Source organism: Halobaculum sp. P14, from assembly GCF_051195155.1.
In the GTDB taxonomy this organism is placed as follows: domain Archaea; phylum Halobacteriota; class Halobacteria; order Halobacteriales; family Haloferacaceae; genus JBNTKA01.
The window spans coordinates 1-56,323 of record NZ_JBNTKB010000008.1 but is presented as its reverse complement, the minus strand read 5'-3'; the positions used below and the strand labels follow the sequence as shown (position 1 = coordinate 56,323).

52 protein-coding genes and 1 tRNA gene are annotated in these 56,323 nt (G+C 69.1%); 37 read left to right on the top strand and 16 right to left on the bottom strand.

Features of this window, described 5'->3' with window-relative positions; all coding sequences use genetic code 11:
* Nucleotides 1-43: 43 nt before the first annotated feature.
* Nucleotides 44-1,381, bottom strand: a complete 1,338-nt coding sequence (locus ACQUS7_RS14090; protein WP_435147849.1) for a sodium/calcium exchanger protein — start codon at nt 1,379-1,381, stop codon at nt 44-46.
* A 437-nt stretch (nt 1,382-1,818) separates the two neighbouring features.
* Here ACQUS7_RS14090 and ACQUS7_RS14085 point away from each other — a divergent pair, with 437 nt between their 5' ends.
* The 4 genes from ACQUS7_RS14085 to ACQUS7_RS14070 are packed head-to-tail and all read left to right on the top strand — an operon-like array spanning nt 1,819 to nt 5,304.
* Nucleotides 1,819-2,850, top strand: coding sequence for a DUF4129 domain-containing protein (locus ACQUS7_RS14085; RefSeq protein ID WP_435147847.1), 1,032 nt, complete (start codon nt 1,819-1,821; stop codon nt 2,848-2,850).
* A complete protein-coding gene (locus ACQUS7_RS14080; protein ID WP_435147845.1) occupies nt 2,847-3,515 on the top strand; it encodes a DUF7269 family protein in 669 nt (222 codons plus the stop codon). The genes ACQUS7_RS14085 and ACQUS7_RS14080 overlap by 4 nt, the downstream gene beginning before the upstream one ends.
* Nucleotides 3,515-4,813, top strand: coding sequence for a DUF58 domain-containing protein (locus tag ACQUS7_RS14075; RefSeq protein ID WP_435126989.1), 1,299 nt, complete (start codon nt 3,515-3,517; stop codon nt 4,811-4,813). Before ACQUS7_RS14080 ends, ACQUS7_RS14075 begins: the two co-directional genes overlap by 1 nt.
* Entirely contained in the window at nt 4,810-5,304 is a 495-nt protein-coding gene (locus ACQUS7_RS14070) for a DUF7519 family protein (protein ID WP_435126991.1), read from the top strand. Before ACQUS7_RS14075 ends, ACQUS7_RS14070 begins: the two co-directional genes overlap by 4 nt.
* Before the next feature lie 21 nt (nt 5,305-5,325).
* On the opposite strand, the gene ACQUS7_RS14065 is transcribed toward ACQUS7_RS14070, so the two are convergent.
* Entirely contained in the window at nt 5,326-6,309 is a 984-nt protein-coding gene (locus ACQUS7_RS14065; RefSeq protein WP_435147842.1) for an AAA family ATPase, read from the bottom strand.
* Between the two features lie 147 nt (nt 6,310-6,456).
* Here ACQUS7_RS14065 and ACQUS7_RS14060 point away from each other — a divergent pair.
* Nucleotides 6,457-6,541 (top strand) — tRNA-Ser (locus ACQUS7_RS14060).
* Nucleotides 6,542-6,597: 56 nt separating this feature from the next.
* On the opposite strand, the gene ACQUS7_RS14055 is transcribed toward ACQUS7_RS14060, so the two are convergent.
* Nucleotides 6,598-6,951 (bottom strand): hypothetical protein, encoded by a 354-nt coding sequence (locus ACQUS7_RS14055; RefSeq protein ID WP_435147840.1) that lies wholly within the window; start codon nt 6,949-6,951, stop codon nt 6,598-6,600.
* Nucleotides 6,952-7,079: 128 nt separating this feature from the next.
* Between ACQUS7_RS14055 and ACQUS7_RS14050 the strand changes: the two genes are divergently transcribed.
* The 8 genes from ACQUS7_RS14050 (at nt 7,080) to ACQUS7_RS14015 (ending at nt 14,549) form a co-directional block, all read left to right on the top strand.
* A complete protein-coding gene (locus tag ACQUS7_RS14050; RefSeq protein WP_435147838.1) occupies nt 7,080-7,526 on the top strand; it encodes a DUF192 domain-containing protein in 447 nt (148 codons plus the stop codon).
* Nucleotides 7,527-7,767: 241 nt separating this feature from the next.
* Entirely contained in the window at nt 7,768-9,333 is a 1,566-nt protein-coding gene (locus ACQUS7_RS14045) for a 2-isopropylmalate synthase (RefSeq protein WP_435147836.1), read from the top strand.
* A 129-nt stretch (nt 9,334-9,462) separates the two neighbouring features.
* Complete coding sequence (locus ACQUS7_RS14040) at nt 9,463-10,134, top strand: hypothetical protein (RefSeq protein ID WP_435147834.1); 672 nt, start codon at nt 9,463-9,465, stop codon at nt 10,132-10,134.
* A gap of 72 nt (nt 10,135-10,206) precedes the next feature.
* Nucleotides 10,207-10,542, top strand: coding sequence for a hypothetical protein (locus ACQUS7_RS14035; RefSeq protein ID WP_435147832.1), 336 nt, complete (start codon nt 10,207-10,209; stop codon nt 10,540-10,542).
* 60 nt (nt 10,543-10,602) lie between these two features.
* Nucleotides 10,603-11,175 (top strand): DUF7097 family protein, encoded by a 573-nt coding sequence (locus ACQUS7_RS14030; RefSeq protein WP_435147830.1) that lies wholly within the window; start codon nt 10,603-10,605, stop codon nt 11,173-11,175.
* A gap of 126 nt (nt 11,176-11,301) precedes the next feature.
* Nucleotides 11,302-11,820 carry a CopG family ribbon-helix-helix protein gene (locus ACQUS7_RS14025; protein ID WP_435147828.1) on the top strand — a complete coding sequence of 173 codons (519 nt, stop codon included), beginning with the start codon at nt 11,302-11,304 and terminating at the stop codon, nt 11,818-11,820.
* Nucleotides 11,821-11,963: 143 nt separating this feature from the next.
* Nucleotides 11,964-12,518, top strand: a complete 555-nt coding sequence (locus ACQUS7_RS14020; protein ID WP_435127007.1) for a GMP synthase subunit A — start codon at nt 11,964-11,966, stop codon at nt 12,516-12,518.
* A gap of 117 nt (nt 12,519-12,635) precedes the next feature.
* On the top strand, nt 12,636-14,549 hold the full coding sequence (locus ACQUS7_RS14015; protein ID WP_435127009.1) for a DUF2070 family protein: 1,914 nt from the start codon (nt 12,636-12,638) through the stop codon (nt 14,547-14,549).
* A gap of 49 nt (nt 14,550-14,598) precedes the next feature.
* On the opposite strand, the gene ACQUS7_RS14010 is transcribed toward ACQUS7_RS14015, so the two are convergent.
* The 3 genes from ACQUS7_RS14010 to ACQUS7_RS14000 form a co-directional block, all read right to left on the bottom strand.
* Nucleotides 14,599-15,231 (bottom strand): HAD family hydrolase, encoded by a 633-nt coding sequence (locus ACQUS7_RS14010; RefSeq protein WP_435147826.1) that lies wholly within the window; start codon nt 15,229-15,231, stop codon nt 14,599-14,601.
* A gap of 131 nt (nt 15,232-15,362) precedes the next feature.
* Complete coding sequence (locus ACQUS7_RS14005) at nt 15,363-15,659, bottom strand: hypothetical protein (protein WP_435127013.1); 297 nt, start codon at nt 15,657-15,659, stop codon at nt 15,363-15,365.
* 162 nt (nt 15,660-15,821) lie between these two features.
* Nucleotides 15,822-17,006: a M24 family metallopeptidase gene (locus ACQUS7_RS14000; RefSeq protein ID WP_435147823.1), complete on the bottom strand. Its 1,185-nt coding sequence runs from the start codon at nt 17,004-17,006 to the stop codon at nt 15,822-15,824.
* A 980-nt stretch (nt 17,007-17,986) separates the two neighbouring features.
* Here ACQUS7_RS14000 and ACQUS7_RS13995 point away from each other — a divergent pair.
* A complete protein-coding gene (locus ACQUS7_RS13995; protein WP_435147821.1) occupies nt 17,987-18,763 on the top strand; it encodes an IclR family transcriptional regulator in 777 nt (258 codons plus the stop codon).
* A 3-nt stretch (nt 18,764-18,766) separates the two neighbouring features.
* On the opposite strand, the gene ACQUS7_RS13990 is transcribed toward ACQUS7_RS13995, so the two are convergent.
* Nucleotides 18,767-19,675, bottom strand: a complete 909-nt coding sequence (locus ACQUS7_RS13990) for a UbiA family prenyltransferase (protein ID WP_435147819.1) — start codon at nt 19,673-19,675, stop codon at nt 18,767-18,769.
* A 189-nt stretch (nt 19,676-19,864) separates the two neighbouring features.
* Here ACQUS7_RS13990 and ACQUS7_RS13985 point away from each other — a divergent pair, with 189 nt between their 5' ends.
* Nucleotides 19,865-21,406 carry a class I adenylate-forming enzyme family protein gene (locus tag ACQUS7_RS13985; protein ID WP_435147817.1) on the top strand — a complete coding sequence of 514 codons (1,542 nt, stop codon included), beginning with the start codon at nt 19,865-19,867 and terminating at the stop codon, nt 21,404-21,406.
* Between the two features lie 146 nt (nt 21,407-21,552).
* Here ACQUS7_RS13985 and ACQUS7_RS13980 read toward each other — a convergent pair whose 3' ends face one another.
* Nucleotides 21,553-22,968, bottom strand: a complete 1,416-nt coding sequence (locus tag ACQUS7_RS13980) for an SLC13 family permease (RefSeq protein ID WP_435147815.1) — start codon at nt 22,966-22,968, stop codon at nt 21,553-21,555.
* Between the two features lie 118 nt (nt 22,969-23,086).
* Between ACQUS7_RS13980 and ACQUS7_RS13975 the strand changes: the two genes are divergently transcribed.
* Nucleotides 23,087-23,713, top strand: a complete 627-nt coding sequence (locus ACQUS7_RS13975) for an MBL fold metallo-hydrolase (protein WP_435147813.1) — start codon at nt 23,087-23,089, stop codon at nt 23,711-23,713.
* A gap of 272 nt (nt 23,714-23,985) precedes the next feature.
* On the opposite strand, the gene ACQUS7_RS13970 is transcribed toward ACQUS7_RS13975, so the two are convergent.
* Entirely contained in the window at nt 23,986-24,735 is a 750-nt protein-coding gene (locus tag ACQUS7_RS13970) for an ABC transporter ATP-binding protein (protein ID WP_435127026.1), read from the bottom strand.
* Nucleotides 24,736-24,831: 96 nt separating this feature from the next.
* Between ACQUS7_RS13970 and ACQUS7_RS13965 the strand changes: the two genes are divergently transcribed.
* The 8 genes from ACQUS7_RS13965 (at nt 24,832) to ACQUS7_RS13930 (ending at nt 32,303) form a co-directional block, all read left to right on the top strand.
* Nucleotides 24,832-26,208: a CoA-binding protein gene (locus tag ACQUS7_RS13965; protein ID WP_435127028.1), complete on the top strand. Its 1,377-nt coding sequence runs from the start codon at nt 24,832-24,834 to the stop codon at nt 26,206-26,208.
* A complete protein-coding gene (locus ACQUS7_RS13960; RefSeq protein WP_435147810.1) occupies nt 26,201-26,914 on the top strand; it encodes an acetate--CoA ligase family protein in 714 nt (237 codons plus the stop codon). Before ACQUS7_RS13965 ends, ACQUS7_RS13960 begins: the two co-directional genes overlap by 8 nt.
* Nucleotides 26,911-27,378: an acyl-CoA thioesterase gene (locus ACQUS7_RS13955; RefSeq protein WP_435147808.1), complete on the top strand. Its 468-nt coding sequence runs from the start codon at nt 26,911-26,913 to the stop codon at nt 27,376-27,378. The genes ACQUS7_RS13960 and ACQUS7_RS13955 overlap by 4 nt, the downstream gene beginning before the upstream one ends.
* Nucleotides 27,379-27,495: 117 nt before the next feature.
* Entirely contained in the window at nt 27,496-27,666 is a 171-nt protein-coding gene (locus tag ACQUS7_RS13950; RefSeq protein ID WP_435127034.1) for a hypothetical protein, read from the top strand.
* A gap of 120 nt (nt 27,667-27,786) precedes the next feature.
* Nucleotides 27,787-28,881, top strand: coding sequence for a cupin domain-containing protein (locus ACQUS7_RS13945; RefSeq protein WP_435127036.1), 1,095 nt, complete (start codon nt 27,787-27,789; stop codon nt 28,879-28,881).
* 197 nt (nt 28,882-29,078) lie between these two features.
* The gene (locus ACQUS7_RS13940) at nt 29,079-30,329 is read left to right on the top strand and encodes an ABC transporter substrate-binding protein (RefSeq protein ID WP_435127038.1); all 1,251 of its coding nucleotides are present in this window, start codon (nt 29,079-29,081) and stop codon (nt 30,327-30,329) included.
* Nucleotides 30,330-30,381: 52 nt separating this feature from the next.
* Nucleotides 30,382-31,266, top strand: coding sequence for a branched-chain amino acid ABC transporter permease (locus ACQUS7_RS13935; protein ID WP_435147805.1), 885 nt, complete (start codon nt 30,382-30,384; stop codon nt 31,264-31,266).
* Nucleotides 31,263-32,303 (top strand): branched-chain amino acid ABC transporter permease, encoded by a 1,041-nt coding sequence (locus ACQUS7_RS13930; protein ID WP_435147803.1) that lies wholly within the window; start codon nt 31,263-31,265, stop codon nt 32,301-32,303. Before ACQUS7_RS13935 ends, ACQUS7_RS13930 begins: the two co-directional genes overlap by 4 nt.
* 131 nt (nt 32,304-32,434) lie before the next feature.
* Here ACQUS7_RS13930 and ACQUS7_RS13925 read toward each other — a convergent pair whose 3' ends face one another.
* The 4 genes from ACQUS7_RS13925 to ACQUS7_RS13910 all read right to left on the bottom strand — a co-directional run bounded on the left by ACQUS7_RS13925 (nt 32,435) and on the right by ACQUS7_RS13910 (nt 36,732).
* Nucleotides 32,435-33,139, bottom strand: a complete 705-nt coding sequence (locus ACQUS7_RS13925; protein WP_435147801.1) for an ABC transporter ATP-binding protein — start codon at nt 33,137-33,139, stop codon at nt 32,435-32,437.
* Between the two features lie 41 nt (nt 33,140-33,180).
* A complete protein-coding gene (locus ACQUS7_RS13920; RefSeq protein ID WP_435147799.1) occupies nt 33,181-34,653 on the bottom strand; it encodes a DUF3179 domain-containing (seleno)protein in 1,473 nt (490 codons plus the stop codon).
* An 83-nt stretch (nt 34,654-34,736) separates the two neighbouring features.
* On the bottom strand, nt 34,737-35,615 hold the full coding sequence (locus ACQUS7_RS13915) for a fumarylacetoacetate hydrolase family protein (protein WP_435127048.1): 879 nt from the start codon (nt 35,613-35,615) through the stop codon (nt 34,737-34,739).
* Between the two features lie 223 nt (nt 35,616-35,838).
* Complete coding sequence (locus tag ACQUS7_RS13910; protein WP_435147797.1) at nt 35,839-36,732, bottom strand: SDR family oxidoreductase; 894 nt, start codon at nt 36,730-36,732, stop codon at nt 35,839-35,841.
* 251 nt (nt 36,733-36,983) lie between these two features.
* On the opposite strand from ACQUS7_RS13910, the gene ACQUS7_RS13905 reads away from it, so the two are divergent.
* From ACQUS7_RS13905 to ACQUS7_RS13860, 10 genes are all read left to right on the top strand, one after another.
* Complete coding sequence (locus ACQUS7_RS13905) at nt 36,984-37,496, top strand: winged helix-turn-helix domain-containing protein (RefSeq protein WP_435127051.1); 513 nt, start codon at nt 36,984-36,986, stop codon at nt 37,494-37,496.
* 305 nt (nt 37,497-37,801) lie between these two features.
* Entirely contained in the window at nt 37,802-39,742 is a 1,941-nt protein-coding gene (locus tag ACQUS7_RS13900; protein WP_435147795.1) for a 3-hydroxyacyl-CoA dehydrogenase/enoyl-CoA hydratase family protein, read from the top strand.
* Nucleotides 39,742-40,935, top strand: coding sequence for a thiolase C-terminal domain-containing protein (locus ACQUS7_RS13895; RefSeq protein ID WP_435147793.1), 1,194 nt, complete (start codon nt 39,742-39,744; stop codon nt 40,933-40,935). The genes ACQUS7_RS13900 and ACQUS7_RS13895 overlap by 1 nt, the downstream gene beginning before the upstream one ends.
* The gene (locus tag ACQUS7_RS13890) at nt 40,932-41,432 is read left to right on the top strand and encodes a Zn-ribbon domain-containing OB-fold protein (protein ID WP_435127056.1); all 501 of its coding nucleotides are present in this window, start codon (nt 40,932-40,934) and stop codon (nt 41,430-41,432) included. The genes ACQUS7_RS13895 and ACQUS7_RS13890 overlap by 4 nt, the downstream gene beginning before the upstream one ends.
* Before the next feature lie 2 nt (nt 41,433-41,434).
* Complete coding sequence (locus ACQUS7_RS13885) at nt 41,435-43,069, top strand: long-chain fatty acid--CoA ligase (RefSeq protein WP_435147960.1); 1,635 nt, start codon at nt 41,435-41,437, stop codon at nt 43,067-43,069.
* 261 nt (nt 43,070-43,330) lie between these two features.
* Entirely contained in the window at nt 43,331-44,623 is a 1,293-nt protein-coding gene (locus ACQUS7_RS13880; RefSeq protein ID WP_435147791.1) for an ABC transporter substrate-binding protein, read from the top strand.
* An 18-nt stretch (nt 44,624-44,641) separates the two neighbouring features.
* Nucleotides 44,642-45,658 (top strand): branched-chain amino acid ABC transporter permease, encoded by a 1,017-nt coding sequence (locus tag ACQUS7_RS13875; protein ID WP_435147789.1) that lies wholly within the window; start codon nt 44,642-44,644, stop codon nt 45,656-45,658.
* On the top strand, nt 45,655-46,767 hold the full coding sequence (locus tag ACQUS7_RS13870) for a branched-chain amino acid ABC transporter permease (protein WP_435127062.1): 1,113 nt from the start codon (nt 45,655-45,657) through the stop codon (nt 46,765-46,767). Before ACQUS7_RS13875 ends, ACQUS7_RS13870 begins: the two co-directional genes overlap by 4 nt.
* Nucleotides 46,764-47,651, top strand: coding sequence for an ABC transporter ATP-binding protein (locus ACQUS7_RS13865; protein WP_435127064.1), 888 nt, complete (start codon nt 46,764-46,766; stop codon nt 47,649-47,651). Before ACQUS7_RS13870 ends, ACQUS7_RS13865 begins: the two co-directional genes overlap by 4 nt.
* Complete coding sequence (locus ACQUS7_RS13860) at nt 47,648-48,355, top strand: ABC transporter ATP-binding protein (protein ID WP_435127066.1); 708 nt, start codon at nt 47,648-47,650, stop codon at nt 48,353-48,355. Before ACQUS7_RS13865 ends, ACQUS7_RS13860 begins: the two co-directional genes overlap by 4 nt.
* A gap of 245 nt (nt 48,356-48,600) precedes the next feature.
* Here ACQUS7_RS13860 and ACQUS7_RS13855 read toward each other — a convergent pair whose 3' ends face one another.
* Complete coding sequence (locus ACQUS7_RS13855) at nt 48,601-49,116, bottom strand: winged helix-turn-helix domain-containing protein (protein ID WP_435127068.1); 516 nt, start codon at nt 49,114-49,116, stop codon at nt 48,601-48,603.
* A 144-nt stretch (nt 49,117-49,260) separates the two neighbouring features.
* On the opposite strand from ACQUS7_RS13855, the gene ACQUS7_RS13850 reads away from it, so the two are divergent.
* Entirely contained in the window at nt 49,261-50,406 is a 1,146-nt protein-coding gene (locus ACQUS7_RS13850) for an acyl-CoA dehydrogenase family protein (protein WP_435127070.1), read from the top strand.
* Nucleotides 50,407-50,571: 165 nt separating this feature from the next.
* Nucleotides 50,572-51,801, top strand: a complete 1,230-nt coding sequence (locus tag ACQUS7_RS13845; protein WP_435127072.1) for an FAD-dependent monooxygenase — start codon at nt 50,572-50,574, stop codon at nt 51,799-51,801.
* Between the two features lie 254 nt (nt 51,802-52,055).
* Here ACQUS7_RS13845 and ACQUS7_RS13840 read toward each other — a convergent pair whose 3' ends face one another.
* Nucleotides 52,056-53,096, bottom strand: a complete 1,041-nt coding sequence (locus tag ACQUS7_RS13840; RefSeq protein WP_435127074.1) for a zinc-dependent alcohol dehydrogenase family protein — start codon at nt 53,094-53,096, stop codon at nt 52,056-52,058.
* Nucleotides 53,097-53,259: 163 nt separating this feature from the next.
* Between ACQUS7_RS13840 and ACQUS7_RS13835 the strand changes: the two genes are divergently transcribed.
* Entirely contained in the window at nt 53,260-54,750 is a 1,491-nt protein-coding gene (locus ACQUS7_RS13835; RefSeq protein ID WP_435127075.1) for an aldehyde dehydrogenase family protein, read from the top strand.
* Between the two features lie 673 nt (nt 54,751-55,423).
* Here the strand turns inward: ACQUS7_RS13835 and ACQUS7_RS13830 are convergent.
* Nucleotides 55,424-56,011, bottom strand: coding sequence for a hypothetical protein (locus ACQUS7_RS13830; RefSeq protein WP_435130111.1), 588 nt, complete (start codon nt 56,009-56,011; stop codon nt 55,424-55,426).
* Nucleotides 56,012-56,323 lie beyond the last annotated feature (312 nt).

Genomic DNA, 56,323 nt, shown 5'->3' with positions numbered 1-56,323 from the left:
TCGGTTTCCGGGGTCGGAGGAGGAAGCGGCGTCGCGGCCGCGGTCAGTCGTCGGCCGGCGGTGAGACGTCGGGGTCGCGGCCGCGGGCGTTCGCCACCGCGATTCGGAAGACGTCCCTGAGCGCGGCGCGCCGCTTCGCGAACAGGCCGGCGGCGAGCAGCAGGTACAGCGCCGTGAAGCCGTACAGTAGCAGCAGGCTCAGTTCGTCGGCGCGCGCCTCGGTGAACAGCCGAATCAGGACGAACTCGCCGACGACCTGCGAGAGGAACAGCACGAGCAGCGCGACCGCCTCCCGCACCGAAATCTCGAAGTTGACGAGGATGGCGAGCGCGAACAGGCTCTGCGCCGCGGTCAGCCAGATTTCGGCGGCCTGCTTCGGCCCGAACGGCAGGATGCCGTACCGGCCGAGCGAGATGCTGTAGACGACCGCGAGCGTCCCGATGAGCAGCGTCCACTGGTTCAGCTTCGAGGAGATGAGCGCGTTGAACGACGCCGTCGTCCGCGCCTTGTTGACGAGGTAGGCCGTGATGACGAGCTCCGGGCTCTCGCTGGCGAGCGGCGCGATCCACTGAATCATGAAGAACGGCGGGATGCCGGCTTCGGTCCCCATGTGTTCGAGGCCGTGCGCGAACGGCTCGACGGCGCTGAAGATGAGGAAGCCGGCGTACGCGAACAGCGCCAGGACCGCCGGGATGCGCAGCGACTTCCGGAGCTCCTGGAGGTACGCCGGGACGCCGACGTGCGCCTCGTCCTGGTCGACGTCGCCGCGGAGCACGACGAGGATGTACGCGAAGTACAGCCCGACGAGCACGATAGTGTCGAACGCGTCGATGCCGAGGCCGCTGCCGCCGATGGCGACCGGGACGATGAACGCGAACACGGTCGCCGCTGTCAGGAACATGATCTCCGTCGCGATGCTGCGGTCGAGCTGGACCGAGTCGGCGAGCGTGCCGCCGCGGTCGTTGATGGCGTGGTCGGTGGCGCCGCCGGCGGTTGCGCGGTAGATGGAGAACAGCGCGATGCCGGCCCAGCCGATGCCGATGAGGATGCGGTTCGCACCGGTCATGTTCGCGACCGCGAGGTGTGCGGCGTCCGAGGCCGGATTCTGCCCGGCCTGCCACGCGTACAGCGCGTCGACCGCGTACTCCGGCGCGACCGCGAGCACGGCGAGGATGGCGAGCGCGAACGCGCGCGGCACGTCTTTCTCCGCGGTCTCGGCGCCCCACGCCAGCAGGAACGACGCGCCGAGCACCGCGGCGCCGCTGAGCGCGACAGTCACCAGTGTCGATTCGTAGCCGCCCACGAGGCTCCGGAGGAGCCACGGGAGCGTCAGCGTCACCGCTCCGCCGAGCATGAGCAGAATGTAGCGTCGAGTTTTCATGGATGTCGATGGCGTCTGCCGCCCCGCGGCGTCGGCGCGGCGGAGTTGCCGTTACCGGCCATGCAGCGGTCGGCCACATAAAACACAAGTTATCGCTGATGCCGCCGGGAACGGGCAGCAAGGGCGTCGAAGCGACCGAATCGGCTGTCTAGTGTGTTGCCCCGTCATTCGGCTGCTCATGGCGTCGACGACGCGGATACCTGCCGAAAGCGCTTGAACGAGCGGCGGCCGCTCGACCCCGGGCGGCAATCAGGCTGAAGTGCGTTCCGGCGGAACTGCCTGACGCGGTTCGTCGTGCCGACGTGGCTCGCCGAGGCCACCGGGCGACCCAGGGGCTTCTCGGAGGGTGTCCCTGTGCCGCCCCGCTTTCGGACCGATACGTACGTGAGGCGACGGCCGTCGAAAGGTTCAACCACCGGTTCCTGCTACGGGGTGGCGTGGTTGAACGCCGGACCGTCCTGACGGTCGGTTTCGCCCTCCTCGCCGTCCTCGCTCTGGCCGCCGCCGCGGCGACGCTCGACTCCGCAACGGCGACGCAGAACAGCGGCGGCTTCGGCGCCGGCGCGGCCGACGACAGTACCGGCGTCGGCGACGACACCGGCGCGGTCGAACTCGGCGGTGCAAGCGGCGGCACCGGCGGCGGCCTGTCGCTGTCGCTGTGTCTCCCGTTCCTCACGAAGTGGTGGGTGCAGACGCTCCTCCTGCTCGCCGTGTTCGCGGCGTTCGCCGGCCTCTACCGGTCGATGGGCTCCGCCGTCCTCTCGGGGCTGACCGTGGCGTCGCTGTCGCTCCCGTTCGCCATCCTCTACGTCGTGTTGACGTCGTGCGGGTCGGCGCCGACGCGATTCGGCGTACCGGGCGCGGCCGGCGGCAACGTCTCGCTCGGCAGCGGCGGCGGCAGCGCCGGGATGAACGCCGCCGGCGAGGCCGTGTCGACGCCCACGGCGCTCGTCGGCCTGCTGCTGCTCGTCGCAATCGTCGGCAGCGTCGCGCTGCTGTTCTTGTCGACGACCGACTCGGACGACCCGGACGTCGCCGACGAGGAGCCCGACCTCCCCGAACCGGAGCGCGCGGCCGCCGTCGGGGCCGCCGCCGGCGCCGCCGCCGACCGGCTGGAGGCGGACGCCGACCTGGAGAACGAAGTGTATCGCGCGTGGCGCGAACTCACCGCGCACCTCGACGTCGACGGCCCGGACTCGTCGACGCCGGGCGAGTTCGCCGCCGCCGCCGTCGACGCCGGCATGAACCCGGACGACGTGGCCGCCATCACCGACCTGTTCGAGCAGGTGCGGTACGGCGACGCCGAGCCGACCCCGGAGCGCGAACGGCGCGCCGTCGACGCGCTCCGCTCCATCGAGGAGACGTACGGCGCCGGCGACGACGCGGGGATCGCCGGCGACGACGCAGAAACCGCCGCGGGCGACGCGACCGACCGACCGACGGACGACGCGGACGGGGTGGACGAGTGAACCGCTCGGCGGCGCTCGGCCTGTTCGCCGTCGTGTTCGGGTTCGCGGTCGTCGCGCGGAACGGGCTGGCGGGCGTCCTCGGCATCGGCGGCGTCGACCTGTTCGTCAGCGGCGTCGGGGCGCTCGCGGTCGTGCAGGGGCTCCGGTACGCCAACGAGGCCCGGCACACCGAGCACCGCGCCGTCGCCACCGCCGACGCGGAGGACCGGTACGAGGTGCCGTCGCCCGGCGACGACGTCGACGAGTTCGTCCGCACGGCGTCGGCGGCCTCGCACGCGAGCGTCCGGGAGCGGCGCGAACTCCGCGACCGCCTGCGCGACGCTGCCCGGACGACCCTCCGGACCCGCGGGTCGGTCGGCAGCGACGACGACGTCGACGCCGCGCTCCGCGACGGCACGTGGACGGACGACCCGGTGGCTGCGTGGTTCCTCGGCGAGACGCCGCCGACGCCGGCGTCGGTGCGCGCCCGCAGCCTCGCCGGTTCGAACACTCAGTACCGGTTCGTGGTGCGCCGCACCATCGCCGCAATCGCCGCCGTGGAAGACGGCGTCGACGCTCCGCGGCCGGCGCCGTCGTCGATGCGGTGGCGACTCGCCGAAGCCGCGGTCGAAGCCGGTCGGCGGCCGATTCGCGCCGTCCGCCGGCTCCGCGAGGTGAGTCGCTGATGCCGCGGCTCCCCGAACAGCTCCAGCCGGAGGGTGTGCTTCCGACCGGCCGGTGGGCCGGCGTCGCCGGGTTCGCGCTGCTCCCCGTCGGCCTCGGCGTCCTGCTGCGGCATCCGCCGCTGGTGCTCGCCGGCGCCGTCGCGGTCGCGTACGCCGCCTACGCGCACGCCGACACGGAGCCGGCGCCGTCGGTCGACGTGGAGCGGGAACTGTCGGACGACGCGCCCGACCCGGGCGACGAGGTGACCGTGACACTGCGCGTCCGGAACGTCGGCGACGGCATCGTCCCGGACCTCCGCGTCGTCGACGGCGTCCCGCCCGGGCTCGCGACCGAGAACGACGAGCCGGCGCGGCTCGGTACGGCGCTGCGCCCCGGGAAGTCCGCGACGGTCCGCTACACCGTGACCGCGACCCGGGGCGCCCACGAGTGGGACCCGGTCCACGTCGTCGCGCGGAACGTCAGCGGGTCGACCGAGCGCGGCAGCCGCGTCGACGTCGAGACGACGATGCGGTGCCGGCCGGAGCTGTCGTCGTCGTCGTCGCTGCCGCTGCGCGGACTCACGACGCAGTACGCCGGCCGCGTCGCCACCGACGTCGGCGGCGCCGGGCTGGAGTTCCACTCGACGCGCGAGTACCGCCACGGCGACCCGGCCAAGCGCGTGAACTGGTCGCGGTACGCCCGCACCGGCGAGCTGTCGACGCTGCAGCTCCGCGAGGAGCGCGCCGCGACGGTCGTGCTGTGCGTCGACGCCCGCGAGGACGCCTACCTCGCGCCGACCGCGGAGGCGGCGAACGCCGTCGAACGCGGCGTCGACGCGGCGATGCAGGCCGCCTCCGCGCTGCTCGACAGCGGCGACCGCGTCGGCGTCGCGGCGTTCGCGGCCGGCGACTGCTGGCTGCCGCCCGGCTCCGGCGCCGACCACGCCGCCGAACTCCGCGACGTGCTGGCGACCCATCCGTCGCTCGCGCCGACGCCGTCGGAGGACCGTTTCCTCGCAACGACGTGGACGAAGCGGTTCCGGCGGCGCCTCCCGGCGGACGCGCAGGTCGTGTTCTGCTCGCCGCTCACCGACGACTACGCCGCGCTGCTGGCTCGCCGGCTCGACGCGTACGGTCACGCCGTCACCGTCATCAGCCCGGACCCGACCGCCGGCGACACGCCGGGCCGCCAGCTCGCGGCGGTCGAACGGTCGAACCGGCTGTCGCGGCTCCGCGGCGCCGGGCTCCGGGTGCTCGACTGGGGCGACGAGCCGCTGGCCGCGGAGCTGCAGCGCGCCGCCGCGAGGTGGTCGCAGTGACCGTGACGCGGTCGCCGCCGGCGCTCGGCGTCGCCGTCGCGGCGCTCCCCGCGGCCGTCGGGACGGCGTCGGTTGCGCTCGTCGCGCCGGCCGCCGGCGCCGTCGCAGCCGTCGGGTTCCTGCTGGTCGTCGTCGGGACGCGCGGCTCGTCCCGGCGCGTCCTCGGTTGGGGCGCGGTCGGCCTCGCGCTCGGCGTCCTGGCCGCCGGCACGGTCGGCGGCGCCGGGGCTGCGCCGTTGCTCGTCGGCGCCCTCGGCACGGTGCTCGCGTGGGACCTCGGCGAACACGCCGTCGGCGTCGGCGAGCAGCTCGGCGCCGAAACGGACGCGACCCGGACCATCGGCTTTCACGCCGCGGCCAGCGTCACGGTCGGCGCCGTCGGCGCGGCCGTCGCGTTCGGCGTCTACTCGACGGCGACCGGCGGCCAGCCGCTCGTCGCGCTGTTCTTCCTGCTCGCCGGCGCCGTCGCGCTCGTCAGCGCGCTCCGCTGACGGCGCCCCCGCGTCCGACCGTCACTCCGCGGCGGCGCCGGCGTCGCTGCCGCCCTGCTGGACCGTCGGGACTTCGACGCGGTCGAGCACCGCCTGCAGCACGTCCGATTTGGCGACGTCGTCGACTTTCGCGTCCGGCGTGAGCACGAGTCGGTGGGCGAGCACGGGCGCTGCGACCCGCTTGACGTCGTCGGGCGTGACGAACTCGCGGCCGGCGAGCACCGCGGCGGCGCGGGTCGCCTCGAACAGCCGCTGGGTGCCGCGCGGGGAGACGCCGACGTCGACGCGGCGGTCCTCGCGGGTGGCGCGGGTGAGCCGCGCCATGTACTCCAGGAGGTCGTCGTCGACGCGGACGGACTCGGGCGCGCCTCGGACGTCGACGACGCTGTCGGCGTCGAGCACCGGGTCGATGGAGGGGTCCTGTTCGACGCGGCCGGCGCGCCGGCGCAGCAGCTCGATTTCGCCGTCGAGCTCCGGGTACCCCATCGACGTCTTGACGTTGAACCGGTCGAGTTGCGCCTCCGGCAGCGGGAAGTTCCCCTCGGACTCGACGGGGTTCTGCGTCGCGACGAGGAAGAACGGCTCCGGGAGCGCGTAGGTGTCGCCGTCGACGGTCACCTGCTCTTCCTCCATCGCTTCGAGCAGCGCCGCCTGCGTCTTCGGCGGCGCGCGGTTGATTTCGTCCGCGAGCACGACGTTCGCGAAGATGGGGCCCTCGGAGAACTCGAACTCGCCGGCGCTCTCGTCGAACACGTTCGTCCCGGTGACGTCCGACGGGAGCAGGTCCGGCGTGAACTGCACCCGCGAGAACGACAGCCCGAGCGCCGTCGCGACGCTGCGCGCGGTCAGCGTCTTCCCGGTGCCGGGGACGTCTTCGATGAGGACGTGGCCGCCCGAAAGCAGGCCGACCAGGATGTCCTCGAAGAAGTCGTCGTCTGCGATGATCGAGCCGCGGAGGGCGTCGAGCACGTCCGTGCAGGCCGCGCCCGCGTCGGGGATGTCCATGCGAGGTGTGGACGCGGCTTCGGTGTTAAACGTCCGGGTTGGCGGGGTCGCGGCGTCACTACGGGCGCTCCGTCGTGCGGTCCCGGCCGCCGAGCCGCCGACCGGAACCGAAACCGATTAACCGCAGCACCGCCGATTGGGAACTGAGCCGAGGTAGCCTAGCCTGGCCAAGGCGGCAGATTCGAAATCTGCTGTCCATTCGGACTCGGGAGTTCAAATCTCTCCCTCGGCGTTCTCAGAGGCGCATCGTGACGAGCGGCGAGCGCGCCGTCCGCGTCCGTTCCCGTTTCAGGAGTCGTCGATGTACGGAGAGAGCGTCCCGGGTTCGTCGGTGTCGCCGCGGAGGCGACGCCGCCGCTTGTCGTAGGCGCCGTCGAGGTCGAGCAGCTGTCGCTGCCGGCTGACGAGGTAGGCGTCGACGTCGCTCCGGTCGGCCGGGTGGGCGGCGTGAATCCACACCGGACGCGCGCCGGCGTCGGACAGCGAGGCCGCCCACGCTTCGGCGTCGTCGCGGTCACCGAACGCCCGCCTGACGCCGGCGTCGACGACGGCGCGGCCGACGGCGCCGTTCGCCTTCCGGGCGGACGGCTTCACTTCGACGACGTAACTCACGGCGCCGAGTACCGCCTCTTCGTACTTCAAACAACCCACCTGCGCCGGCGCCGTCGAACGGCCGGCGGCAGCGGTGCGCGGTCCGCCGCCGGCCGCATCCGCTCGACCGGTCCGCGCGGAGGGGAACAGTCATAGTGGCCGACGGAACAGAGACCACCGTGCGACTGGTCCACTACCCGGCGGGGGGCGCCGCTGACGACGTCGAGGCGGATTCGGATTCAGGTCCGGATTCAGGTCCGGATTCAGGTCCGGACTCGGACACGGGCTCAGAGCCGGATTCTGCGCCGCGGACGCTCGCCACCGACGTCGACGTGGCGGAGACGACGCTGGAGAAGGCGCGCGGATTCATGTTCCGGCTCTCGGCGCCCGAGGGGGGCGCGCTGGTGTTCCCGTTCGACGACGTCGACACCCGCGACCTCCACATGCTGTTCGTTCCGTTCGCGCTCGACGCGGTGTGGCTCGTCGACGGAGAGGTGCGGACGGTGAAGCGCTTGCGGCCGTGGCTCGGCGTCGGCTGGGCCGCCGCCGACACGGTCGTCGAACTGCCTGCGGGCGCCGCCGCCGACGTGGAACCGGGCGACCGCATCGAACTCGTCGAAGACTGACGGGCGCGAAACAGCGGCGACACAGCGGGGAAGCGGCGACGCGGCAAGGGAGCAGCGGCACGACGGGACACCGAATCGGTCAGGCTGATAGATCCCCCTGTGCGGCCCGTCCGCAATTTTTGCACGTCCGACAGGTCCGTCTGTCCGGTCGGCGCGGTTTATCCCTCCGGGGGGCGGAGTGCCGTTGAGCCACTCATGACTCGTGGACGTTTTATTCGGGTGCGATGAGCCCCATTCAGACGTGAACCTTTCAGAACTAGACACAGTTTCGTTCCTCGACACGACGCTGCGCGACGGCGAGCAGGCGCCGGGCGTGTCGCTGTCGCCGGACGACAAAGCGCGCCTCGCAGAGCACCTGGACCGCGCCGGCATGGACGTCATCGAAGCCGGGTCCGCCTGCACCAGCGAAGGCGAACGCGAAGGCATCCGTCGGGTCGCCGACCTCGGCCTCGACGCGACCGTCACCAGCTTCGCCCGCGGCGTGCAGCGCGACATCGACCACGCGCTCGACTGCAACGTCGACGGCGTCAACCTCGTCGTCCCGGCGTCCGACCGCCACATCGAGACGAAAATCGGGACGACCCGCGACGAGGTCGTCGACGACACCGTCGAGCTCGTCGACTACGCCCGCGACCACGGCCTCTGGGTCGAGGTGCTCGGCGAGGACGGCTCCCGCGCCGACCTCGACTTCCTCGAACGCCTCATGGGCGCCGCGATCGACGCCGGCGCCGACCGGGTCTGCTACTGCGATACGGTCGGCGCCGCCTCGCCCGAGCGCACCGGCGAGGTCGTCTCGCGGCTCGCCGCGCTCGGGCCGACGTCGACGCACACCCACGACGACCTCGGCCTCGCGGTCGCGAACGTGCTCGCGTCGCTGCGCGCGGGCGCCGACCTCGTTCACGGCACCGTCAACGGCGTCGGCGAGCGCGCCGGGAACGTCGCGCTCGAGGAGGTCGCCATCGCGCTCGACCGCTGTTACGGCGTCGAGACGCTGAACCTCGAGGAGCTGTACTCGCTCTCGCGCGCGGTCGCCGACGCCACCGGCGTCGCGCTCCCGTCGAACAAGGCCGTCGTGGGCGGCGACGCGTTCGCCCACGAGAGCGGCATCCACACCGACGGCACCCTGAAGGACGACCGGATGTACGAGCCGTACCCGCCGGAGACGGTCGGCCGCGAGCGCCGACTCGTCCTCGGGAAGCACGCGGGCCGCGCCGGCGTCGCCGCCGCGCTCGCCGACCTCGGGTTCGAGCCGTCGGCCGACGAACTCGGCCGCGTCGTCGCGCGCGTGAAGGAACTCGGCGACCGCGGGAAGCGCGTCACCGACGCCGACCTCCGCGCGCTCGCCGCCGACGAACTCGGCCGGAGCCGCGACCGCGAGGTCGAACTGCTCGGGCTCTCGGCGACGAGCGGCGGCGAGACGCCCGCGGCGTCCGTCCGGCTCCGCGTCGGCGACGAGGAGCGCACCGCCGCCGGCACCGGGAGCGGCCCGGTCGACGCCGCGATGGCCGCCGTCCGTGAGGCGCTCGGCGACGACGACGCCCACCTCGAATCCTACCGGGTCGACGCCGTCACCGGCGGCACCGACGCCGTCGTCACGGTCGAAGTCGAGATGCGCCGCGGCGACCGCGGCATCACCGTCTCCGCCGCCGACGCCGACATCACCCGCGCCAGCGTCGACGCCGCCGTCGACGCGCTCGACCAGTTACTCGAAGACGAAGCCGTCGACGCGGACGGCGACGCTGACGGCGGCGCCGACGCCGAGGGCGCCGACGCCGACGACGAGGCGGAAGCGCCCGCCGACGACTGAACTTCGGCGAGTCGCCGCCTCGTTTCGCGGCCCGTGTTCCTCGCCGCTCGGCCGTTCTCGCGTCCCGGCGTGATGCACTCCGAGCGAGCGGTACCGTTAACGGCGCTTCGCCCGAACGAGCCGACGACCGTGCCTTCGCCCTCCCTGCTCCGATTCGGCGTGGTCGGCACCGCGGTGCTCGCGGCGCTCCCGCTCGCGCTGGCCGCGCGGTACGTGTTCGGCGCGGCGCTGCTCCGCCGGACCGCTGACGTCCGCCCGCCGACCGAAGCCGAACGCGACCGGCTCCGACGCGCCGCCGAGACTGCTGGCGTCGACGCCGCTGACCGTCTCGATGCCGTCGTCTCGACCGAGTCGCGCGCGTTCGTCGGGCTCGCCGGGACGCCGCGTCGCCGGCTGCTGGTGCTGTCGGCGGCGGCGCTGTCGGACGCGACGGACGCCGAACTCGCCGGGCTGGTCGGCGTCGCCGCAGGTCAGGACGACGCCCGGCTCCCCGAACTGTACGCGGCGGTGCTGTTCGCACTCGGCGTCGCGTTCGCGGTCGCGGTCGGCGTCGACCCGTCCGGCTTCGGCTCCGTCTGGACCGCGGGCGCGGTGGTCGCCGGGCTGGTCGGCGCCGTCGCTGTCGCGTTCCCGCTCCTCCGTCGCCGGACGTACGCGGCTGACCGTGCGGCCGCGGCGCGCGTCGACGCCGACCGGGTCGCTGCCGCGCTCGCGTACACCGACGCCTGTCGGCTTCCCGAGTGGGTTCCGGCCGCGCTCCGCCCGAAGCCGTCGCCGGAGCGCCGCCGGACGCGACTCTGACCGTCGCGGACTCGGCCGCCTCCGTCGACTGCCGCCCGCACAGTTATGTCGCCGTCAGCCGTCGGTGCGGCCGTGCGCCGAGTGACGCTGGCGGCCGCGCTGCTCGCCGGGAAGGGGCTGGACGCGGCGTCGACGGTCGTCGTCCTCCGGCTCGTCGAGTCCGCCCGCGAGACCGTGCCGCTGTCGCGGGCGCTGATGGCCGAGTTCGGCCCGGTCGGCGGGATGGCGGTGCTGACGGTGCTGACCGTGGTGGTCGTCGGCCTGCTCGCGGAGTCCGGCGTCGTCATCGCCCGCGTCGCCGACGACGCCCCGGAGTGGTACGTCCCGACGCTGCGCGCCGCCGTCTACCTCGGCTGCGCCGCCTGGTTCGGACTCGTCGGCGTCTGGAACCTCACGCTGCTGCTGTAGCGCGGCGGCGGAACTCTGGATTTTCTCAGGGTTTTTGGGCGAACGCGACGGAGGTGGCGTATGGAGGAGACGCCGGACGGGACGCCGGTCGGCGTGGACGACCCGTACGAGCGCGCCGGCGCCTGCGACCACCTGACCGGCGACGGCCGCTGCCGGTACGCGCTGAACCACGCCGGCCACGACCCGGCGTTCGCGGCGGAGCGGCGCGCCGACGACTACGCCTGCCTCGTCGCCGACGAGGACGCCGACTGGCCGGACTGTCCGCACTACCGCTCGACCACCGACGGGAAGGAGTGCGCGCGCTGCGGGCTCGAAGAGGTGCGGATGGCGCACGACGCGACGCGGCCGCTCGTCGAGGAGCACCACCTGTCGTACGCGGACGCCGGCGACGCGGACGGCGACGGCGACGACCCCGCACACGAGATCACGGTCGGGCTCTGCCGGTGGTGTCACGCGAAGGTCCACAACGGCTTCGCCCGCGTCGACGACGACGCCGCGCCCGACCCGGAAGCCATCGCGGAGCGGGAGTCGCGCCGCGGGAAGGAGCTCGACGAACTCGGGTTCTCGACGGCCAGCGACCGCTTCGGCGACGAAGCGAGTGACGGCGACGCGGACGGCGACACGGACGGCTGACCTCGGGCGACCGGCCTTCTGCTGCCGCTGCTCCCGCCCTTTCCCGCCCCGCGTCTTAGTAACCTAACCGCCGAAATCGGCGACGCAACGGGAATGATTAATAACTCGCACCGGACAAGATAGTGTATGACCGTCGTCAGCGTCTCGATGCCGGAGGAACTCGTCGACCGCCTCGACCGCTTCGCGGACGAACACGGCTACACCGGGCGGAGCGAACTGCTCCGGGAGGCCGGCCGGAACCTCCTCGGCGAGTTCGAGGACCGTCGCCTGGAGGAGCGCGAACTGATGGCCGTCGTCACCGTCGTCTTCGACTACGAGACGACGAACGTCGAAGAGCGCATGATGCATCTCCGACACGAGAACGAACACCTCGTCGCGTCGAACTTTCACAGCCACGTCGGCGGCCACCTCTGCATGGAACTGTTCGTCCTCGACGGCGACCTGGAGGAGATATCGTCGTTCGTCGGCAAAATCCGGGCGACCCGCGACACGCTCTCGGTCGACTACTCCGTGATGCCGGTCGACGACTTCGGCGTCGACGCCGCGGCCGACGAAGCGAGTGACGGCGACGCGGATTCGGACGGCGACGGCGACGCGGATTCGGACCGCGATGCGGATTCGGACGCCGCGGGCCGGGACGACTGAGACGGACGGCGGCGCTACTGTCGACGTCGCCTCCTCGGCGGCGGCACCGTCGACGTCGCTTCTCCACTGACTGCGCCGGGCACGTTCGTGCATCCCCGGTCGAAAAACGGACCGTTTTTCACCACGTCCGCGCAACACGGCGTATGAGCGAGCCGCGCATCGTGGTCATCGACAACCACGGCCAGTTCACGCACCTCGAAGGCCGGGCGCTCCGCGACGCCGGCGTCGACACCGACGTCGTCGACAACGAGACGCCGCCCGGCGACATCGACGCGGACGGCCTCGTCCTCTCGGGCGGCCCCGACATCGACCGCGTCGGCCGCTGCGCCGACTACGTCCGCCTCGACGTCCCCGTCCTCGGCATCTGTCTCGGCCACCAGTTCATCGCCACCGAACTCGGCGGCGCCGTCGAGAGCGGCGACTACGGCGGCTACGCCGACGTCGACGTCCGCATCACCGACCCGGACGACCCGCTCGTCGGGTCGCTCGCTCCCGAAACCCGGACGTGGGCCAGCCACGCCGACGAGGTCGTCGCGGTGCCCGACGGCTTCGCCGTCACCGCCGAGAGCGACGTCTGCGGCGTCGAGGCGATGAGCGACACCGACCGCGACCTCTACGGCGTCCAGTGGCACCCCGAGGTCTCCCACACCGAACGCGGCCAGGAGCTGTTCGAGAACTTCGTCGACATCTGCCGCTAGTCCGCCGGCGACGCGGTCGCGGCCACAGTCGGGGGTTGGTCGCGCCGCGCTGAAGTTCGCGCCGCGCTGAAGTACCGCCCTTTTTATTCACCGGCCGCCTCACTCTCGGCAACGACTATGACCGCGACGCAGAGCAACCTCGCCGGCCTCTCGCGGTTCATCTTCCGCGCGCCGTCGTGGTACACGAGCGTCGCGTTCGCGCTGCTTCTGGCGGCGGTCGCCGGTGTCGGCGCCTTCGAGAGCCCGGCGGTCGAGCAGGTGTGGCGCGGCGTCCTGTTCATCGGGCGGGACGCGTGGGAGGGCGTCTTCTTCATCGGGATTCCGACCGTGGTCGCGGCGTTCGGCACCGCGTGGGTCGACCGGTTCGTCGGCGGGAAACTCAGCCGGAACCGCTCGTCGCTGCTCGCGCTGGCCGGCGAGGTCCTCATCGTCGCGTTCCTCGTCGTCGCGGCGGTGCTCGCTCACCTGTCGACGGCGCTGAACCAGCGGTTCGTCTTCGACGTGCTCGTCGTCGCGCTGTCGTCGGTGTTCGCGCTGCGGCTCCTCGTCATCATGGCGGTGTCGCGGTCGTCGCTGCTCGTCGCCGCGGCGCCGGCGAGCATCCAGACCGTGGTCGCGGCCGTGCTGCTGTTCGTCTACAGCGGGACGCTGCGGTTCATCGAGGTCGGCGGCCCGCTGGTGCGCGCGCTGCTGTTGCCGTACCTGTCGCGGCCCGGCGAGGCGCCACCGGAGCTGTCGGCCATCAGCCCGGACCACTTCGTGCTGCTCGCGCTGACCTGCGCGCTGTACGCCGGCGCCGTCTGGACGTTCCTCTACGTCGTCGACCGGCCGTGGCGGAACTCGCTCGGCGTCTCCGTCCTTGACTTCCTCCGCGGCTTCATCGGCCACATCGCCGAGGGCTCCCGCGAACTGGAGGACTTCTTCGAGCAGCTCGGCGAGGAGGCCATCGTCCCGGTGACGGTGCTGGCGTTCCGCACCCCGGACGGCGAGGAGAAGGCGCGGTGGGTGCTGCCGATGATTCACCCGGGCCCGATGGGCGAAATCGGCGGCGGGAACCTCCCGGTCCGCGTCGCAGAGCAGGCCGACGGGCTCGGATTCCCGCCGCACGCCACCGCAGGCCACGACTTCAACCTCGTCACGGAGCGGGAGGTGGACGTCGTCATCGACGCCGCCCACCGCGCGTTCGACCGCATCGACTACGCGACCGAGGCGTCCGAGAGCGTCCGCGGCGAGTCCGGCGAGGCGTCGATTCTCGGGCAGCTGTTCGGCGACGACGCGCTGCTCGTCTCGACGTTCGCGCCCGCGTTCGCCGACGACGTCGAGTACGCGGTCGGCCTGTCGGCGGCCGCGGAGGCGCGCACCACCGGCGTCGACGACGTGCTGCTCGCGGACGCGCACAACTCCAACAACGGCCTCGAAGGCCCCGACCTCGGCCACGTCACCCCCGGCTCGAAGCGGTCGTTCGACATGCTGCAGGCCGCCCGCGACGCCGGCGAGCGACTCGCCGCCGCCCCCCGCGGCGACCTCTCCGTCGGGACCGCGTGGGAGCGCACCGACTGGCGGCCCGCCGACGGCGTCGGCCCGCTCGGCATCCGCGTCATGGTCACCGAGGTGCGCGACGACACCACCGCCTACGTGCTCGTCGACGGCAACAACATGGACCCGGGGCTGCGCGACAGACTCGTCGACGCGGTCGTGAGCGACGGCGTCGACGACGCCGAAGTACTCACGACCGACACGCACGTCGTCAACACCGTCGAGGCGGAGAACCAGGTCGGCGCCGCCCTCGACTGCGACGAACTCGAAGCCGTCGTCACGGACCTCGTCGCCGACGCGCGCGCCGACGTCGAACCGGTCGAGGCCGGCATGGCGACCGAACACGCCGAGGTGACCGTGTTCGGAAACGACCGCACCGAGACGCTCGCCAGCCACGCCAACGCCGCCGTCTCGATGGGCGGCGCGCTCGCAATCGCCGTGACGCTCGCGCTGCTCGCCATCTCCGTGCTGCTGTTCTTCGTCACCGGCGCGTAGCCGCCCCGGCTTTCGCGGGCCGGCCGACCGCGTCGGCGACGACCTCGAATCACGGCGTCCGGCGCTCCTCGCTCCACGCCGCGGCGAGTTCCGGCAGCGGCGTCTCCGCGACGTCGACGAACTCGCCGTCGACCCGCCGGACGCCGCCGTCGGTGTCCGGGTCGCTGCCGACGTGCGTCAGCGACGCGGCGTCGACGCCGAGTCGGTCGGCGGCCGTCTCGAACGCCCGCCGATGCGGCTTCCGCCAGCCGCAGGCGGCGCTCGTGACGACGGCGTCGAAGTCGTCGCGCGAGAGCGCCGACCGGGCGAACACGCGGCCGGTCAGCTCCGGCACCGCGCAGTTCGTCAGCAGCGCCACCGGGCCGCGGCGCCGCGCGGCCGCGACGGCGTCCACGGCGCCGTCCCGTGTCGCCACGGCGGGGTCGTAGGCGGACACGACGGCGCGCCGCGCGGCGTTCCCGGGCGCGTCGACGCCGCGGGAGGCGAGCGCGCGACTCACGTGCGCCGGCTCCGGGACGGCCGCGCCGGCCGGCGCGTCGACGTGGCGTTCGCGGTACGCCGCCGCCCAGTCGTCCGGCACCGCGACGCCGCGCTCGCGGAGTTCACGGCCGACGGCCGCCGCCGGGTCCGCCGGCAACTCGGCGTCGACGAGCGTCCCGAACAGCGCGAACGACACAGACACGGCTCCGTGTCGGCGGCGCGTCCCGAAGAAGGTGGCGAGCGACCGGCGCGTCGGCGTCGTCCGCGGAGTCGGTGCGTCGGCGGAGTCGGTGCGTCGGCGGAATTTGTGGGTCGGCGTCGTCGCCGGCCGCGTCAGCCGAGCGACGGCGTCGGCACGTCGAGCGACGGCTCCGGCTTCGACGGCGTCGGCAGCGGCAGGTACGCCGACAGCCGGTAGTACTGGTAGGCGACCGCCGGGACCGCCATCGTCGCCAGCGACACGGACGCCGCGACGTAGTCGCCGTACTGGACGTTGATGTACGCGACGAGCAGCCACGACGCGACCCAGCCGAGCAGGACGGCGGCGACCGCGACCTCGACCGCGCCGGTGGCGAGCGTCGACGCGACGCCGCGGAGCCGCGAGGCGTCCTCCGAGTCAGTCCGAGTCATCGAGCCACGCCGGAATTGTAGCGTGAGACGGAAAAACGCGGCTCGGAGCTGTGGGGTCTGAAAACCGCCGCGTTCGGCGGGCGCTCCGCCGACGGATTCGGCGGTTCCGCCGCCGGCGACGGCGGAAACTGGCCGGGGTCGCGCGTTCTCGACGCGGCGTCGCTACCCGACGACGTTCGATTCGAGGTCGCGCGGGAAGTACGTCAGCCACTCGACGCCGGACTCCGTGATGGCGATGGTGTCTGAGTGGCGGTAGCCGGCGTCCTCGGTGTAGATGCCGGGTTCGATGGTGTACACCTGCCCGGGCGCCATCTCCGCGTCGGCGTCGTCGACGTAGTCGTAGTCCGCCCAGCCGCGGTCGATGTACGGCGGTTCGTGGCCGCCGAGCCCGATGTTGTGGCCGACGTGGTGCTGTGCGAGGGCGGCGACGCCCTGCTCTTCGAAGTAGTCCCACACCCGCTGGTCGACGTGGCTGATGGGGACGCCGGGGCCGAGCGCGTCGATGGCGATGTCCTGCGCCTCCAGCATCAGTTCGAAGTAGTGCGCCTGGTCGTCGGTGTAGTCGCCGACGAACATGGTCCGCTCCAGTTCGGAGTGGTAGCCGTCGACGTTCGCCGACGCGCCGGTGACGAGCACGTCGCCCTCCGAGAGTCGCTCGTTCGGCGTGTGGCCGTGCGGCAGCGCCGTCTCCGCGCCGGAGATGTAGCCGGCGTGCACCGGGCCGCCGCCGCGGGTCCGCACCGCGTACCGGTCGCCGAGCGTGTCCAGCATCGACCGCGACGCCTCCGTCGACGCGCGCTGACTCACCGTCGCCGGGTGCGCGCCGACCTCCGTGAACTCCGCGAGTTTGCGGTGGCCGAGGTTCGCCCACTTCGCCGACTCGCGAATCAGGTCGACCTCCGCGTCGGTCTTCTCCCACCGCATCCGGTCGACCCACGACTGCGTCTCGACGTCGACGAACTCCGACAGCTGCGGCCCCTCGTAGCCCATGACGCCGGGCGCGCCGTCGGCGTCCGTCGCGACGGCGTCGACGTCGAGGCCGCGGAGCATCTCGACGGCCGTCTCCAGCGGCGCGCCGCCGGGGTAGTCGAAGTAGTGGTGGACGGCGTCGATGCGCGGATTCGGCTCGACGCGCTCCACTTCGAGCCGCGGCACCGTGATCTCCAGCCGGTCGTCCGTGACCGCGAGCACCACCGGGCGCTCGGTCTGGATGTGGTGGAACCCGGTGAGGTACTCGATGCTGGTCGCACCGAAGAACGTCGCCGCGTCGGCGCCGCTGTCGGCGAGCCGGCCGCGGACCTCGGCGAGCCGCGCGTCGAACTCGGATTCGGGGAGTCTCGTCGCCATACGCCCCGCGTCCGCCGCTCGCAGCATAAGCGTCCGGGAAGCGGCGGGCGACACGAGACGCGGTCTCCGGTGCGGTCCACACGGCGAGTGCCCGTCGACGCACCGGACGATAGAAACAATTTGAGACCGACTATTTCAGGTAATACCTACTTTACTGCCATTTTACTGTCTAACTATATGAAGAGAATTTGGATACTATCTTCTAACTTTTCACTATATTCCAGAGACAACGGGGAATTTATGATAAATTCTGTTTTTTAGAGGAGAAATATATCATAAGCGTACGTAGCGAAATATCTAATCAGAAGAATTTGATATACTGGAGTTTGATACTAGTGCCCTCCCAGTCTCGCATCCACCGGGTGGCCGTGTATTCGCATCGGTCGTTAGATTTCCGTCGAACGACCAATTCACATCTGTGTTCCTCCACGCCGAACAACCCTGAGAAGACGCGAGATGGCGCCGGTCTCGGTGGTGGTTGCGCTCCTCTGTCTCTGTTCCCGTCCGATCGACCACCGACAGCACCGGCTCGACGTGTACCGGGAGCCTGTTCGACGGTGTGTGACCGGTTCAGGCCACCCCCGCCTCACGAGGGCCAGCCGGCTTCGGGTCGTGGCCGTCCGACTGCCGACGAGCCGAGTCGTATTCGCGGTTCGACGTCGACGGCCGGCGGAGTGATTCGACGGTCTATCAAAATAGGGTTACAATCCTATTTTTGTAATGTTCTCCGCCGGCTGTGGAGCCCGTGTTCGGCGGTGCGGAACAGCGATGATTGTTCAGGACGGATTCTGGTGGAACGTCCGCTCTTTCCACCGTTTCGTTGAATATTCGTGATGGACTTCGGCAACCAGGGAAATCGTTCGGTACTGCCGAACTAGTCGCTTCCTCTCTCACGAACTGTTTTCACATGTCAAACGTGCTTCGCCGGGGTGACAGCCGCGGTCTGAAGAGTTTAGTACGCTCGGCCGCTTCTGTCCACCATGACAGCGAACGGCGGGAAACACGGAGGAGGTGGCGGCGTGAAGTCCGACGAGCGGCTTTTCGCCATCGCCGAACACCTCCGAGAGTCCGGCGGGGCGGGCGTCACGGAACTGGCGAACCACACCGGGCTCGCCAAGAGCACGGTCCACGACCACCTCTCGACGATGCGCGACCACGGCTTCGTCGTGAAGGACGGAACCACCTACCGGCTCGGCCTCGAGTTCTTCGCGTACGGCCAGTCCGTCCGCACCCGCCACGACGTCTACGAGGCGGCCGCGCCCATCGTCGACGACCTCGTCGAGTCGACCGGCGAGATGGCGTGGCTGCTCACCCACGAGAACGGCCGCGTCATGTACCTCTACGGCGGCGCCGGGGAGACGGAGGTGAACACGAACGCGCTCATCGGCTCGTGGGCGTACATGCACTGCAACTCCGGCGGGAAAGCCATCCTCGCACACCTCCCGGACTCGGCGGTCGAATCGGTCGTCGACCGCCACGGCCTCCCCGCCCGGACGCCGAACACCATCACCGACCCGGACGAACTCGCCGAGGAGCTCGCCGCGGTCCGCGAGCAGGGGTACGCGCTCAACCTCGGCGAGGACCTCGAAGGCATCCACGCGGTCGCCGTCCCGCTGCTGTTCGAAGAGGAGGTCAAGGGCGCGCTCGCCATCGCCGGCCCCGCCCACCGGGTCAGCGAGGAGCGCTGTGAAACCGAACTCGCGGACAAACTCCGCGCCTCCACCAACGACATCGAACTGAACCTCGCCTACCGGTAACTCTCAGCCGACGCCTGCGAGGACCGCCTCGACCAGCGGCGCGACGTGACACTGCGTGGCCGCGCAGACGACGACGAACAGCGCCGCGGCGAACGGGTACGTCAGCGCCATCGCCGCCTGCACGGCCCGCCGCGGTGACGCGACGACGGTCACGGCGGCCGCGGCGAGCGGGAACACGGCCGTTCCGGCCGCGACCCGCGGCAACACGCCGACCGCGGCGAATCCGGCGACGAGGCCGCCGGACAGCGCGAGCACGCCAGCGGCGACCTGGGCGGCCCGGCGGTCGCCGACCACCACCGGAACGGTCCGCTTGTCGACGGTGCGGTCGAACGCGGCGTCGAGCCGGTCGATGGCGACCTTCTCTCCCGACAGCAGCACGGCGAACACCGCCGCCACCGCGAGCACCGCGGCGGAGACGGCCCCGGTCTGGGCCGCGAACCCGCCGACGAGCGCGGCGGCGATACCGACCGGGTAGTCGACCGTGACGGCGACCGTGTTCCGGTCGAGCACCGGTGCGTGCAGCACCGCGAGCGCCCACAGCGCCGCGAGACTGGCCGTTGCGACCGGGTCTGCGCGGACCCACAGCGCCGCGGCGGCGGCGACGACGAGCACGGTCCCGGCGGCTGCGGTCGACGCGAGGACGCGTCGGGGGAGCGTCGGCGGTTCCTCGCCGCGCCGGTGCGTGTCGACGTACTCGTCGACGACGTGCGCGACGTACAGCGCCGCCCCGACGCCGGCGGCGTGCAGCGCCGCGGTCACGGGGTCGGCGTCGGGCGCGAGCAGCGCCCCGAAGACGGACGTGGCGACGGCCGGCAGCATGAACGTCGGCTTCACCTGCGCGGCCAGCGCTCGCGCGACGCCGGCCGCGCCGCGGGCCTGCGCGCCCTGCGCATCGCCGCTTCGCCGGGGCATACCGACCGATTCGGCCGGCCGCTCAAAAAGGTGCGCCGGTCACGGACCACGCGGCTCGCTCCGCGCCCGATTCGCGGCCGGTCGGGTTCGGTCACGCCGAACCGGGGCGGCGAAATCAGCGGCGGCGAACTCGGGGTATCGGAACTGTTAAGATTGTAAATGGGGTTTCCTCACACACCGCATTCACCTATGAAGTACTTAGAGGCGTTCGAGCGGACAGTGCGCTGTCACGGGGCGGACACGGCGATTCTCACCGACGACGGCCGGGAGTTCACCTACCGGGAGTTCGACGAGCGGAGCACCCGGCTGGCGGCCGCGCTCGAGGAGCGAGTCGGCGACGGCCGCTGCGCCGTGCTCGCGCTCAACAGCCCGACCGCCGTCGAGTCGATGATCGCGGGGCACAAGCGCGGCACCGCGACCGTGCAGCTGTCGTTCCGCGGCGAGGCGGCCGAACTCGTCGAGATGGCCGACACCGCGGACGCCGAGGCGCTCGTCTTCGACGACGCGAACGCCGACACCGCCCTCGCGATGCTCGACCGCGGCGAGTTCGACGTCGTGATTCACGCCGGCGACCGCGACGTCGACGCCGACGGCGTCGAGTCGTACGACGACGTGCTCGCGGCGGCCTCGACGACGCTCCCGGAGGCGCTTCCGCGCGACGGCCACTGCAGCGTCTTCTACACGAGCGGCACGACGAGCCGGCCGAAAGCCGTCGAGTTCGACGGCGAGCAGATGTGGCTCGGCGCCATCCAGGGCGTCATGGAGCACGGCATCGACGTCACCGACACCGCCGTCGTCACGACGCCGTGGTACCACATGGTCACCTCCGACGCGTGGCTCTACCCGCACTTCCTCGCGGGCGCGTCGGTCGTGCTGCACTCCAGTTTCGACCCCGCCGAGGTGCTCGAACTCGTCGAGGAACACGACGCGACCGGGCTGCTCGCGGTGCCGACGCAGCTCAACGCGCTCAACGACGTGCAGGCCGACGCCGGCTACGACACGAGTTCGCTGTCGTACATCCGGACCGGCGGCGCAATCGTCACCGAGGACCTCGTCGAGCGCACCCAGGAACTGCTCTCCGAGCAGCTGTACAACACCTACGGCATGACCGAGGCCGGCCCGGACCTGACGTTCGCACACCCGTCCGCGCAGGAGGAACACCCGGGGACCATCGGGAAGGAGGCGTTCTCGTGGGAGATTCGCGTCGTCGAGGCGGCGCCGGTCACGGAGCACCCCGACCCCGACGCGACGGTCGACCCCGGCGAACAGGGCGAAATCATCGCGCGCGGCCCCGGGAAGTCCGACGGCTACATCGACAACGACGACGCCCAGCAGAAGAGCTACTTCGGCGAGTGGCTCCGCACCCGCGACGTCGCCCGCGTCGACGAGGACGGCTACCTCTACATCGTCGACCGCGTCGACAACATGTTCACGAGCGGCGGCGAGAACATCTACCCCGCCGAGGTCGAGGAGGCGCTCGAAGACCACCCCGCCGTCAGCGAGGCGCTCGTCTTCGGCCTCGAAGACGGCCACTGGGGGAAGAAAGTCACCGCCATCGTCGTCACCGACGGCTCCGTCGACGACGACGACCTCGACGAGCACTGCGTCACCCACGACTCGCTCGCGAAGTTCAAGCGCCCCCGCGAGTACGCGCTCCGCTCCGAGCCGCTGCCGCGGACCGACACCGGGACGGTGAAGCGCGAACAGGTCATCGCCGAGCACTTCGAGTAAGCCGCCGCAGCGACCCGGCGTTTTCAGATTCACAACCTGTTTCGGTCAGCGACTCGCTCGGCGAGCGGCGAGTCAGAGAGCACGGCTCCGAGCGAGTCGAAGTAGACGGGAATGGGTGAGTCGAAGCGGTCGAAAGAATGGACAAGTCAGAACGCGAGCGTGAACAGGCCGAGTTGAATCGGCAGCAGGAGTAGCAGGGTCACCGCAGAGCAGATGGCGGCCATCCGGACGAGTTCTCGGGTGTCCACGACGTCGAGTCCGAGGATGGCGACGAGGACGGCGGACTGGTACGGGAAGAAGTACGTGTTGAGCGCCACCGCCTCCGTGAGCGCGACCGGGAGAATCGGGACGCCGGCGGAAGCGGCGAACGAGATGAGTATCGGGGTGAGAACGCTCGCGACGGCGAGCCCCTCCATCACGAAGGTGAGCGCGAGCGCGGCGACGACGACGAACAGCAGGACGAGCGGCAGCGAGGCGTCGCTCGGGAGGTTCGAGAGGATGGCGTTGGCGGCGAGGTCCGTGAAGTCGGTGCGCTGGAGCCCTTCGGCGATGGCGAAGACGGCGCCGAGGAAGAACACGATGGAGAAGTCGGTCTCCTCGATGACGTCCACGCCGACGACGCCGACGCGCGGCGCGAACGCGAGCAGCGCGACGAGCAGCGCGCCGTACAGCGGGTGGAGGCCGTGGAGCCAGTCGGTCGCCCAGACCGCGACGCCGATGAGGAGGAACAGCAGCATCCGCCAGGCGCCTTCGAGCGTCTCCGCGTCCACCGCGGCGGCCGCGTCCGCGTCGGCGATGCCGTCGGCGCCGGACGGCCGGTACATGAGGTAGGCGACGGCCGTGATGGCGACGGCGCGGCCGACGCCCATCACCGGGCCGAGCCACATGGCCCACTCCACCCAGCCGATGGAGACGCCGGCGGTCGACTCGACGATGCCGGTGATGATGATGTTCGCGAGCGACCCGGTGAGCACGCCCGTCCCGGCGTAGTACGTGACGAACAGCGGCCCGAGGAACAGGCCGATGCGCGGGCCGCGGTCGTCGAACACCTCGCCGATGGAGACGAGCAGCGGCCCGAGGATGAGAACCCGGACGAGCGACGACGGCACGAGGACGACGAGGCCGAGGCCGGCGGCCGACATCGCGCCGAGCAGGTACCGGTAGGCGACCCGCGCGTCCGACTGTCCCGCCGCGGGCATCGCGCGGAGCACCCGGCGTTCGAGCAGGTCGGCGAGGCCGCTGCGGCGCGTGGCCTCCCCGAGCAGGATGCCGAGGACGACCAGCCACGTCGCCGCCGAGTGGAACCCGACGAGCGCCAGGTCCGTCGAGAACGCGACGCCGATGAGGCCGAGGCCGACGAGCCCCGTGAACCACGGCGGCACCGGCGTCCCGACCCAGAGGCTCACGCAGAACAGCGTGATCGCGAGCATCGTCGCGGCGTCCGTGGATAGCGGCGCGAACGCGACCACGGCGGCCGCGGCGGCGGCGCCGACCGGCACGGAGAGCCACGCCGGGTCGACGTCCAGCGGCGTCCGGCGAGAGAGACCAGGGAGGCGTGTCATGTTCGAGTCACGTGGCTCCACGAATCCCCGTCTCATTTGTGTTGCGGAAGGGGCGACCGGAGCACCACGACAGGCCCCGGGAAACGCTTTAGCGCTCCGCCGACCAGCATCCGGACGCATGATTTCGGAAGTCACCGACGGCGTCTACGACCTCACGGCGACGGAACTGAACGGCGGCCGGTACCGCGTGTTCCTGTTCGACGGCGAGACGCCGACGCTCGTCGACGCGGCGTTCGAAGACACCGTCGACGTCGTCGCCGACGACCTGGCCGAACTCGGCGTCGACCCGGAGCGGCTCGTCGTGACGCACGGCGACGGCGACCACGTCGGCGGGCTCGCGGCGCTCGCCGACCGGTTCGACCTCGAAACGTGGGCGCCGGAGGGGACCGACGTCGGCGACTTCGAGCCGACCCACCGCTACGGCGACGGCGACGAAATCGGGCGGTTCACCGCGGTCCACACCCCCGGCCACACCGAGAGCCACCACTCGCTCGTCGATGAGGACGCCGGCGTCGCCGTCCTCGGGGACGCCGTGTTCGGCGCGGACGCACGCGGACTCCCGGAGGGCTACTTCGTCCTCCCGACGGCGTTCTACTCCGCCGACCTCGACCGCGCCGACGAGAGCCTCGGCCGACTGCTCGAGTACGACTTCGACGTCGGCCTCGTGTACCACGGCTCGTCGGTGACGTCGAACGCGAGCGAGAAACTCGACCGGTTCGTGAACTTCGTCGGGAAGCCGGAGTAGGGGACGCTGCTCGGCCCGTCGCGACGCGCGGCCGAGAGAGTCCGACGGAAGGTGCCTCGGAGTGCTCCCGCGGAAGTGACCCGAGAATGTTTTCTATTTGAAACCGGAGCGTCGTCGCCGTCGGGTCTGCCGTCTCGTCGCTGTCCGCCGGCGTCGACGCGGATAGCGCCGCAATCGACACGGATGGCGCCGTAGCCGGCGGGCGTCGTTTCGGATGTGAAAACAGGCGGTGGTCGGACGGGAACCGCGAAAAGCGGCGCGTCGGGCCGCGGTCAGTCGCCGGCGGCGGGGGTGCCGTGGTCGCGGCTCGCGCTCTCGCCGAGGTACGCCTCGATGACGCGCTGGTCGTTCTGAATCTCCTCGGGCGTCCCGGTCGCGACGAGTTCGCCCTTGTCGAGGACGAACACGCGCTCGCTGACCGACATCAGCGCGCGCATCACGTGGTCGATGAGGAAGACGGTCTTCCCGCGGTCGCGGATGTCGCGGATGAGGTCGATCATCTCCTCGGTCTCCTCGGTGTCGAGGCCGCCGGCGACCTCGTCGAGCAGCAGCACCTCGGGGTCGGTCGCCAGCACCCGCGCGATTTCGAGCCGCTTCAGCGCGCCGACGCTGAGTTCGTCCGGTTCGTCGTGCGCCACGTGGTCGAGCCCGACGAACTCCAGCGCCTCGTGGGCGCGCTCCTCGGGGTCGTCCGGGTCGCGGCCGCCGAACTCGGCGCCGACCATCGCGTTTTCGAGCAGCGTCAGGTTCTCCAGCGGCCGAACGATCTGGTGGGTCTTCACGAGGCCGCGGTGACAGATCTCGTGCGGCTTCATCCCGGTGACGTCCTCGCCGTCGAGGGTGACCGTCCCCTCGGTCGGTTCGTGCACGCCGGTGATGAGCCTGAACAGCGTCGACTTCCCGGCGCCGTTCGGGCCGATGAGGCCGACCGCTTCCCCCTTCTCGATGGAGAAGGAGACGTCGTCGACTGCGACGACGCCGCCGAACCGCTTCGTGAGGTGGTCTCCTTCCAGCAGTGGCATGTTGACACTCGTTACCGAGCGGCTCGCTTAAACCTACTCCTCTGCGATGGACAACCGTTGGGAAAACGATTTGGTGACGTTGGCTCAACTGCGAGTGTGAACCTCTCACGCCTGTTTAGCCCGGAGACTATCGCGGTCATCGGCGCCTCCAAGACCGAAGGCAAAATCGGCTACGAGGCGATGGCCAACGCGGTGGAGTTCGACGGACGCGTCTACCCGGTCAACCCCTCGGCGTCGGGGACCGTCTTCGACAGGGAGTTCGTCGAGTCGGTCGCCGACGTCGACGACACCGTCGACCTCGCGCTGCTGTGCGTCCCCGGCCCGGTCGTCCCGGACGTCCTCGACGAGTGCGGCGAGGCCGACGTCGGCGGCGCCGTCATCTACGCCGGCGGCTTCGCGGAGGCCGGCGAGGACGGCGAACAGCTCCAGCGGCGCGTCGTCGACGCCGCGAACGAACACGACATCGCGCTGCTCGGCCCGAACACCAGCGGCTTCGTCGTGCCGCGCACGAACCTGCTCGCTTCCTTCGCCGGCGGCGTCGAACGGTTCCAGCCCGGCAACGTCGCCATCCTCGCACAGAGCGGCGGCGTCTCCCACCAGCTCTCGTTCCACGCGCTCCGGGAGGGCCGCGGCATCTCGGCGATGGTCGGCCTCGGCAACCGCGCGAACGTCGGCTTCGTCGAGGCCATCCGGCACTTCGACGGCGACCCCGCGACCGACGCGATCGTGCTGCACGTCGAAGGCACTGACAAGGGCCGCGCGCTCCTGGAGGCGTGCCGCGAGGCCGACACCCCGATTTCGGCGTACAAGGTCGGGCAGTCCGACGTCGGCGAGTTCGCCGAGTCCCACACCGGGGCGCTCACCGGCGACCACGAACTGTACACCGCCGGCTTCGCGCAGTACGGCGTCCCGACGGTCGACTCGACGGACGCGCTGCTCGACGCCGGGATGGCGCTCGCGAACTCGCCGTCGCCCGACGGCGCCAACGTCGGCGTCGTCACCGCGCAGGCCGGCCCCGGCATCATCATCGCCGACCGGCTCCAGCGCGCCGGCGCGACCCTGCCGTCGCTCGGCGAGGACACCCAAGAGCGCGTCGGCGAGATTCTGCCCGGCATCACGTACTCCGGCAACCCCGTCGACACCGGCCGGCCGATGCCGGAGTTCGGCGAGGTCGTCGAGGCGGTCGCGGAGGACGACGCCGTCGACGTCGTGCTCGTCTACGAACTGTTCGAGGAGGCGCTCGGCTTCCCGGTCGACAGCGTCGCGGGGCTCGCAGAGCGGGTGGACAAGCCGGTCCTGTTCGCCACCGAAGGCCCCGAAGCCAGCATGGCGGACGACGTCGCGGCGCTCCGCGACGCCGACGTCCCGCTGTTCACGTCTCCCGAGCGCGCCGCCGACGCGGCCGCGTTGCTCGCGCGGTACGCGGAACTCGGAGACGCCGCCGCGGCCGAGGAGGTGAGCGCCGATGTCTGAGGCCGGCTCGCCCATCGACGCCGCCCGCGCCGACGGCCGGACGACGCTGACGGAGGCGGAGGCGAAGCGGCTGCTCGCGGACGCCGGCGTGCCGACGACCGAGTTCGCGGTCGCCGCCGACCCGGCCGCCGCCGCGGACGCCGCGGCCGACCTCGGCTTCCCGGTGGTCGTGAAGGTGTCGTCGCCGGCGGTCACCCACAAGAGCGAGTGGGCGGACGGCGCCGGCGTCGCGCTCGGCCTCGACTCCGCCGACGCCGTGACGGCGGCCGCCGAACGCATCTTCGAGGCGGCCGACGAGGAAGGCATCGACGCCGAGGTGCTCGTCGAGGAGGCGCGCGACGTCGACGCCGGCACCGAGGTCATCGTCGGCGGCCTCCGCGACCCGTCGTTCGGCCCGGTCGTGCTGACGGGGCTCGGCGGCGTCTTCACCGAGGTGTACGAGGACACCAGCCACCGCCTCGCCCCGGTGAGCCGGGCGGAGGCCCGCGAGGCAATCGAGGAGCTGACGGCGGCGAAACTGCTCGCCGGCTACCGCGGCCGCGACCCGGCCGACGTCGACGCGCTCGCGGACGTCGTCGCGTCCGTCGGCGACCTGGTCGTCGCCCACGAGGAGATCGCGGAGGTCGACGTGAACCCGGTGCTGGCGACCGGCGACGGCGCCGTGGCGCTGGACGGGCTCGTCGTGCTCGAGGAGGTGGCGGAATGAGCGAACCGTTCGAGCGCGTCTGGACGGTCCGCTTCTCCGATACGGACCCGTTCGGCATCGCGCACTACCCGCGCATCATCGACGCGCTCCACGAGACCTCCGACATGTTCATGCAGGAGATCGGCTTCCCGTTCTGGGAGATCTCTCAAGAGCACGGCTACGGCCTCCCGCTCGTCGAGATGAACATGTCCTTCTCGAAGCCCGTGGAGGCCGGCGACGACGTCGTCGTCCAGTTGACGCCGGAACTCGGCTCCCGGAGCGTCCGGTTCGACTACGTCGCCACCCACGAGGGCGAGGAGGCGTTCTCCGGATACGAACAGCGCGTCTGCGCCGAACACGGCGGCGGCGGCTCCATCGAACTCCCGGACGACCTCCGCGCCGCCATGGAACCGTACGCCGCGGACGGGGACGCCGCGGACGACGCCGCGGACGACGCCGCGGACGACGCGAACGGCGACGACTGACTCGGCCCGCTTCTCCACTCCCCGATTTTCGGGCCGACTGCTGAACTGGCCTCAGCGTCGGTCGGCGTCTCTGACGGTGACGATATCCTTTTGCCTCTGCCATCGTCATGTCCTGACATGGCCGAGTTCGAGAACCCGTACACCGAGGAGAACCCGTTCGTCAGAGCGCACTTCGACTGCACGGACTGCGGCGGAAAGCTGTGGGAGTACGCGATTCAGGGGCAGATGGTGTGTGAGGACTGCCGGTCGGTGTTCCGGTCGAGCGACGTTTTCGAGGCGCAAACGTAGGCCGCGCGTCGGCGCCGCGCCCGGCCGCCCGGTTTCGCCGCGGAATCCGTCGGAGTCGGGCGTTCCCGCGCCGTGAACACGTCCAATAGGTTTATCATCAATCTGTGCCAACTGGTGACTATGAGCCAGCAAGAGCCTGAGCCAGAGGAACTCCTAGAGCTGAGTTCGGACACCCGGGAGATCCTCGAGGAGAACAACCTCCGGCCGCTCTGGGAGGTCGAAGACGACATGGGGAACGAGTCCGACGACCTCGAAGCGGACATCTGGAAGTGGGACGACGTCCAGGCGGCCATCGACGGCGTCGAGGCCGACGTCCCCATCGCCGACCTGCCGCCGGGGTTCCAGCGCCGCGTCGCGGTGCCGCTCAACACGGGCGGGTACAACAACGCGATTTCGAACACCATCTACGTCGGCGTCCAGACCGTCTCGCCCGGCGAGACCGCGCCGTCACACCGGCACTCCGCGAACGCGATGCGGTTCACCATCGACGGCAACGAGGACATGAAGACGGTGGTGGCCGGCGAGGAGTTCCCGATGGAGGACAACGACCTCATCACGACGCCGCAGTGGGAGTGGCACGACCACGTCAACGACTCCGACGAGACCGCGACGTGGCTCGACGTCCTCGACCTGCCGCTGTTCCTCGACTCGCTGAACACTCAGCAGGCGTTCGAGAACCACGAACTCGAACGGCAGCCGGTGACGAAGACGCAGGGCTACTGGGACTCCCAGTACGGCCGCGCCCGCCCCGCGAACGAGGACAAAGGCGACGACATCCCGGGGCCGTTCTCCGGGAACCGCGACGCGACGCCGCCGTACCGCTTCGGCTGGGACGACATGCTGGAGACGCTCCGGCAGCGCGCCGAGAACGACGAGCCTGACCCGAACGACGGCTACAGTCTCGCGTACGTGAACCCGGCGACCGGCGAGGAGCCGCTGTTCCCGACGATGTCCTACCGGGCGCAGCTGCTCCAGGAGGCGACCGATCCGCACTTCCACAACGCCGTCGAGATATACTTCGTCATCGAGGGCGAGGGCGTCACGCACGTCGGCGACGAGGCGTTCGAGTGGGGGCAGTGGGACATCTTCGTGGTGCCGCGCGACGAAATCCACCACCACGAACCGGACACCGACGAGGCCATCCTGCTCGGCATGACCGACCGCCCGGTGTTCGAGGCGTTCAACTTCTACGCCGAAGCCGAGCCGTCGTCGTAACCGCCCGTCTCGTCGACTCCGGCAGGGACGGTTCGCGCACGGATTTTTCGCTTCACGCTCTCCGCTTCGCTGTTCACAGTCCCCGACATTTTCGCAGTCCCCGGTATTTCCGGCGCCTCACCCCACCAGTCAGGGATGTATCAGGACTGAGGGAACCGAATGATTTTACATGGGTGACCGTCTTGAGGAGACATAGCATGGAGGACAACAGCAACTCCCAGTCGCGGCGACAGTACCTCAAGACGGCCGGCACGGCCGGCGCAGTCGGGATGTCCGGGCTCGCGGGCTGTACGCTGCTCGGCGGCTCCGGCGGCTCACAGACGCTCACCATCGGCGGCACGGTCCCGCTGACCGGGGCGTTCTCCTCGCTCGGGAAGGACGTCGAGCGCGGCTACCGCCTCGGCGTCGCAAAGATGAACGAAGTGCTCGACCGCGAGGTCGAAATCATCCTGCAGGACGACGAGAGCGACCCCGCGCAGGTCCGTCAGAGCCTCCAGCAGATCACCAGCAACAACGAAGTCGACATGCTGTGGGGGTCGTTCTCCAGCCTGCTGGTCACCGCCGGTAGCGCGTTCGCGGAGAACCAGGGGCTGCCGTTCCTCGGCGCCTTCTTCGCCTACGAGGCGCCCCACCGGACGGAGGGGTACGAGTGGACGTACGCGCCGTTCCCGAAGTCGCGCGACGTCGCGCGGTCGACGCAGGGGCTGCTCGGGCTCATCCCGGAGAGCGAGCGGCCGAGCCGCGTCGGCATCTGGGAGCCGAACTCGGGGTGGGGGACCGAGCAGTCCGACTACTGGGAGTCGACGCTCAGCGAGGCGGGCTACGACATCGTGATGCGCGAGAAGTTCAGCCTCGGCTCGGAGGACTTCTCGTCGCTCATCTCGCAGTCGAAGAGCCAGGACGTCCAGATTCTGCTGTCGGTGCCGACGCCGCCGGGCGGCATCACCGCCGTGAACCAGATGCAGTCGAACGACTACACGCCCGAGGTCCTGAAGTTCGTGCGTGCCGCCGACCCGTCCGCGTGGTGGTCCGCGCTCGGCCAGAAGGGCGCGTACGCCTGCATGTGCCCCGGCTGGGTGCCGGGCATGACCGGCAACGGCAACAGCGAGATGAAGAGCGCCTACGAGAGCGAGTACGGCCTCGAAGACGGGCAGGTCATCCCCGTCGCGGTCGGCGGCGCCTACAACGTCGCGCAGGTCGCGCTACAGTCCGTGCAGGCCGCCGGGTCGCTGTCGCCGGGCGACCTGCAGTCGGCGCTCCGTGACACCGACTTCGGGACGGTCATCGGCAACTTCAGCTTCCAGGACAACGGGCTCCCGGCCGAAGGCGAACTGACGGCGCCGACCGGCCAGTGGTGGGAGGGCGGTCAGCACACCGTCTACCCGGACGTCGACGGCGAAGCCGCCATCGACTTCAAGTACCCGATGACGCCCTGGAGCGAGCGGTAAGTACCGCCGCCGCCGCCCGCATTTATAATCATGTTCCTCTCCATCCACACCAATGCCGTCGACTGAACTCGTCCTGCAGATACTGGTCAACGGGCTGCTGCTCGGCGGCATCTACGCCGTCGCGGCCCTCGGCCTCTCGCTCGTGTTCGGGATCATGGACATCGTGAATCTAGCACACGGCCACATGCTGATGGTCGGCGCCTACGTCGCGATTCTGCTGTTCGCGGCCGCCGGCATCTCCCCGATCATCGGGATGTTCGTCGCGATGGCGCTGCTGTTCGGCTTCGGGATGCTGCTCCAGAAGTTCCTGCTCCAACACGTCGTCGACGAGGGCATGGAGCAGCCCATCATCGTCCTGTTCGGGCTGGCGCTCATCCTGCAGAGCCTCGGCCGCGTCATCCTCGGAAGCGACGCCCGCTCCGCCGAAATCGGGATTCCGGGTCAGAGCATCAACGTCGGCCCGATTCTGCTGTCGTTCCCGCGGACCGTGACGTTCGTCATCGCGGTCGTGCTCATCCTCAGCACCTGGGCGTTCCTGCAGTACACGTCCACGGGCCGCGCCATCCGCGCGACCGCGCAGAACCGCGATGCCGCCCGCTACATGGGTATCGACACCGAACGCGTCTACGTCATCACGCTCGGCATCGGGACGGCGCTCGCCGGCGCCGCCGGCGCGCTGCTGTCGATGCTGTTCCCGATCACGCCGTTCGTCGGCTGGTCGTACCTGCTGAAGGCGTTCGCTGTCGTCGTCCTCGGCGGCGTCGGCAGCGTCGCCGGGACGCTCATCGGCGGGCTCATCCTCGGCGTCTCCGAGAACCTCGGCTCGCTGTACCTCGGCGGCGGCTTCCGCGACATCATCAGCATCACCATCTTCCTGGTCGTGCTCATCGTGCGGCCGCAGGGCCTCTTCGGCTCCAACGGAGGTGGCGGTGAATGAGCGGCGCGGACGACCTCGGCGACCGGTTCGGGACGCTGCGCGACAACCCGCGGCGGCTCACGGTCGGCGTCGTCGGCGTGCTGCTGCTCGCCGCGGTGCCGTTCAGCACGACCGCGTACGTCACCGAGGTCATGTTCACCGGCCTGGTGTTCGTGATGCTCGGCGTGTCGTGGAACCTGCTCGCCGGCTACGCCGGCCAGGTGTCGCTCGGCCACGCCGCCTTCTTCGGCATCGGCGCGTTCGTCTCGGCGTGGCTGACGACGCCGACCCGCGCCGGCCTCCCGGCGGCCATCCAGTCGCCGGTGCTGCTCGCGCTGGTCGGCGGCGCCATCGCCGCGGCGCTGCTCGCGCTGGTCACCGGCCCGATCATGTTCCGGCTCACCGGCCACTACTTCGCCATCGGGACGCTCGCGCTGGCGGCCGTCATCCAACTGCTGCTGCTCGACCAGCGCCAGTTCTCCGGCGGCTCCACCGGCTACTACATCAAGGGGAGCCTCGGCGACACCGCGATGTACCTCATCGCGCTCGTCGTCACAATCGGCATGGTGGTCGCCTGCTACCGCATCGTCAACAGCCGGTACGGGCTCGGGATGCGTGCCGTCCACGGCGACGCGGACGCCGCGAGTTCGCTCGGCGTGAACCCGCTGAAGTACAAGATGTACGCGTTCGTCGCCTCGTCGTTCATGGCGGGGCTGACCGGCGCGCTGTACGCGCAGTACACGCTGTACATCAACCCCGAGTCGACGCTCGACGTCGTCTGGATGATCGACACGCTCGTCGTCGTCATCCTCGGCGGCATGGGGACGCTGCTCGGCCCGATATTCGGCGCCGCGCTGTTCCTCGGGCTCGACACGGGGCTGCGCGCCATCGCCGGCGAGTTCGCGACGACGGTCGAGGGGATTCTCATCATCCTCTTCATCGTCTTCCTGCCGGACGGCCTGTACGGCTACGTCCACGAGCACCTCCTCAGCGGCGACGACGCGGACGCAGAGACCGACGCGGACGCGGATGCGGACGCAGACGCGGACGGCTCCTGACCGGGCCGCTCCGCCGGCCTATTTTTCGCTGCGCTCACCGACTTTCAGGCCCCGGACTCGACGCTCCCCGTTCCGTCCAGTCGCGCTGAAAATCCGGCTCCGGCGACCGGCCGCCGCGTTGCGTCGCCTGCTCAGCCGCCGAGGTAGGAGGCGGCGACGCGCTCGTCTTCGGAGAGCTCCTCGGCGGACCCGGACAGCGACACTTCGCCGGATTCGAGGACGTAGCCGCGGTCGGCGACCCGGAGGGCGTTGTGGACGTCCTGTTCCACGATGAGGACGGTTCGGCCCTCGTCGTTGATCTGCTCGATGGCGTCGAACACGTCGTCGACGAGGACCGGCGCGAGGCCGAGGCTCGCCTCGTCGAGCAGGATGAGTTCGGGGTCGCTCATGAGGCCGCGGCCGATGGCGAGCATCTGCTGTTCGCCGCCCGAGAGGGTGCCGGCGCGCTGTTTCGCGCGCTCTTCGAGCCGCGGGAACAGGTCGTACACCTCCTGTCGGCGCTCCTCCATGCCGTCGCGGTGCGCGTACGCGCCTAGCGTGAGGTTCTCGCGGACCGTGCTGTCTTGGAAGATTTCGCGGCCCTCCGGGATGTGCGCGACGCCCTTCGGGACGACTTCGTCCTGCGGGAGGTCACCGATGGACTCGCCCCTGAACCGGATGTCGCCGGCCGCGGGCGTCAGCGGCCCGCAGATGGTTTTGAGCACCGTCGTCTTCCCGGCGCCGTTCGCGCCGAGCAGCGCGACGGTCTCCCCCTCCTCGACGTTGAGGCTGACGTCCCAGATGACCTGCACCGCACCGTACGACACGTCGATACCGTCGACTTCGAGTAATGCCATTGTCTATCATGGGGTAAGCCACAACGTGGTATAAGCCTACCTCAACGCGCTGCCGGGCCGAGCACGTGCGCCTCGTCGTAGTGCGACCGGAACGCGAACCAGAGGCCGTGCCGGCCGACGATTCGCTCCCGCGTCGACCCGTCCGGCGCGCGGAGCGCGTCCCGCGTCGCCGTCCACGCCGTTCCGTCCGCGTCGGTGACGCCGTCGGCGGACCGTTCGACCGGCGTCGGCGGCGCCTCGTACACCGCGACGTCGCCGGTCGAATCGAGCAGCGCGACGACCCGGCGGCCGGCCGCGTCGCCGACGACGACGTCGTCGTCGCCGAGGTCGTCCACCGGGACGACCCACGCCTCGCTGCCGTCGTCGGAGACGACGCCGTACACCTGCGTCTTCTCCGGGAGCGCGCCGTCGGCCTGCCGGACGCCGGGCTGGACGACGTCCTCGTTCTCCCAGTAGTGCCGGAAGATGCCGAGGTCGCCGTCGTAGTGGCTGTAGTCGAAGTCGTAGCCGGTGTCGATGTCGAGCGCGAGCGTCTCCGGGTACTCGGCTTTCCACTCGCCCCACTCGGTCTGGGTCACCGACAGCACGTCGAGCACCAGGTCCGGGTGGCTCGCGAGGTACTCCCCGGCGATGGGGACGCCGGCGTGCTGGTCCCACAGCGTCTCGGTCTCCTCGTCGTACATCACCTTGTTGCCGGCGGCGAGCATCCCGGAGCTGCCGAAGGTGAGCGTGTCGCCGTCGACGCGCCGGTCGTACAGAATCGGGGCGTTACACAGCGTGCAGTACGTCAGGCTCACCGGGACGCCGCCGAGTTCGGCGTTCAGCAGCTCGTGCGGGAACAGCACCCACCGCGGCACCGCGTACGCGACGCCGTCCAGTTCGAAGCCGAACACGGTGTCGTCGTCTTCCAGGTAGCGCTCGTAGTCGCCGTCCGCGTCGCTCCCGCCGGCGTTGCCGTCTGCGTCGGCGTCGACGGCGTCGCCGGGGACGAAATCCGGGGCGTTGAGCGCGGCGAGGTACGACCGGTCGCAGTTCCCCCACCGGACGTCCTGCAGGTCGACGTCACGCGGCTCCGCCTCCAGCAGCCCGCCGACCGGCGGCAGGTACGAGCGGTAGAGCCGCAGTTTCCACTCGTCGAACCCCGCCAGCGGCTCGACGTCCTGCTGGGAGTACCACGACTCCCACTCGACCCAGGCGTGGTCGGAGTCGAAGCCGGCGTCCGTCAGTTCGTCGAGCGCGTCGCGCGCGCCCGGCCACCGGACCTCGGGGAGTTCGAGGTAGCGCGGCGGCGAGTGCGACCGGAGCACCTCGGGGAAGCCGAACCGCTCCCAGTCGTTCGCGATGCTGTCGATGACGAGCACCTCCAGCAGGTGCGGAACCACCCGCTCGTCGCCGCGCTCGGCGAGTTCTGCGACCGCGTCCGCGTGCTCGTCGGCGTCGCGGACGAGCAGTCGGTCGGTGAGTTCGCGGAGCTCGTCGGTGTCGGCGTCGGTGTCGGCTGAGTCGGCTGGCACAGTGCTGTGGTATGCGGCAGCCCACCAAAAAGTCGGGTGTAGTCACCGGCGCGTGCCGGTTCGGCGCGGCCGTCGGCGGAGCGTTACTCCTGGCCGCCCTTCGTGACGTCGACGTCCGAGAACTTCACGTCGCGCTCGGTGACGTCGACGGTCATCGAGCCGACGTCCTCGATTTCGGCGTCGATGGTGTCGCCGTCGTGGAGTTCGCTGACGCCCTCCGGCGTCCCGGTCGTGATGACGTCGCCGGTCTCGATGGTGGCGCCGATGGAGGCGTACTGGACGATGTCGGCGCAGGTGTACACCATGTCGCTGGTGTTCTCGTCCTGCCGCGTCTCGCCGTTGAGCTGCAGCTCCATCTGGAGGTCCTGCGGGTCGTCGATCTCGTCGGCGGTGACGACGCACGGCCCGATGACGGTGAACGTGTCGTACGACTTCCGGTTCGAGCGGTCCTGGTCGCCGCGGACCGAGATGTCGAGCAGGATGGTGTAGCCGAAGATGTGGTCCCACGCCTCGTCGGCGGAGACGTCCTTCGCCTCCTCGCCCATGACGAACGCCAGTTCGATTTCGTGGTCGGTGCGGCGGTCGGAGAACGGCAGTTCGACGCCGTGGTCCGGGCCGACGACGCTCGACGGCGCCTTCAGGAAGTAGCCCTTGTCCTCGATGCTGAACCACTCCTCGGTGGTGATGTCGCGGTCCGCGAGCGCCTCCTCGATGTGGTTCTCGTAGTTCAGCGGCGCCGCGATGACCTTCCCGGGGCGCTGGACCGGCGAGGCGAGTTCGACCTCGTCGCGGTCGAAGTCGGGCTCTGCGTCCTCGTACTCGGAGGCGTCGTAGTCGCCACGGATGTACTCCACGAGCGGGTCGCGCGAGTCGATTTCGAGCCTGTCGGTCAAGTCGATGACGCCGGTGCCGTCGTCGGTCAGAAGACCCAGTCGGTCCTCGTCGAAGCTGACGAATCGCATGGACGTGTCTCCGGCCAGCGCGACCATAAATCATCCCGTTCGGCCCTGAGAGGGCGTTTTGTCGGGCTAAACACCGTGACGCTCCGGGAATCCGCGTCGTTGGCGTCGCGGACGCCCGCCGAAATCCGGCGAAATCTGCGGCGCCGACGCGGCCGGTCTGAGAGCGGCGGTACGGAGCGGCTCGGTCGCGCGGCCGCGTGCCGAAGCCGGCGGCGGAGCGGGCTCAGAAGTGGCTGTCCGTCCGGGTGAGGTCGACGTCGCCGGCGACGTCGTCGCGGAAGTGCTCGGCGAGTTCGTCGACCGTCCAGCCGCCGGGGGAGACGCCGACGCGGTCCAGCGTCGGCTCGGAGAACACGCCGACGCGGTCGCCGCCGGCGTACAGCGCGCAGCCGGTGACGTCGACCGCGGCGTCGCTGGCGAGGTACGCGACGAACGCGGCGACGCGCTCGGGCGGCATCTCCTCGCGCGTGTACGGCCGGTGCTCCTCCGGGACGGTCTCCGTCATCCGGGTGTAGGCGTTCGGGAGCAGCGCGTTCACGCGGACGTCCGACCGGTGCAACTCGGCGGCGGCACTCCGCACCAGTCCGAGGACGCCGGCCTTCGAGGCGGCGTAGTTCGCCTGCCCGACGTTCCCGCGGACGGAGCGCGCGCTGGCGGCGAGGTACGACCGCTGAGCGTCGAAGCCGTCGTCGCCGGCGTCGCGCCAGTGGCGCGCCGCGGCGCGAAGCACGGTGAACTGCCCGGTGAGGTTCGTCTCGACCACCGCGCGCCAGTCCGCCTCGTCGAGCGTGTGGCTGATGCCGTCCCGGAGGATGCCGACGAAGTTCGCGACCGCGTCCAGCCGGCCGTACTCCGCGACCGTCGCCTCGACCAGCGACTCGGCGTAGCCGAAGTCGGTGACGTCGCCGGCGTGCGCGACGGCGTCGCCGCCGGCGTCGACGATGTCGTCCGCGACGGCCTGCGCCGCCGACGGGTCCTCGCCCTCGCCGTGGACCGACGTCCCCAGGTCGCTCACGACGACGTTCGCGCCCTCCGCGGCGAGCGCCCGGGCCGACGCCGCGCCGAGTCCGTTCGCCCCGCCGACGACGAGGCACGTCCGGCCGTCGAGCCGACTCATCGCCGCCCCCAGGCGTCGCGTCGGCGGCCACGCCGCTGCCGCGTTCGGTTCCGCTGGCGCCGTCCACCGGGCCGCGTCGCTGCATCGCGTCGAGCCATGTCCGTGGGTTCGCGAACGCCGTATTGAACGTTGGGGAGCAGCGCCACAGGCGGAGCGTCCGCCCCGACAGCGGATGTCCCGACGGCGTGACGGGCGAGCGCGACGGCGAGCCGACACAGAACGACTATCTAACAGGAGTGGGACTGTCCACCATGGGCGATTCGGAGCCGTCGTGGGAGTTCACCGAGCGGGACGTCGCCATCCTGCAGGAACTGGCGGAGAACCCGCAGCGCTCCTCGCGGGAACTCAGCGAGGTGCTTAGCGAGGAACACGACATCGACGTGTCGCACGTCACCGTGAACAAGTCCGTCCGGTCGATGAAGGAGGCCGGCGTCTTCCGGGAGGCCATCATGCCGAACGACCGGTACTTCGTGTTCACGTTCCTGGAGTTCAAGTTCGACCCGTCGCACTTCGCCGAGGAGTGGCGCGAGACGATGGAGTACCTCCGCGGCCACAAGAACACGGTGCTGTACTGCCTGTCGGACGGCGAGTACCACTGGAAGACGGTGATGATGTTCCCGTCGCGGGAGGCGGAGACGCGGTGGCTCCACGACTTTTACAAGGAGCACGGCGCGCTCGTCAACAACATCCGGGCCTCGACCGTCTCGAAGGTGTTCACGTTCGACACCGACCCGTCGCTGTTCGACGCGCTCCGCGACGACTGACCGCGTCCGCCGCGATTCTCCGGTCGACGTGATTCCCTCTCACCGACGTGGCTCCACCCACCGACGTGGCTCCCTCGCCGCCGAGGCATCTGTGCGGCCGAAGTTTTCGTGCCCTGACGGCGTCGTCGCCGGCGTCCACGCGCTGTGACGCCGCTACACGACGTTCGCCTGCCGGAGTGGTGTAGTTACCAAGCACTCACACAACAGCAGTTATCACATCAGTAGTTAACCAATCGCCCCGATTTCGGAAACAAGGAAAGAATTTACCACAAGATTGAATACCGACGTTAACTTCGGAGTAGTTGATGGTAGTCAGTGACATAGAGAACGTGACCGTGCTCGGAGCGGGGAGCATGGGGCACGGAATCGCGGAAGTCGCCGCGATTGCGGGCCACGACGTCGTCGTCCGCGACATCGAGCAGGAACTGGTCGACGAGGGTCTCGACAACATCGAGTGGAGTCTCGGCAAACTCGACGAGAAGGGGCAGATAGACGAGTCCGCAGATGCCGTCTTCGACCGCGTCGAAGGCGAGGTCGACCTCGCCGCCGCCGTCTCGGACGCCGACCTCGTCGTCGAGGCGGTGCCGGAGAACATGGACCTGAAACGGGACACGTTCTCCTCGGTCGACGAGCACGCCCCGGCCGACGCGATTCTCGCGTCGAACACGTCCGGGCTCAGCATCACCGAAATCGCGGCGAGCACCGACCGGCCGTCGCAGGTCATCGGGACCCACTTCTTCAACCCGCCGGTGAAGATGGACCTCGTCGAGGTCGTCTACGGCGAGGAGACCAGCGACGAGACCATCGACGTCGTCCACGGCTTCGTCGACGACCTCGGGAAGACGGCCATCGACGTCAAGAAAGACGTCCACGGCTTCATCGTCAACAACGTCATGCTGCCGTTCATCGAGGAGGCGGCGTGGATGCTCGACGAGGGCGAGACGACGGTGCAGGACGCCGACGCCGCGATGGTGTACCGCCGCGGCTACCCGATGGGGCCGTTCGAACTCGCCGACTACACCGGCATCGACATCGCCTACCACTTCCGGCAGGACACCGACGTCCAGTCGCCGCCGCCCATCGCCGAGCAGGTGGAGGCCGACGAACTCGGCAAGAAGTCCGGGCAGGGCTTCTACGACTGGGAGGACGGCGGCCCCGACTACGGCCCCGACGACGGCGACGAGTTCGACACGCTCCGCGTCGAAGCCCGCATGATTAACGAGGCCGCGCGGCTCGTCGGCGACGACGTCGCGACGCCCGACGACGTCGACCTCGGCAGCCGACTCGGCGCCCGATTCCCGGAGGGCGCCTGCCGGCTCGGCGACCAGATCGGGCTCGACGCCGTCCTCGACAAGCTCCGGACGCTCCACGACGAGACCGGCGCGGACCGCTTCGAACCGGCCGACTACCTCGTCGAACTCGTCGAGGACGGCCACACCGGCGTCGACGCCGGCCAGGGCTTCCACGACTACCGCGGCGACGGCCCGTACCAGTACATCAACAAGCGCGTCACCGACCGCGGCGTCCTCGAAATCGAGTTCGACCGCACCGAGCGGCTGAACGCCTTCTCGGACACCATGTTCGGCGAAGTCGCGACGGCGCTCCGCAACGCCGACCTCGACGAGGTCTCCTGCGTCGTCTTCTCCGGCGCCGGCGACCGCGCGTTCAGCGCCGGCGCGGACATCACCGGGTTCATGACGTCGTCGCCGACCGAGATGATGGACGTCGACGAGACCATCCAGCTCATCGACGAGTTCGACCGGCCGACCATCGCGAAAATCGACGGGTTCTGCCTCGGCGCCGGCCTCGAAATCTCGCTGGCGTGCGACCTGCGGCTCGCCACCGAGGACTCCGTGCTCGGCGCCCCCGAAATCAACCTCGGGCTCATCCCGGGCGGCGGCGGCACCCAGCGGCTCACCCGCCTCGTCGGCGAGGGCCGCGCCAAGGAACTCGTGTTCCGCGGCGAACAGATCAGCGCCGACCGCGCCGAAGACTGGGGCATCCTGAACCGCGCCGTCCCCGCCGACGAGTTCGACGACACCGTCGAGGCGTTCGTCTCCGACATCGCCGGCGGCCCGAAGACGGCGCTGAAGGTCGCAAAGCGCGTCATCGACGACGGGCAGGACACCAGCCTGCAGGCGGGGCTCGACCTCGAAAGCCAGGGCTTCGGCCTGCTCACGACCACCGACGACATGGTCGAGGGCGTCACGGCGTTCAGAGACGACCGCGAACCGGAGTTCGAATGATGACCCGGAACGCTGCGGTCGTCGGCGGCGGCCACGCCGACTGGGGGAAGCGCGAGGCCACCTGGAAGGACCTCGTGCAGGAAGCCGGGAAGGCCGCGTTCGACGACGTCGGCGACATCGGCCCCGACGACGTCGAAGGCCTGTTCGTCGGCGCCGTCCAGCCCGAACGGTTCGCCTTCCAGACGCACGTCGCACCGCTCGTCGCCGAACTGCTCGGCGTCGAAGTGACGAAGATGACGGCGCGCACCGAACTGGCGTGCGCGAGCGGGCAGGCCGCGCTCCGGTACGCGTGGCTCGCCATCGCCGCCGGCGAACTCGACGTCGCGCTGGTGCTCGGCGTCGAGAAGATGAACCTCGCCGAAGGCCACATGGAGGAGACGCAGTCGGGCATGACGAACGTGCTCGACCGCGAGTTCGACGGCGTCAACGGCCTGAACGCGCCGTCGTTCTTCTCGATGTACGCCCAGCGCCACATGCACGAGTACGGGACGACCCGCGAGCAGCTCGCGAAGGTCAGCGCGAAGAACAAGCGGCACGCCGCCAACAACCCGTACGCGCAGTTCCAGACGGCGGTGGACGTCGACGACGTCCTCGACTCCTACCCGGTCGCGCCGCCGCTGTGCCTGCTCGACTGCAGCGGCATCACGGACGGCGCCGCCGGCCTCGTCCTCGTGAGCGAGGAGAAGGCGCGCGAACTCACCGACACGGCGGCGTACATCACCGGCAGCGGCCAGTCGTGCATGGCGAGCAACTCCATCAACAACCTCCCGTCGATGTCCGCGTGGCCGCAGGCGACGAAGGCGGCCGAGCAGGCGTACGAGCAGGCCGGCATCGACGACCCGGTCCGCGAGCTCGACGTCGCGGAGATACACGACTGCTTCTCCATCAGCGAAATCATCGAGTACGAGGACCTCGGCTGGGTGGAGAAGGGCGAAGGCGGCCAGTTCATCGAGGACGGCCGCAGCGAACTCGACGGCGACATCGCCGTGAACCCGCGCGGCGGCCTGCTCGGCTGCGGCCACCCGCTCGGCGCCACCGGCGTCTCGCAGGCGCTCGAAGTGTACAAGCAGTTCACCGGCGACGTCGAGTCCGCGCGGCAGGTGCCGGACAGCCCCGAGACCGGGCTCATCCACAACCTCAGCGGCAGCGGCTCGGTGCACAGCGTCATGACCCTCGGGAGGGACCCACAATGAGCGACGACACGCCACGCAGAGAGACGATTTCGATCCCGGAGCAGATCGAGCTCCCCCGGCTGCTCGACTTCTACGAGCTGCAGGGCGAAGAACACACCCGCATCCACGAGTTCTACGACCGGCTCCGGGAGGGGTCGCTGTCGACGACGCAGTGTACCGACTGCGGCGCGACCCACTTCCCGCCGCGCGTCGTCTGCCCGGAGTGCACCGGCGACGACCTGACGTACGTGTCGCTGCCGCACGAGGGGACGCTGTTCGCGTTCTCCGCGGTGCGCGGCAGCGCCCCTATCGGGATGGCCGACGACGTCCCGTTCGTCACCGGCGTCGTCGAACTCGACGGCGTCGACGTCCGGCTGTCCGCCCGCATCGACGGCGCCGAGTACGACGACCTCGAACTCGGCGACCCCGTCGAACTCAAGGTGGTGGACATCGACGGACCGACCGACCAGGACCGGGTGTTCTACCGGTTCGAACCCACGGAGCGTGATTCGAAATGACGATGGACTACGACCTCACGATAACGAAGTTCCTGGAACGCGCACGAGACCTGTTCGACCACAAGGAGATCGTGACGGCGCTGCCCGACGGCGGCGTCCACCGCTACACGTACGGCGACGCCTACGAGCGCATCAGCCAGCTCGCGCACGCGCTCGACGACTACGGCATGGAGCCGGGCGACCGCTCCGGCGTCATGGCGGTGAACCACTACCGCCACTACGAGCTGTACTTCGGGCCGTCGTGCAGCGAACGCAGCATCCACATGGTGAACCACCGCCTCCCCGAACACCACCTGGAGGAGATAATCAACGAGGCGGAAGACCGGCTGATGTTCGTCGACCCGCAGTTCGTCGACGTCGTCGAGTCCGTCGCGCCGAACCTGGAGACGGTGGAGCAGTACGTCGTGCTCGGCGACGAGGACGACGTCCCCGACACCGACCTCGACCCGGTCGTCGACTACGAGTCGTTCATCGCCGGCTACGACACCGACTACGACTGGCCGCAGATGGACGAGGAGACCGAGAGCGCGCTGTGTTACACCTCCGGGACGACGGGGCTGCCGAAGGGCGTCCAGTACACCCACCGCGGCCAGTTCCTGCACACGCTGATGCACAGCCACGTCGACGTGTTCGCCATCAGCGAGTCCGACACCGTGATGCCGGTCGTGCCGATGTTCCACGTCAACGGCTGGGGGCTGCCGTACACGACGACGCTCACCGGCGCGAAGCTCGTGCTGCCCGGGCAGCGCACCGACCCCGGCGACCTCGTCGAACTGATTCGCGACGAGGCGGTGTCCATCGCCGCCGCCGTCCCGACGGTGTGGATGGAGGCGGACAAGCTCATCGAGGAGCGCGACGACCTCGGCCCGGAGACGCTCGAATCGCTGGACGACGTCCTCATCGGCGGGAGCGCGCCGCCGGACTCGCTGCTCGATAAGTTCGCGGACGTGTACGACGCGCCCATCAGCCAGGGGTACGGCATGACGGAGGCGTCGCCGCACCTCGCGAACACGCTCATCACGACCGAAGTCGCCGACCTGCCGCGGGACGAGCAGAACGAACTCCGGAAGAAGGCCGGCGTCCCGGCGCCGGGCGTCCAGATGCGGCTCCGCGACGACGACGGCGAACCGGTGCCGCACGACGGCGAGACGCCGGGGGAGATTCAGGCGCGGGCGCCGTGGCTCATCGGCGAGTACTACGAGCGGCCGGAGGCGAACGAGGAGTCGTTCACCGACGACGGCTGGTTCCGCAGCGGCGACATCGGCACGATGGACCAGTACGGCTACCTCGACGTCGTCGACCGGATGGACGACGTCATCAAGAGCGGCGGCGAGTGGATCTCGTCGGTCGAACTGGAGAACGCGCTCATCGACGACGACCGCGTCGAGGAGGCAACGGTCATCAGCGTCCCCCACGAGAAGTGGCAGGAGCGGCCGTTCGCGTACGTCGTCCCGAACGGCGACGTGACCGAAGCGGACCTGCGCGAGGCGCTGCTCGAGCAGTTCCCGAAGTGGTGGCTCCCGGACCACATCAAGTTCGTCGACGAGATTCCGAAGACGACGACGGGCAAGTTCAACAAGAAGGTGCTCGTCGACCAGTTCGAATCGGAGTACGGCTCGCTCCCCATCGACGAGTAGGCGGCTCCGACGGGTCGGCTCGGCCGTCCCTTCGATTCTCGAACCGCGTTTCGCGGCCGTGAACGACCGATCTCTGCGGGCGACCTCGTGGCCGTCCGAGCCGATTCGGGTGCGGCGCAGCCACCCCGCTCCTGCCCCGCGTTTTCTAACAACTAATGTAGTCAAGCCGGATTCGCTTCATGAAGTTGCGAGAATCCGTGCTGGAGCAGCAATCGTAAACTAACGAAACAATTATTACCTTCTACTGTAAGGCTCTATCGTATGCGGAAGGCTACCAGACGGCAGACACTCAAACGGCTCGGCGTGGGCGCATCAGCGGGTATCGCGGGCCTCGCTGGCTGCTCACGAACGAATGACGGCGGCTCGGGCGGCTCGGGCGGCTCGGACGGCACCGGAACCGCCGGGACGACGGTCGGCTCCACCGGCCCGATGGAGATCAACCTCGGCGTGTTCGCTCCCCAGAGCGGCGCGTTCGCGCCGTGGGGGCCCGCCATCAAGACCGGGACGCGGCTCGCGAAACAGGACCTCGAATCCGACCTTGACGTCTCCCTGTCGCTGAACTTCTACGACACGCAGACCGACCCGAGCGCCGCGCTCGAAGCGATGAAGCGCGCCGTGACGGCCGACGGCATCGACTTCGCGCAGGGCGGGCTCTCGTCGGCGGTCTGCGCCAAAATCGGGACGTGGGCGTCGGACAACAGCGTCTCGTACATCGGGCAGGGCGCCTCCGACTCGCTCACCGGGTCGGCGTGCCAGCCGTACATGTACAGCGTCTACCAGTCGAACACGATGATGGCGAGCGCGGCCGCCCCCGACATGGCCGAAATCGCCGACAAGTGGTACCTGCTGTACGCCGACTACACGTGGGGGCAGACCGCACAGAAAGTCATCTCGAAGCGGCTGAAAGACAACGGCGCCGAGGTCGTCGGGAAGGACGCGACGCCGTTCCCGAACGACGACTACACGTCGTACCTGAACAACGTCGCGAACTCCGAGGCGAACGGCCTCGCGCTCGTCATCCCGGGGACGGACGCGACGCTCGCGACCAAGCAGATGATGAACAAGGGCATGACCGACCTGAAGCTCATGGTCCACCAGCTCGAAGACATGGTGTTCTGGGGGCTGAGCAAGAAGGCGACGTCGCTCGTCGACGTCTCCCCGATGGGCTGGGTGAACTCCATCGACGCCGGCGCCGACTTCAAACAGCGCGTCGTCGAGCAGGGCGAAATCGACCCGTTCGTGCGGCACGTCATGTCGTACACGGCCGCAGACCAGCAGGTCCGCGCCGCCGTCCGCGCCGGCTCGTCGAAGGCCGACGCCATCCGCGGCGAACTCGAAGGCCACAAGGTCGACAGCCCGGTCACCGACATCCACCCGGGTAATCTGACGTGGCGCGCCTGCGACCACCAGCTCGTCCAGCCGGTGTACACGGCGCAGGGCCGCGCCGTCGAGAACATGCAGGACGAGCCGTACAAGGCGTGGTTCGAGGTGCTCTCGAAGTTCGAAGGCTCGAAAGTGGCACGCGGCTGTTCCGCAAGCGCCTGCGACCTGTAGGCTCTCCACATGACTACGATGTTTTCTTCACTCCGTCTGGATACCGACAGGCTCTCGCCGTCCGGCGCGGCGGTCTGGGGCGTCATCGCGCTCCTGCTGCTGCTGTCGTTCGCGGTCCAGCCCGGGCTGTTCGTCGACCAGTTCATCGGCGGGCTCGTCTACGGCGTGAGCCTCATCCTCATCGCGCTCGGGCTGTCCATCATCCTCGGACTGCTCGGTATCGTGAACTTCGCGCACGGCGCGCTGTTCATGCTCGGCGCGTACTTCACGTACCAACTGATGTCGGTCTGGGGCGTCTCCTTCTGGGTGGCGCTCGTCGTCGCCCCGACGCTCGTCGGACTGTTCGGCGTCCTCATCGAGCGGCTGGTGCTCCAGTGGCTCTACGACGAGACGCCGATCACGGGGCTGCTCGCGACGTTCGGCGTCGCCATGATGATTCAGGAGGCGACCCGGGCGACCTGGGGCGGCACGCCGCTGTCCGTGCAGACGCCGACGGTGCTCACGATGGGCGCCGACCTCGTCGTCACGACGGTCGCGCGAATCCGGCTGTTCAGCGTCGCCGTCGCGGTCGTCGCGATACTCGGCGTCTACCTGCTCATCGAACGCACCGACTTCGGGCTCTCCGTCCGGGCCGGCGTCCTCGACCGCGAGATGGCGGGCTTCCTCGGCATCGACATGCCGAAGCGGTTCGTCGCGATGTTCTTCCTCGGGTCGTTCATCGCCGGCCTCGGCGGCGTCCTCCGCGGCACCGCCGTCGGCATGGACCCGATGATGGGACAGCAGTTCATCATCATCACGTTCGTCGTCGTCGTCGTCGGCGGCATCGGCAGCCTGTTCGGCAGCGTCGTCTCCGGCATCCTCATCGGTGAGGCGGTCTACCTGACGCCGCTTATCCTGACGTCGCTCGCGAAAGTGTCCGGCGTCGAGGCGCTCGCCATCCCCGGCATCGGCGGACTGGTCCCGTACCTCGTCATGATCGTCGTGCTGATGGTGCGGCCGCGCGGCCTGTTCGGCCAGGAGGGGTTCCTCGAATGAGCCGAGCCGACGCCGCCGACGACGGCGGGCTCGCCGCCCGGCTCCGCGACGCCGACCTCGGGGCGCTGACGGTGCCGCTCGGCATCGTCGCTATCGCGGTGCTGCTGCGCCCCGTCGTGTCGCACCCGCTGCTGCTCGGCTACGCGCAGATCGCGAACTCGATGCTCATCTGGATGCTGGTCGTCGCGTCGTTCAACATCCTGCTCGGCTACACCGGGCTGCTGTCGTTCGGCCACGCCATGTTCCTCGGCATCGGGACGTACAGCGTCGCCATCGGCGTCGCGAAACTCGACGTGGCGTTCCTGCTCGCCGCGCCGCTCGGCATCCTGCTCGCGACCGCGATCGCCTACCTGGTCGCCCGCATGATCGTCCAGAAAGGCGAAATCTACTTCGCGATGCTGACGATGGCGTTCGCGAAGTCCGTCCACTTCATCGCGAACTACGACCCCGGCGGACTCACCGGCGGCACCACCGGCATCGCCGGCGGCGCGCTCCCGGGCTGGATCGAGACGGTCCGCGGCTTCAAGTACGTCGTCGTCGCCGGCTGGCAGCTCGACTGGTACTACGCTATCGCCATCGTGTTCACCGTCGCGATGCTGCTGATGTGGCAACTGGTCCGGTCGCCGTTCGGCCGGACGCTCGTCGCCATCCGCGAGAACCAGAAGCTCGCGCGCGCCATGGGCATCGACGTCCGCCGGTACAAGGTGTGGGCGTTCACGTTCAGCGCCGCGTTCGCCGCGCTCGCGGGCGTCCTGCTCGAAGTGAACGACCAGGGCGCGACGCTGTCCGCGCTGTCGATTCCGACCAGCGGCGACGTCATCCTGATGTCGGTGCTCGGCGGCGCGAACTACTTCTTCGGCCCGCTCGCCGGCGCGTTCGTCTGGCTGTTCGCCGAAGACTACCTCACCGAGTTCCACACGCTCGCGCTGCCGCTGTCGGAGTACCCGCTCGTCACCTTCGAGGTGTCCGGGCTGTTGACGTACTGGCAGTTCCTGCTCGGCCTCCTGTTCGTCATCGCGGTGCTCGTCTCGCCGCGGGAAGGCATCTGGGGACTCCTCCGGAACGGACTCGGGTCGCTGTACGGCCGCCTCCGAGGTGATGCCGAATGAGCGACGCAGACCCCGACGCTGCGGCCGACGGCGCGGCCGACGCAGACGTCGACGCCGACGCTGCGGCGGACGCCGACCCGGCTGAGACGGCCACCGAGCCAGCGACGCCGGCGGACGACCCGCGCGACGTCGCGCTCGGCACCGAGGGGCTGACGAAGCGGTTCGGCGGCATCGTCGCCGTCGACGACGTCGACCTGGCGGTCCGGTCGGGCGAGATGCGCGCCATCATCGGCCCGAACGGCGCCGGGAAGACGACGCTGTTCAACGTCGTCACGCACGCGCTCGAACCGACCGCGGGGTCGGTGTACCTCGACGGCGACGAGATCACCGACCTCCCGCAGGAGGAGCGGCCGCACATCGGTCTCGCGCGGTCGTTCCAGTCGAACGAGCTGTTCACGGAGCTGACCGTACTGGAGAACGTCCGCATCGTCGTGCAGACCGCCGAAGTCGGGCCGTTCCGGTTCGCGCTGCGCGGCGACGGCAGCGAGCAGTACGCCGACGACGCGATGGAGCTGCTCGAACGGGTCGGCATCGACGAACACGCCGACACCACCGCGAAGAACCTCTCGCACGGCGACCAGCGCCGGCTCGGCATCGCGATGGCGCTCGCCACCGAGCCGTCCGTGCTGCTGCTCGACGAACCGACCAGCGGCATGGGGCCGAGCGAGAGCCGCGAAACCATCGACCTCATCCAGTCCGTCCAGGACGAACTGGGGCTGACCGTGCTGATGATCGAACACGACATGGAGATCGTGCTGTCGGCGAGCGACCGCATCACGGTGCTGAACCAAGGCGAGGTGCTCGCCACCGACACGCCGGACGCGATTCAGGAGAACGAGGAAGTCCAGAACGCGTACCTCGGCGGTATGCGGGAGGAACTATGACGCTACTACAGGTAGACGGACTCGACGCGGGCTACGAGACGGGACAGGTGCTCTTCGGGGTCGACCTCGAAGTCGAACGGGACGAAGTCGTGTCGCTGCTCGGCCGCAACGGCGCCGGCAAGACCACGACGATGCGCTCTATCGTCGGTGCCGACGAGCCGACCGTCCACGGCGGCAGCATCACGTTCGACGGCACCGAGCTGCTCGACCGGCCCGCCCACCGCATCCCGGAGCTCGGCTTGAACCTCGTCCCGGAGGGCCGCCGGTGCTTCCGCGACCTCACCGTCACCGAGAACATCCGGCTCGCCGCGAACCACGCGCCGAACCCGCGCGACGTCGAGGAGATGTTCGACCGGTTCCCGGAGCTCGACGACATGCGCGACCGGCCCGCGAAGAACATGAGCGGCGGCGAACAGCAGATGCTCGCCATCGCGCGCAGCCTCGTCGCCAACCCCGAGATGATTCTGCTCGACGAGCCCTGCGAGGGGCTCGCGCCGTACATCGTCCGGCGCATCGAGGACATCATCCAGGAGATCAGCGAGAACGAGGGCGTCACCATCCTGCTCGTCGAGCAGAACGTCGCCGTCGCGCTCGCCACCGCCGACCGCCACTACCTCATCGACGAGGGCCGCATCGCCGACGAGGTCACCACCGAACGGCTCCGCGAAGACGACGAACTCCGCCAGCAGTACCTCGGCGTCTGAACGCGGCTCCGCCGCTGCTCGCGGCTCGCGGCTTTTTCTGTCCGCTCGGCTCGACGCGTCGACAGCGACGGCTCGTCAGCGAAGCGGCGACGGCGACACACCGGCAGCGTCGCCTCCGGCGGTCGGCGTCGAGTCGGCAGCGAACCCGTGGTCGGCGTCGACTCCGACGGGCACCGTCTCCAAGAGCCGTCGTTTCGGCCGTGAAAACAGGGGTGGTCCGGGCTGTTGCAGCGGCGGGCCGCGGCCTAGCCGTCGTAGTCGAGGTCGTCGAACAGGTCGGGGTCGGCGCCGAACTTCAGGACGTTCGTCATCACGGACGTCCGGACGTTCGAGACGCACCGGCCGTAGTCCTTGTAGAACTGGTGGAGCCAGCGCTCGCCGGCCTCCCGCGACGGGAACAGCATGATGGACTTCCACTGGTACTCGCCGTCCGAGAGGAAGTACAGCAGCGTGTGCTCGTCGTCGCGGATGTGTTCCATCGTCTCGCGCCACTCGTCGGCGAAGTACTCGGGGTTGAACTTGAACTCGAACAGTTCGAAGACGAAGTACCCCTCGTTCGGAACGATGGCCTCCCGGAAGACGCCCGCCTCGCGCATCTTCCGGACGGACTCGTTCACGGTGACGTACGAGACGTCGATGTCGTACTCCTCGGCGAGGATGTCCGCGAGCGCCCGAGAGGAGACCTCGGGGTCCGCCGCCAACTCCCGCAGTATGGCGATGTCGCGGTCCTTGAATTCGTGCGTGGGCTCGTCCGCCGCCATCGACCACTCATTCGGCCGGGCCGGCATAAGACTCGTGATTCGGCTCGCCAACTGGCGCTAACAAATTTAGGGAATAATCAGTGGACGCAAACAGCGAGCGATAATTTACGGAAATGTTTTACAATATACCGAAACTCTCCCCGTATGGAGCTGTTGGAGGAGTCGGTCGTGCCGCCGGAGGCCCGCGACGTGAAGCGGCGCGCCCGCGAGTTCGCGGAGACGCACATCGAACCGAACGCGGCCGACTACTTCCGGTCGGGCGACTACCCGACGGACGTCGTCGAGGCCGCCCACGACGCCGGGCTGGTCGCCCAGGAAATCCCGGAGGCGTACGGCGGTCACGGCCGGCCGCTGTCCGCCGTCGTCGCGACCATCGAGGAGTTCTTCCGCGCGGACGCCGGCATCGGGCTGGCGCTCGTCGGACAGAGCTTCGGCACCGCCATCGTCGAGGAGTTCGGCAGCGACGCGCAGAAGGAGGCGTACCTGCGGCCGGTCGCCGAGGGCGACGCCACCGCCGGCATGGCCATCTCCGAACCGGACACCGGCAGCGACCTCGCCGGCATGACGACCCGCGCGGAGCGGGACGGCGACGAGTGGGTCATCGACGGCGAGAAGTACTGGATCGGCAACGGCGTCAGCGGCGACTGGATATCCGTCTACGTCCGCACCGAGGACGGCGACGACCGCCACGGCAACCACTCGCTGCTCGTCGTGCCGACGGACGCCGACGGCTACCACGCCGAGCACGTCCCGGAGAAGATGGGGATGCGCGCCTCCGAGCAGGCGCACATCACCTTCGACGACTGCCGCGTCCCCGCGGAGAACCTCGTCGGCGAGCGCGGGGACGGCTTCCGGATGGTCGCGGAGTTCTTCAACCACGGCCGCGCCCGCGTCGCCGGCCACGGCATCGGCCTCGCCGCGGCCGCCATCGAGGAGGCGTGGGAGTTCGTCCACGACCGCGAGGAGTTCGGCCGCCACGTCAGCGACTTCCAGTCCGTCCAGCACGACCTCGCCGACATGCGCACCGAGTTCGAGGCCGCGCGGTCGCTGCTGTGGCGCACCGTCGACCGCATGGAGTCCGGCGAGGACGCCGAACTCTGGGCGTCGATGGCGAAGACCAAAGCCACCGAGACCGCGACCGACTGCGCCGAGACCGCGGTACAGCTCCACGGCGGCCGCGGCATCCTCGACGACCGCCGCGTCGCCCGCGTCTACCGGGACGCCCGGATGCCGGTCATCTACGAGGGCGTCAGCGCCATCCAGCGCGACATCATCTACCGGAACTTCTGACCGCGCGGCCGACGGTTCTCGTCCGTCCTCGACCGCCGCGCTGCGGCCCTCACCGCACCGCGAGAGACGTGTAAAATCGCTTTCAGAACGGCGTGCCACGCGCACGCGTGCTAATTGCTGGGAACAACCAAAACCGCTATACACGTACCATCGCAACCGGGTAGTATGGCTGAGAGTCACGAGGAGCCACCAGTGGTTATTGCCGGTGCCGGGCCGACCGGGATGACCACTGCGCTCGCGCTGAACGCGAGAGGCGTACCGACGACGATCCTCGAAGCGGACCCGAAAGACCGAGAACGGCCCGGAAGCCGCGCCATCTACGTCCACGGCGCGACGCTGCAGACGCTCGAACGGGTCCACCCGGGGCTCGGCAAGCGGCTCGCCGACGCCGGACTGGTCTGGCCGACGCGCCGCACCGTGTGGCGGAACAAGGAGGTGTTCTCCCGGACGTACGACAACCCCGGCGGCTCCGGCGACCTCCCGCACTTCACGAGCCTCCCGCAGGTCGACACGGAGGACTTCATGTACGAGGCGCTCGACGAGGCCGGCATCGACATCCACTGGGACTCGGCGGTCGAAACCGTCGACTCCAGCGAGGACGGCGTCCGCGTCGAGACCGAAGACGGCGACGTCTGGAACGCGAAGTACGTCGTCGGCGCCGACGGCGCCGGCTCCACCGTCCGCAAGGAGATCGGCTCGAACTTCGAGGGGACGCAGTCCGAGAACTCCTTCATCATCGCCGACGTCGAGGAGGACCCGGAGAACCCCCGCGACCTCGAACGCGTCTTCCACTACGACCACCCCGCGGTCGACGGCCGGAACGTCCTGCTCGTCCCGTTCCAGGGCGGCTGGCGCGTCGACATCCAGTGTAAGCTCACCGACGACGCCGACGAGATGGCGACGGAGGAGCGCGTCAGCGACATGGTCGCGAAGACGCTCGGCGAGCGCTACCGCGACCGCGTCAGCTGGGTGTCCTCGTACAAGTTCAAGCAGGTCACCGCGGACTCGTTCATCGACGACCACCGCCGCGTCCTGCTCGCCGGCGAGGCCGCACACCTGTTCGCGCCGTTCGGCGCCCGCGGCATGAACTCCGGCGTCGCCGACGCCGACGAGGCCGCCTCCGCCATCGCCGTCGCGGAGCGCAGCACCGTCAAGGCGACCGCCGACGTCGAGGTCGAACTGTACGCGGCGCGCCGCGAGAAGGCCGCCGAGTACAACAAGAACGCCGCCGGGCAGGCGCTCGAATACCTGCAGGGCGACGACGTCACCACGAAAATCAAAAAGGAGGTCGCCTCCCGCCTCGCCGACCACTGGGAGGACGCCGGCGAGTGGCTCGACGACGCGCCGTACGGCCCGCACACGGCGCCGCCCATCACCACCATCGGCCAGTACTGAGCCGCCCGCACCGGATCGCCCTCTCCACGCCGCTCGACCATTTCTGGCTCCGTTTCGCCGCGCCGTCTGCGGGTCGACTCCAAGAACGGTACCGACGCGTTTCCGCCGGTCGGACGCTCCACCGACTCGGGTCAGTGCGGTCCAGCACCCCGCCGTTCGAGGCTCCGTTTCGCCGCGCCGTCTGCGACTCGGGGTTCCAGAACCGGGTCGGTGTTCACGGCGTCACGGCATCGCTCCTTCACGGCGTCACACCTTCACGGCTTCACGAGCACCTTGATGGCGTCGCGTTCGTCCATCGCCCGGTAGCCCTCGGGGACGCCGTCGAGGTCGACGGTCTTCGTGAAGATGGGCGACGGGTCGAGCGTGCCGCCGAGCACGTCGTCCATCAGTTCCTCGGCGTACGCGCGGACCGGGGCGACGCCGCCGCGCAGCCCGATGTTGTCGCCGAACATCGACAGCACGTCCAGCCCCGCGTCCGCGACGCCGTGCGGGACGCCGACGTAGCCGACGGTGCCGCCCGGGCGACACACCTGAATCGCGGTGTCCATCGCGGACGCCGCGCCGACGCACTCCATCACGTGGTTCGCGCCGCCGTACGTCAGTTCCGTGGCGCGCTCTGCGGCCTCGTCGCCGCGGGCCGCGACGGTTTCGGTGGCGCCGAACTCCTCGGCGAGTTCGAGCCGGTCCTCGTGGTGGCCCATCGCGATGATGCGTTCGGCGCCGAGTCGGCGCGCCGCGAGCACGCCGCACAGCCCGACGGCGCCGTCGCCGACGACGACGCAGGTGTCGCCCTCCTCGACGCCGGCGCTGACGGCGGCGTGGTGGCCGGTCCCCATGACGTCCGTCAGCGGCAGCAGCGCCTCGAGCGTCTCCTCGTCGTCGGCGTGGCGGTCCGGGACGCGGACGAGCGTGCCGTCGGCGTGCGTCGACCGCACGTACTCGCCCTGGCCGCCGCCGTTGTCGCCGCCCCACGAGTCGCGGTCGACGCAGGAGGTGTGCAGCCCCTTCCGGCAGAACTCGCACTTCCCGCAGCTGATGGCGAACGGCGCGATGACGCGGTCGCCCGGCTGTACCGACCGGACGTCGTCGCCGACCTCCTCGACGATTCCCATCGGCTCGTGGCCGACGCGGGAGCCGGCTTCCCGGTCGCTCTCGCCGCGGTAAAACCAGAGGTCGGAGCCGCAGACCGCGGTGTGGGTGACGCGGATGATGGCGTCGGTCGGCTCGTCGATTTCGGGTTTCGGTACCTCCTCGACGCTGATGTCGCCCGGTCCGTTGTACACTGCTGCGCGCATGCTCCTCACGTCGGCGCCCAGTTCAAAAAGTCTCCCTCACCGCGTCGGCTCCGGACGCTCCGGGGACCCCGTTACGGTTCCGGGTACCTCAAGTTGCCGTTCGTTGATGAATTCTCCCGTTGCCGACCCATTTTTCGTCTCGGACACAGAGACACACACGCACATGCCCGAAGATTTCTCGATCGACGCCGACTGGAACGCGCTGTACGTCGACGGCGAGTGGACCGAGTCCGCCGGAGACGAGACGATCGCGGTCGAAGACCCGTCGACGCGCGAGGTCGTCGCGGAGGTACCGGCGGCCGTCGAAGCCGACGTCGACGCCGCGTACGAGGCCGCGGCGGCGGCGCAGGACGAGTGGGGGTCGGCGCCGCCCGCCCGACGCGAGGAGGCCGCGCAGGCGTTCCTCGACGCGCTCGAAGAACACAAAGACGAGGTCCTCGAACTGCTCGAATACGAGGCCGGCGGCGGCCCGGCGTACGGGGAGACGTCCATCCACATCGCCTCCGACCAGGCCGCCGAGGCGACGACGCTGCCGCGGCGGATGAAAGGCGAACACGCCCCGTCGAACATCCCCGGGAAAGAGCACATCGTCCAGCGGGAGCCGGCGGGCGTCGTCACCGTCATCTCGCCGTGGAACTTCCCGCTGAACCTCTCGATGCGCGCCGTCGCGCCGGCCATCGCCGCCGGCAACCCGGTCGTGTTGAAGCCGTCCACGAACACCCCGATTACGGGCGGCCTGCTGTTCGCGAAACTCGTGGAAGACGCCGGGCTTCCGGACGGCGTCCTGAACGTCGTCACCGGCCGCGGCTCCGAAATCGGTGACCGCGTCGCCGGCCACCCCGAGAGCGACGTCGTCGCGTTCACCGGCTCCACGCCCGTCGGCCGCCGCGTCGCCGCGACGGCCGCCGAGAACCTCGCACAGCCAGCGATGGAACTCGGCGGGAACAACGCACACGTCGTCACCGGTGACGCCGACGTCGACGCCGCCATCGACAGCGCCGTCTTCGGGTCGTTCGTCCACCAGGGCCAGGTGTGCATTTCTATCAACCGGCATCTGGTTCACGAATCCATCTACGACGAATACGTCGACAAACTCGTCGAGCGCGCCGAGTCGCTCCCGGTCGGCACGGCGCACGACCCGAGCACCGTCGTCGGCCCGATCATCGACGAGTCCCAGCGCGACGAGATGCTGCAGTACGTCGAGGAGACCGTCGACGCCGGCGCCACCCTCGAAACCGGCGGGCACACCGTCGACCTCGACGGCGTCGACGACTCGCTCGTCGTCGCGCCGACCGTGCTGTCGGACGTGACGAACGACATGTCCGCCGCGTGCTTCGAGCACTTCGGCCCCATCGCGCCGGTCATCCCGTTCAGCGACGTCGACGAGGCGGTCGAACTGGCGAACGACACCGAGTACGGCCTCTCCGGCTCCGTCCACGCGGGCGACGTCGGCGCCGGCAAACGCATCGCCGACCGCATGGAGACCGGCCACGTCCACGTCAACGACCAGCCCATCAACGACGAGGCGCACGTCCCGTTCGGCGGCATCGGCGCCTCCGGCATGGGCGGATACAACAGCGACGCGTTCCTCCGCGAAGTCACGAAGACGAAGTGGATCTCGCTGCAGCACGAAGACCGCGACTACCCGTTCTAACGCGCTGACGCCACCCGGCGGCCTCGACGCCGCCGTTCACTTCTCCGGGAGTCCGTCGCCGCTTCGAGCCTCACCCGCGATTCGAGTCAGCGACGACGCAACTGGACGCCGGCCCGCAACCGACCCACTGGAGGTGCCACACCCCTCCGAATAAACTCTTTTTCGCTATATCGAATCTAGGGTCGGAGTGTCCAGAGGCTCGGAAGATAGGTAGCTACAAATCATCATATTCTTCTACCTTAAACAGACAAGTCTCAACTTACATTCGAGCGGTGACGTATCTTCTGTATTCTAGTTCAACTATTTACTACTTTGTTATTTGATAATTATTACTAATATGCAATAAAAGGTGCTCGGGTAATGTCTCAGTAATAGGTGCTGTAGGCAACTAGGTCAAAAATAATCGCTTGGATTGAGGGCACACCTAGAAGGTACCTTGGACAGAGATACTCACTTGAGCACATTTCGGAAGAGCAGAATACACCGGACGTGTGGGGGCGAGCTCGATTTGATCGAGAAAACATGTCGGCTAGTCTCAGTACTTCACAAAGCTAGATCGCTGATTACCGTAACATAACGAAAACCTACTAGTAGATATCTAATATCCGACTTCGGAGCGCGTCAGTTTCAGCGTTAATTTCACAAGTGCAATTTCGATTCAACAATAAGGCGTCTAACTTTCACCTTCTGGTTTTTCTATTTTGATTGTTACCTGCCACGAGACTGGATTGGATCCGTTCTTCCCGAAATGGTAGGTTCCGGCAGGGAAGCATTCGTCTTTCTCTGTATCTTCCCAGACCTCGTAATTCAACTGAACTGATTTACTTGGTGGAATCCTCATCACCTCTTCGTCAAGTTGTCTCACAAACCCGTCTTTACCGGGTCTCCAACATGAGTTTGACCTCCGTGTGATATTGTAACCCCTACGCGGAACAAGGGCGATACCTGTAAATGTCCGACCAGCATCTGTTTCGACGAAACTTGTCAACGGTGCTGGGGAATCTGTTTTTCGGTCAAGTTTCAGTTTAATCGGTTCGGAGGTTGGATTGGAAAATCTGAATTGGATGGTCGCAGTTCGTTCTGTTGTGATAATTGAACGTTGTATGTCCACATCTAAATTAACGCCCTTCGTTTGTTTGTCAACAAGTGATACTTTTCCGAGCCGCTTTTTCTTGTTCGTGCGTTGAACAAGTGGACTAGCACACCCAGAAATTCCCCCGATGCTACTTGCAACGAGTGTCAGGTACGTTCGACGCTTCATACCTTTCCTTACGGGATGAGAGGAAAAGGGCCTTATGGAGAGTAAAAGATACGTTATACAAAATAATTATATAGTATATTTTGTCTGAATACAACCGGTGTTCTCCTGTACTTCGACAATTTCGATATTTACGATACAGAATTAACGGGGAATGGATCTCAGAAAGGTAGGCCTAAATTATATCGATTCGTATAATATATCTTTTACAAGTAAGCGTTAGAAAAGTATTTAATTCTGCCGTGTTGAATAGCGATCTAATCGGCTTATATCACGGAGTAGAAGGACGAAGCCGAGGAAATCGATTCTGTCCAT

What these genes read in the sequence shown, in the direction of transcription:
- ACQUS7_RS13835 (WP_435127075.1), top strand. Translation starts at nt 53,260, where the DNA reads ATGCCCGAAGATTTCTCGATCGACGCCGACTGGAACGCGCTGTACGTC.
- ACQUS7_RS13985 (WP_435147817.1), top strand. Translation starts at nt 19,865, where the DNA reads ATGAAGTACTTAGAGGCGTTCGAGCGGACAGTGCGCTGTCACGGGGCG.
- ACQUS7_RS13950 (WP_435127034.1), top strand. Translation starts at nt 27,496, where the DNA reads ATGGCCGAGTTCGAGAACCCGTACACCGAGGAGAACCCGTTCGTCAGA.
- ACQUS7_RS13980 (WP_435147815.1), bottom strand. Translation starts at nt 22,968, where the DNA reads ATGACACGCCTCCCTGGTCTCTCTCGCCGGACGCCGCTGGACGTCGAC.
- ACQUS7_RS14020 (WP_435127007.1), top strand. Translation starts at nt 11,964, where the DNA reads ATGAGCGAGCCGCGCATCGTGGTCATCGACAACCACGGCCAGTTCACG.
- ACQUS7_RS13880 (WP_435147791.1), top strand. Translation starts at nt 43,331, where the DNA reads ATGCGGAAGGCTACCAGACGGCAGACACTCAAACGGCTCGGCGTGGGC.
- ACQUS7_RS13875 (WP_435147789.1), top strand. Translation starts at nt 44,642, where the DNA reads ATGTTTTCTTCACTCCGTCTGGATACCGACAGGCTCTCGCCGTCCGGC.
- ACQUS7_RS13925 (WP_435147801.1), bottom strand. Translation starts at nt 33,139, where the DNA reads ATGGCATTACTCGAAGTCGACGGTATCGACGTGTCGTACGGTGCGGTG.
- ACQUS7_RS14000 (WP_435147823.1), bottom strand. Translation starts at nt 17,006, where the DNA reads ATGGCGACGAGACTCCCCGAATCCGAGTTCGACGCGCGGCTCGCCGAG.
- ACQUS7_RS13855 (WP_435127068.1), bottom strand. Translation starts at nt 49,116, where the DNA reads ATGGCGGCGGACGAGCCCACGCACGAATTCAAGGACCGCGACATCGCC.
- ACQUS7_RS13840 (WP_435127074.1), bottom strand. Translation starts at nt 53,096, where the DNA reads ATGCGCGCAGCAGTGTACAACGGACCGGGCGACATCAGCGTCGAGGAG.
- ACQUS7_RS13910 (WP_435147797.1), bottom strand. Translation starts at nt 36,732, where the DNA reads ATGAGTCGGCTCGACGGCCGGACGTGCCTCGTCGTCGGCGGGGCGAAC.
- ACQUS7_RS13935 (WP_435147805.1), top strand. Translation starts at nt 30,382, where the DNA reads ATGCCGTCGACTGAACTCGTCCTGCAGATACTGGTCAACGGGCTGCTG.
- ACQUS7_RS13975 (WP_435147813.1), top strand. Translation starts at nt 23,087, where the DNA reads ATGATTTCGGAAGTCACCGACGGCGTCTACGACCTCACGGCGACGGAA.
- ACQUS7_RS13970 (WP_435127026.1), bottom strand. Translation starts at nt 24,735, where the DNA reads ATGCCACTGCTGGAAGGAGACCACCTCACGAAGCGGTTCGGCGGCGTC.
- ACQUS7_RS13850 (WP_435127070.1), top strand. Translation starts at nt 49,261, where the DNA reads ATGGAGCTGTTGGAGGAGTCGGTCGTGCCGCCGGAGGCCCGCGACGTG.
- ACQUS7_RS13895 (WP_435147793.1), top strand. Translation starts at nt 39,742, where the DNA reads ATGACCCGGAACGCTGCGGTCGTCGGCGGCGGCCACGCCGACTGGGGG.
- ACQUS7_RS13960 (WP_435147810.1), top strand. Translation starts at nt 26,201, where the DNA reads ATGTCTGAGGCCGGCTCGCCCATCGACGCCGCCCGCGCCGACGGCCGG.
- ACQUS7_RS13915 (WP_435127048.1), bottom strand. Translation starts at nt 35,615, where the DNA reads ATGCGATTCGTCAGCTTCGACGAGGACCGACTGGGTCTTCTGACCGAC.
- ACQUS7_RS13940 (WP_435127038.1), top strand. Translation starts at nt 29,079, where the DNA reads ATGGAGGACAACAGCAACTCCCAGTCGCGGCGACAGTACCTCAAGACG.
- ACQUS7_RS13870 (WP_435127062.1), top strand. Translation starts at nt 45,655, where the DNA reads ATGAGCCGAGCCGACGCCGCCGACGACGGCGGGCTCGCCGCCCGGCTC.
- ACQUS7_RS14075 (WP_435126989.1), top strand. Translation starts at nt 3,515, where the DNA reads ATGCCGCGGCTCCCCGAACAGCTCCAGCCGGAGGGTGTGCTTCCGACC.
- ACQUS7_RS13860 (WP_435127066.1), top strand. Translation starts at nt 47,648, where the DNA reads ATGACGCTACTACAGGTAGACGGACTCGACGCGGGCTACGAGACGGGA.
- ACQUS7_RS13995 (WP_435147821.1), top strand. Translation starts at nt 17,987, where the DNA reads ATGACAGCGAACGGCGGGAAACACGGAGGAGGTGGCGGCGTGAAGTCC.
- ACQUS7_RS14065 (WP_435147842.1), bottom strand. Translation starts at nt 6,309, where the DNA reads ATGGACATCCCCGACGCGGGCGCGGCCTGCACGGACGTGCTCGACGCC.
- ACQUS7_RS13890 (WP_435127056.1), top strand. Translation starts at nt 40,932, where the DNA reads ATGAGCGACGACACGCCACGCAGAGAGACGATTTCGATCCCGGAGCAG.
- ACQUS7_RS13830 (WP_435130111.1), bottom strand. Translation starts at nt 56,011, where the DNA reads ATGAAGCGTCGAACGTACCTGACACTCGTTGCAAGTAGCATCGGGGGA.
- ACQUS7_RS13885 (WP_435147960.1), top strand. Translation starts at nt 41,435, where the DNA reads ATGGACTACGACCTCACGATAACGAAGTTCCTGGAACGCGCACGAGAC.
- ACQUS7_RS13845 (WP_435127072.1), top strand. Translation starts at nt 50,572, where the DNA reads ATGGCTGAGAGTCACGAGGAGCCACCAGTGGTTATTGCCGGTGCCGGG.
- ACQUS7_RS13955 (WP_435147808.1), top strand. Translation starts at nt 26,911, where the DNA reads ATGAGCGAACCGTTCGAGCGCGTCTGGACGGTCCGCTTCTCCGATACG.
- ACQUS7_RS13905 (WP_435127051.1), top strand. Translation starts at nt 36,984, where the DNA reads ATGGGCGATTCGGAGCCGTCGTGGGAGTTCACCGAGCGGGACGTCGCC.
- ACQUS7_RS13865 (WP_435127064.1), top strand. Translation starts at nt 46,764, where the DNA reads ATGAGCGACGCAGACCCCGACGCTGCGGCCGACGGCGCGGCCGACGCA.
- ACQUS7_RS14090 (WP_435147849.1), bottom strand. Translation starts at nt 1,381, where the DNA reads ATGAAAACTCGACGCTACATTCTGCTCATGCTCGGCGGAGCGGTGACG.
- ACQUS7_RS14025 (WP_435147828.1), top strand. Translation starts at nt 11,302, where the DNA reads ATGACCGTCGTCAGCGTCTCGATGCCGGAGGAACTCGTCGACCGCCTC.
- ACQUS7_RS13930 (WP_435147803.1), top strand. Translation starts at nt 31,263, where the DNA reads ATGAGCGGCGCGGACGACCTCGGCGACCGGTTCGGGACGCTGCGCGAC.
- ACQUS7_RS14005 (WP_435127013.1), bottom strand. Translation starts at nt 15,659, where the DNA reads ATGACTCGGACTGACTCGGAGGACGCCTCGCGGCTCCGCGGCGTCGCG.
- ACQUS7_RS14030 (WP_435147830.1), top strand. Translation starts at nt 10,603, where the DNA reads ATGGAGGAGACGCCGGACGGGACGCCGGTCGGCGTGGACGACCCGTAC.
- ACQUS7_RS13945 (WP_435127036.1), top strand. Translation starts at nt 27,787, where the DNA reads ATGAGCCAGCAAGAGCCTGAGCCAGAGGAACTCCTAGAGCTGAGTTCG.
- ACQUS7_RS13900 (WP_435147795.1), top strand. Translation starts at nt 37,802, where the DNA reads ATGGTAGTCAGTGACATAGAGAACGTGACCGTGCTCGGAGCGGGGAGC.
- ACQUS7_RS13990 (WP_435147819.1), bottom strand. Translation starts at nt 19,675, where the DNA reads ATGCCCCGGCGAAGCGGCGATGCGCAGGGCGCGCAGGCCCGCGGCGCG.
- ACQUS7_RS14015 (WP_435127009.1), top strand. Translation starts at nt 12,636, where the DNA reads ATGACCGCGACGCAGAGCAACCTCGCCGGCCTCTCGCGGTTCATCTTC.